General features: G+C 68.0%; 50 protein-coding genes, 1 tRNA gene and 1 pseudogene (2 of these 52 cut by a window edge). 39 read left to right on the forward strand and 13 right to left on the reverse strand.

What is annotated here, in order from left to right:
• From ACVCMB_RS14645 to ACVCMB_RS14725, 17 genes and pseudogenes are all read left to right on the forward strand, one after another.
• A protein-coding gene (locus tag ACVCMB_RS14645) for a hypothetical protein (RefSeq protein WP_447105502.1) crosses the window boundary here: on the forward strand, positions 1-621 show its 3' portion. It extends 36 nt beyond the left edge of the window; 621 of the gene's 657 nt are visible here — the last part of the coding sequence; its start codon lies beyond the left edge, outside the window; the stop codon is at positions 619-621.
• A 22-nt stretch (positions 622-643) separates the two neighbouring features.
• Positions 644-727, forward strand: a pseudogene (locus ACVCMB_RS14650) (peptidoglycan-binding protein); the annotation flags it as partial.
• Positions 728-772: 45 nt separating this feature from the next.
• Positions 773-1,258 carry a M15 family metallopeptidase gene (locus tag ACVCMB_RS14655; RefSeq protein ID WP_447099491.1) on the forward strand — a complete coding sequence of 162 codons (486 nt, stop codon included), beginning with the start codon at positions 773-775 and terminating at the stop codon, positions 1,256-1,258.
• 42 nt (positions 1,259-1,300) lie between these two features.
• Positions 1,301-1,621, forward strand: coding sequence for a LysM domain-containing protein (locus tag ACVCMB_RS14660; protein ID WP_447101018.1), 321 nt, complete (start codon positions 1,301-1,303; stop codon positions 1,619-1,621).
• On the forward strand, positions 1,614-2,750 hold the full coding sequence (locus ACVCMB_RS14665) for a hypothetical protein (protein ID WP_447105503.1): 1,137 nt from the start codon (positions 1,614-1,616) through the stop codon (positions 2,748-2,750). Before ACVCMB_RS14660 ends, ACVCMB_RS14665 begins: the two co-directional genes overlap by 8 nt.
• A complete protein-coding gene (locus ACVCMB_RS14670; protein ID WP_447105504.1) occupies positions 2,747-3,253 on the forward strand; it encodes a phage baseplate assembly protein V in 507 nt (168 codons plus the stop codon). The genes ACVCMB_RS14665 and ACVCMB_RS14670 overlap by 4 nt, the downstream gene beginning before the upstream one ends.
• A gap of 8 nt (positions 3,254-3,261) precedes the next feature.
• On the forward strand, positions 3,262-3,588 hold the full coding sequence (locus ACVCMB_RS14675) for a hypothetical protein (RefSeq protein WP_447110572.1): 327 nt from the start codon (positions 3,262-3,264) through the stop codon (positions 3,586-3,588).
• Positions 3,589-3,598: 10 nt separating this feature from the next.
• Positions 3,599-3,958 carry a GPW/gp25 family protein gene (locus ACVCMB_RS14680; RefSeq protein WP_447105506.1) on the forward strand — a complete coding sequence of 120 codons (360 nt, stop codon included), beginning with the start codon at positions 3,599-3,601 and terminating at the stop codon, positions 3,956-3,958.
• Positions 3,955-6,678 (forward strand): putative baseplate assembly protein, encoded by a 2,724-nt coding sequence (locus ACVCMB_RS14685; RefSeq protein ID WP_447105507.1) that lies wholly within the window; start codon positions 3,955-3,957, stop codon positions 6,676-6,678. Before ACVCMB_RS14680 ends, ACVCMB_RS14685 begins: the two co-directional genes overlap by 4 nt.
• The gene (locus tag ACVCMB_RS14690; RefSeq protein ID WP_447105508.1) at positions 6,675-9,785 is read left to right on the forward strand and encodes a putative baseplate assembly protein; all 3,111 of its coding nucleotides are present in this window, start codon (positions 6,675-6,677) and stop codon (positions 9,783-9,785) included. The genes ACVCMB_RS14685 and ACVCMB_RS14690 overlap by 4 nt, the downstream gene beginning before the upstream one ends.
• The gene (locus ACVCMB_RS14695) at positions 9,782-12,016 is read left to right on the forward strand and encodes a hypothetical protein (protein WP_447105509.1); all 2,235 of its coding nucleotides are present in this window, start codon (positions 9,782-9,784) and stop codon (positions 12,014-12,016) included. Before ACVCMB_RS14690 ends, ACVCMB_RS14695 begins: the two co-directional genes overlap by 4 nt.
• A gap of 10 nt (positions 12,017-12,026) precedes the next feature.
• Positions 12,027-13,655 carry a DUF6519 domain-containing protein gene (locus ACVCMB_RS14700; RefSeq protein ID WP_447105510.1) on the forward strand — a complete coding sequence of 543 codons (1,629 nt, stop codon included), beginning with the start codon at positions 12,027-12,029 and terminating at the stop codon, positions 13,653-13,655.
• Positions 13,656-13,710: 55 nt separating this feature from the next.
• On the forward strand, positions 13,711-15,210 hold the full coding sequence (locus ACVCMB_RS14705; protein WP_447105511.1) for an esterase/lipase family protein: 1,500 nt from the start codon (positions 13,711-13,713) through the stop codon (positions 15,208-15,210).
• A 60-nt stretch (positions 15,211-15,270) separates the two neighbouring features.
• On the forward strand, positions 15,271-16,254 hold the full coding sequence (gene dusA / locus ACVCMB_RS14710) for a tRNA dihydrouridine(20/20a) synthase DusA (RefSeq protein WP_447105512.1): 984 nt from the start codon (positions 15,271-15,273) through the stop codon (positions 16,252-16,254).
• Between the two features lie 81 nt (positions 16,255-16,335).
• On the forward strand, positions 16,336-16,647 hold the full coding sequence (locus ACVCMB_RS14715) for a PepSY domain-containing protein (protein ID WP_298851460.1): 312 nt from the start codon (positions 16,336-16,338) through the stop codon (positions 16,645-16,647).
• Position 16,648: 1 nt separating this feature from the next.
• Positions 16,649-17,341, forward strand: a complete 693-nt coding sequence (locus tag ACVCMB_RS14720; RefSeq protein ID WP_136259750.1) for a response regulator transcription factor — start codon at positions 16,649-16,651, stop codon at positions 17,339-17,341.
• Positions 17,307-18,728, forward strand: a complete 1,422-nt coding sequence (locus ACVCMB_RS14725) for an ATP-binding protein (RefSeq protein ID WP_395121329.1) — start codon at positions 17,307-17,309, stop codon at positions 18,726-18,728. The genes ACVCMB_RS14720 and ACVCMB_RS14725 overlap by 35 nt, the downstream gene beginning before the upstream one ends.
• Positions 18,729-18,734: 6 nt before the next feature.
• Here the strand turns inward: ACVCMB_RS14725 and ACVCMB_RS14730 are convergent, their stop codons facing one another.
• Positions 18,735-19,520: a M90 family metallopeptidase gene (locus ACVCMB_RS14730; RefSeq protein ID WP_395116212.1), complete on the reverse strand. Its 786-nt coding sequence runs from the start codon at positions 19,518-19,520 to the stop codon at positions 18,735-18,737.
• 12 nt (positions 19,521-19,532) lie between these two features.
• Complete coding sequence (locus tag ACVCMB_RS14735; protein ID WP_395116214.1) at positions 19,533-19,850, reverse strand: hypothetical protein; 318 nt, start codon at positions 19,848-19,850, stop codon at positions 19,533-19,535.
• A gap of 197 nt (positions 19,851-20,047) precedes the next feature.
• Here ACVCMB_RS14735 and ACVCMB_RS14740 point away from each other — a divergent pair, with 197 nt between their 5' ends.
• From ACVCMB_RS14740 to rocF, 7 genes are all read left to right on the forward strand, one after another.
• The gene (locus ACVCMB_RS14740; RefSeq protein ID WP_395116216.1) at positions 20,048-21,028 is read left to right on the forward strand and encodes a biotin--[acetyl-CoA-carboxylase] ligase; all 981 of its coding nucleotides are present in this window, start codon (positions 20,048-20,050) and stop codon (positions 21,026-21,028) included.
• The gene (locus ACVCMB_RS14745) at positions 21,025-21,786 is read left to right on the forward strand and encodes a type III pantothenate kinase (protein WP_447105513.1); all 762 of its coding nucleotides are present in this window, start codon (positions 21,025-21,027) and stop codon (positions 21,784-21,786) included. The genes ACVCMB_RS14740 and ACVCMB_RS14745 overlap by 4 nt, the downstream gene beginning before the upstream one ends.
• Before the next feature lie 32 nt (positions 21,787-21,818).
• Entirely contained in the window at positions 21,819-22,478 is a 660-nt protein-coding gene (locus tag ACVCMB_RS14750) for an SPOR domain-containing protein (RefSeq protein ID WP_447105514.1), read from the forward strand.
• Positions 22,479-22,515: 37 nt separating this feature from the next.
• Positions 22,516-22,591, forward strand: a tRNA-Thr gene (locus ACVCMB_RS14755).
• Between the two features lie 167 nt (positions 22,592-22,758).
• Positions 22,759-23,001, forward strand: coding sequence for a hypothetical protein (locus tag ACVCMB_RS14760; protein ID WP_395116221.1), 243 nt, complete (start codon positions 22,759-22,761; stop codon positions 22,999-23,001).
• Between the two features lie 100 nt (positions 23,002-23,101).
• Positions 23,102-23,302 (forward strand): hypothetical protein, encoded by a 201-nt coding sequence (locus tag ACVCMB_RS14765; RefSeq protein ID WP_447097348.1) that lies wholly within the window; start codon positions 23,102-23,104, stop codon positions 23,300-23,302.
• A 475-nt stretch (positions 23,303-23,777) separates the two neighbouring features.
• Positions 23,778-24,692 (forward strand): arginase, encoded by a 915-nt coding sequence (rocF, locus tag ACVCMB_RS14770; protein WP_395116225.1) that lies wholly within the window; start codon positions 23,778-23,780, stop codon positions 24,690-24,692.
• Positions 24,693-24,827: 135 nt separating this feature from the next.
• Here rocF and ACVCMB_RS14775 read toward each other — a convergent pair whose 3' ends face one another.
• Together ACVCMB_RS14775 and ACVCMB_RS14780 are read right to left on the reverse strand one after the other, a co-directional pair.
• Positions 24,828-25,427, reverse strand: a complete 600-nt coding sequence (locus tag ACVCMB_RS14775) for a hypothetical protein (RefSeq protein ID WP_447105515.1) — start codon at positions 25,425-25,427, stop codon at positions 24,828-24,830.
• Positions 25,428-25,499: 72 nt separating this feature from the next.
• A complete protein-coding gene (locus ACVCMB_RS14780) occupies positions 25,500-30,218 on the reverse strand; it encodes an RHS repeat-associated core domain-containing protein (RefSeq protein WP_447105516.1) in 4,719 nt (1,572 codons plus the stop codon).
• Between the two features lie 372 nt (positions 30,219-30,590).
• On the opposite strand from ACVCMB_RS14780, the gene ACVCMB_RS14785 reads away from it, so the two are divergent.
• The 5 genes from ACVCMB_RS14785 (at position 30,591) to ACVCMB_RS14805 (ending at position 35,969) form a co-directional block, all read left to right on the forward strand.
• The gene (locus tag ACVCMB_RS14785; RefSeq protein WP_447105517.1) at positions 30,591-31,952 is read left to right on the forward strand and encodes a tryptophan--tRNA ligase; all 1,362 of its coding nucleotides are present in this window, start codon (positions 30,591-30,593) and stop codon (positions 31,950-31,952) included.
• A gap of 57 nt (positions 31,953-32,009) precedes the next feature.
• The gene (locus tag ACVCMB_RS14790; protein ID WP_447097345.1) at positions 32,010-32,333 is read left to right on the forward strand and encodes a hypothetical protein; all 324 of its coding nucleotides are present in this window, start codon (positions 32,010-32,012) and stop codon (positions 32,331-32,333) included.
• A 162-nt stretch (positions 32,334-32,495) separates the two neighbouring features.
• Entirely contained in the window at positions 32,496-34,724 is a 2,229-nt protein-coding gene (locus ACVCMB_RS14795) for a DUF5916 domain-containing protein (protein WP_447105518.1), read from the forward strand.
• Positions 34,725-34,803: 79 nt separating this feature from the next.
• Positions 34,804-35,322 carry a YgjP-like metallopeptidase domain-containing protein gene (locus ACVCMB_RS14800; RefSeq protein WP_447105519.1) on the forward strand — a complete coding sequence of 173 codons (519 nt, stop codon included), beginning with the start codon at positions 34,804-34,806 and terminating at the stop codon, positions 35,320-35,322.
• A gap of 2 nt (positions 35,323-35,324) precedes the next feature.
• The gene (locus ACVCMB_RS14805) at positions 35,325-35,969 is read left to right on the forward strand and encodes a DUF6348 family protein (protein WP_447101510.1); all 645 of its coding nucleotides are present in this window, start codon (positions 35,325-35,327) and stop codon (positions 35,967-35,969) included.
• Between the two features lie 88 nt (positions 35,970-36,057).
• Here the strand turns inward: ACVCMB_RS14805 and ACVCMB_RS14810 are convergent, their stop codons facing one another.
• From ACVCMB_RS14810 to pdhA, 4 genes are all read right to left on the reverse strand, one after another.
• On the reverse strand, positions 36,058-36,831 hold the full coding sequence (locus tag ACVCMB_RS14810) for a DUF2306 domain-containing protein (protein ID WP_447097342.1): 774 nt from the start codon (positions 36,829-36,831) through the stop codon (positions 36,058-36,060).
• A gap of 472 nt (positions 36,832-37,303) precedes the next feature.
• Complete coding sequence (locus ACVCMB_RS14815; RefSeq protein ID WP_447105520.1) at positions 37,304-38,704, reverse strand: dihydrolipoamide acetyltransferase family protein; 1,401 nt, start codon at positions 38,702-38,704, stop codon at positions 37,304-37,306.
• Between the two features lie 112 nt (positions 38,705-38,816).
• Positions 38,817-39,797, reverse strand: a complete 981-nt coding sequence (locus ACVCMB_RS14820) for an alpha-ketoacid dehydrogenase subunit beta (RefSeq protein WP_447097340.1) — start codon at positions 39,795-39,797, stop codon at positions 38,817-38,819.
• A 3-nt stretch (positions 39,798-39,800) separates the two neighbouring features.
• On the reverse strand, positions 39,801-40,886 hold the full coding sequence (gene pdhA, locus ACVCMB_RS14825) for a pyruvate dehydrogenase (acetyl-transferring) E1 component subunit alpha (protein WP_447105521.1): 1,086 nt from the start codon (positions 40,884-40,886) through the stop codon (positions 39,801-39,803).
• Positions 40,887-41,218: 332 nt separating this feature from the next.
• On the opposite strand from pdhA, the gene ACVCMB_RS14830 reads away from it, so the two are divergent.
• Positions 41,219-42,067: a tryptophan 2,3-dioxygenase gene (locus ACVCMB_RS14830; RefSeq protein ID WP_395116249.1), complete on the forward strand. Its 849-nt coding sequence runs from the start codon at positions 41,219-41,221 to the stop codon at positions 42,065-42,067.
• Positions 42,068-42,081: 14 nt separating this feature from the next.
• Here ACVCMB_RS14830 and ACVCMB_RS14835 read toward each other — a convergent pair whose 3' ends face one another.
• Positions 42,082-42,789: an ArsR/SmtB family transcription factor gene (locus tag ACVCMB_RS14835; RefSeq protein WP_395116251.1), complete on the reverse strand. Its 708-nt coding sequence runs from the start codon at positions 42,787-42,789 to the stop codon at positions 42,082-42,084.
• A 177-nt stretch (positions 42,790-42,966) separates the two neighbouring features.
• On the opposite strand from ACVCMB_RS14835, the gene ACVCMB_RS14840 reads away from it, so the two are divergent.
• A complete protein-coding gene (locus ACVCMB_RS14840; RefSeq protein ID WP_395116253.1) occupies positions 42,967-44,469 on the forward strand; it encodes a peptide MFS transporter in 1,503 nt (500 codons plus the stop codon).
• 184 nt (positions 44,470-44,653) lie between these two features.
• Positions 44,654-46,162 (forward strand): peptide MFS transporter, encoded by a 1,509-nt coding sequence (locus ACVCMB_RS14845; RefSeq protein WP_447105522.1) that lies wholly within the window; start codon positions 44,654-44,656, stop codon positions 46,160-46,162.
• Positions 46,163-46,258: 96 nt separating this feature from the next.
• Here ACVCMB_RS14845 and ACVCMB_RS14850 read toward each other — a convergent pair whose 3' ends face one another.
• Positions 46,259-46,720, reverse strand: coding sequence for a MarR family winged helix-turn-helix transcriptional regulator (locus tag ACVCMB_RS14850; protein ID WP_447105523.1), 462 nt, complete (start codon positions 46,718-46,720; stop codon positions 46,259-46,261).
• A gap of 107 nt (positions 46,721-46,827) precedes the next feature.
• Between ACVCMB_RS14850 and hppD the strand changes: the two genes are divergently transcribed.
• From hppD to ACVCMB_RS14875, 5 genes are all read left to right on the forward strand, one after another.
• The gene (gene hppD / locus ACVCMB_RS14855; RefSeq protein ID WP_447105524.1) at positions 46,828-47,922 is read left to right on the forward strand and encodes a 4-hydroxyphenylpyruvate dioxygenase; all 1,095 of its coding nucleotides are present in this window, start codon (positions 46,828-46,830) and stop codon (positions 47,920-47,922) included.
• 12 nt (positions 47,923-47,934) lie between these two features.
• On the forward strand, positions 47,935-49,233 hold the full coding sequence (hmgA, locus tag ACVCMB_RS14860; protein WP_447105525.1) for a homogentisate 1,2-dioxygenase: 1,299 nt from the start codon (positions 47,935-47,937) through the stop codon (positions 49,231-49,233).
• Between the two features lie 37 nt (positions 49,234-49,270).
• Complete coding sequence (locus tag ACVCMB_RS14865) at positions 49,271-50,257, forward strand: fumarylacetoacetate hydrolase family protein (protein WP_447105526.1); 987 nt, start codon at positions 49,271-49,273, stop codon at positions 50,255-50,257.
• A 212-nt stretch (positions 50,258-50,469) separates the two neighbouring features.
• Positions 50,470-51,870 (forward strand): oxygen-independent coproporphyrinogen III oxidase, encoded by a 1,401-nt coding sequence (hemN, locus tag ACVCMB_RS14870; RefSeq protein WP_447105527.1) that lies wholly within the window; start codon positions 50,470-50,472, stop codon positions 51,868-51,870.
• Between the two features lie 35 nt (positions 51,871-51,905).
• Positions 51,906-52,667, forward strand: coding sequence for a helix-turn-helix domain-containing protein (locus ACVCMB_RS14875; protein WP_395116269.1), 762 nt, complete (start codon positions 51,906-51,908; stop codon positions 52,665-52,667).
• 56 nt (positions 52,668-52,723) lie between these two features.
• Here the strand turns inward: ACVCMB_RS14875 and ACVCMB_RS14880 are convergent, their stop codons facing one another.
• Genes ACVCMB_RS14880 through ACVCMB_RS14890 form a run of 3 tightly spaced genes read right to left on the reverse strand, consistent with a single transcriptional unit; the run spans position 52,724 to position 55,463 of the window.
• Complete coding sequence (locus ACVCMB_RS14880) at positions 52,724-53,485, reverse strand: glycosyltransferase family 2 protein (protein ID WP_447105528.1); 762 nt, start codon at positions 53,483-53,485, stop codon at positions 52,724-52,726.
• Positions 53,482-54,273: a beta-ketoacyl synthase chain length factor gene (locus ACVCMB_RS14885; RefSeq protein ID WP_447105529.1), complete on the reverse strand. Its 792-nt coding sequence runs from the start codon at positions 54,271-54,273 to the stop codon at positions 53,482-53,484. The genes ACVCMB_RS14880 and ACVCMB_RS14885 overlap by 4 nt, the downstream gene beginning before the upstream one ends.
• The gene (locus tag ACVCMB_RS14890) at positions 54,270-55,463 is read right to left on the reverse strand and encodes a beta-ketoacyl-[acyl-carrier-protein] synthase family protein (protein WP_447105530.1); all 1,194 of its coding nucleotides are present in this window, start codon (positions 55,461-55,463) and stop codon (positions 54,270-54,272) included. Before ACVCMB_RS14890 ends, ACVCMB_RS14885 begins: the two co-directional genes overlap by 4 nt.
• Positions 55,464-55,617: 154 nt before the next feature.
• Between ACVCMB_RS14890 and ACVCMB_RS14895 the strand changes: the two genes are divergently transcribed.
• Positions 55,618-56,301, forward strand: a complete 684-nt coding sequence (locus ACVCMB_RS14895; protein WP_395116277.1) for a YdcF family protein — start codon at positions 55,618-55,620, stop codon at positions 56,299-56,301.
• Positions 56,302-56,396: 95 nt separating this feature from the next.
• Positions 56,397-57,164, forward strand: the 5' portion of a protein-coding gene (gene hemF / locus ACVCMB_RS14900) for an oxygen-dependent coproporphyrinogen oxidase (RefSeq protein WP_447105531.1). Its footprint extends 135 nt past the window's final position; 768 of the gene's 903 nt are visible here — the first part of the coding sequence; its start codon is at positions 56,397-56,399; its stop codon lies beyond the right edge, outside the window.

A 57,164-nucleotide genomic window follows, 5' to 3' on the forward strand; every position in this document is an offset into this window, starting at 1 on the left:
GGCGGCATCGTGCTGATCGATGCGGCCAGCTCGGCGGTGTTGCGGGTGATCGCGCTGCAGTACAACCCCGATTCGCTCACGCGCTCGCTGCAGGTGCAGGCGGTCAGCGCGGATGGCGGCGATCGTTCCGAGGTGCTGCGCCTGAAGGGGCCGCCGGTGGAGACGCTGAAGCTGGAGGCGGAGATCGACGCCACCGACCAGCTGGAATTTCCGGAGCAGAACGGCGGGGTCGCCGAGTCCGGCATCTTCGCCCAGCTGGCCGCGCTGGAGACGATGGTCTATCCGAGCAGCGGCCAGCTGCGCGCGAACGACCTGCTGGCGCAGATCGGCACGCTGGAGATCGTGCCGATGGAGACGCCGCTGGCGCTGTTCGTGTGGAGCAAGTCGCGCATCCTGCCGGTGCGCGTCACCGAGTTCGGCATCACCGAAGAGGCGTTCGACACGGCGCTGAACCCGATCCGCGCCAAGGTCAGCCTGGGCTTGCGCGTGCTGTCGGTGAACGACGTGCCCTCCGGGCACAAGGCCGCCAGCCTGTTCATGAGCTACCTGCAGCAGAAGGAGCGCCTGGCCGGCGGTGCGGGCGGCCAGCTGTCCGCGCTCGGCTTGAGCGGCGTGCCGTGAATACCCCGCGAACACATCGGAGAGCGACATGCGTATCGAGGAAATGATTGCCGCCGTACAGCAGGCCCTCGGCGTGGAGGTGGACGGCAAGGCCGGCCCGCAGACCTGGGGCGCGATCTACGCGCGGCTGGTGGACAAGAAGATCGATCAGATGAAGCCGGCCGAAGCCGTTTCGCCGGTGGACGATCGCAGCGAGAAGGTGATCGCCACGCTGCTGCCGCAGGTGCGCCCGATTGCGCGCGCCCTGGTGCAGAAGGCGGCTGCCGCCGGCATCAGCATCCGCGTGATCAGCGGCTTGCGCAGCTACGAGGAGCAGGCGGCGTTGTATGCGCAGGGGCGCACGGCGCCGGGGAAGAAGGTGACCAACGCGCGCGCCGGCTACTCCAACCACAACTTCGGCATCGCCTTCGACATCGGCGTGTTCGAGGGCAACCGCTACCTGCCGGAGTCGCCCAAATACAAGGCGGTCGGCGCGCTGGGCATGGACCTTGGCCTGGAGTGGGGCGGCAACTGGAAGACCATCGTCGACCAACCGCACTTCCAGTTGCGGCCCGCCTGGGCGGCGGACGAAAGCGAACAGCAGATGTTGGCCGAGCTGCGATCCCGGAGGGATCGCGGCGAGGCGGTGTACGCCTGACGGAACCGGGTCGATCGACACGCCCGCGACGGAGAAGCCTCCATGACCTCGAATTTCCCGCCCACCAGCCGCTACGCGCTGACGCCCACGACCAGCCTCGTGCGCGCCGACGGCAGCATGGTGACGTACCTGAAGCGCCGCTTCGTGCCGCCGCCGGAAAGCCTCGCCCTGCTGCAGTGGCATCGCGTGGTGCAGGGCGAGCGGCTGGACAACATCGCGGCGAAGTACCTGGGCGATCCGGAACAGTTCTGGCGGCTGTGCGACGCGAACCGCGCGCTACGGCCGGAGGAGCTGACCGAAACCATCGGCAGGAAGCTGCGCATCACCTTGCCCGAAGGCATCCCGGGGGTGCCGCATGCTTGAGGGAATCCACCTGACCTTGCTGGTCGGCCCGGTGGTGCCGGTGCCGGTGCCGCAGCTCGTGCTGGATGCGCTCACCCAGGTCGAGGTGAATGCGCCGGACGAGGGCGCGGGCGCGTTCACTTTGCAGTTCACGCTGAGCGTGCGCTCGCCGCTGCACACGCTGTTCCTGCTCTCCGGCGGCGGCGTGGTGCCGCTGCTGCGGGTGATCGTGGTGGCCACGGTGAACGGCATGCCGCAGGTGCTGATCGACGGCGTGGTGACCCGCACCGAAGTGCTGCCCGGCGCGGACCAGCGCCACACCACGCTGCAGGTCACCGGTGACGACCTCACCACGGTGATGACCAAGCTCGAATTCTCCGGCCTGCCCGGGGTGCCGTACCCGGCGATGCCGGCCGAGGCCATCGTGGCGCTGCTGCTGGCCAAGTACGCCTTCCTCGGCATCGTGCCGCTGGTGATCCCGAGCATCGCCATCGACGTGCCGATCCCGACTCAGCGCATTCCCACCCAGCAGGGCAACGACCTGGAATACATCCGCCTGCTGGCCGAGCGCGTCGGCTACGTGTTCTATCTCGATCCCGGTCCGCTGCCCGGCACGAGCACCGCGTACTGGGGGCCGAAGATCAAGGTGGGCGTGCCGCAGCCGGCGCTGAACGCGGACATGGACGCGGCCAGCAACGTCGACGAGCTGAGCTTCAGCTACAACGGCAACGCGCGGCAGTTGCCGGTCGTCTACATCCAGAACGAGCAGACCAAGGTGCCGCTGCCGATTCCGATCCCGGATGTCGGCCCGCTGAATCCGCCGCTGGGGCTGGTCGATCCGCCGCCGCAGCAGTTCCGACCGCTGGACGAGACCGCGAAGTATTCGCCGCAGCGCGCGATGCTGCTGGGCATGGCCGAGGCGGCAAAATCGGCCGACACCGTCACCGGCAAGGGCAGCCTCGACGTGGTGCGTTACGGCCGCGTGCTGCAGCCGCGCCAGCTGGTCGGCGTGCGCGGCGTGGGGCCCGCATTCGACGGCCTGCACTACGTCAGCCAGGTGCGTCACACGATCAGGCGCGGCGAGTACAAGCAGAGCTTCGAGCTGTCGCGCAAGGGACTGGTCTCCGCCGTGCCGCTGGTGCTGCCATGAACAAGTTCTTCGGCAAGTACCGCGGCACCGTGATCCAGAACGTGGACCCGGAACAGCGCGGCCGCATCCAGGCGATGGTGCCGGACGTGTCCGGGCTGATCCCGTCGAGCTGGGCGATGCCGTGCGTGCCGATCGCCGGCAAGCAGAGCGGCGTGTACGTGGTGCCGCAGATCGGCGCCGGCGTGTGGATCGAGTTCGAACAGGGCGATCCGGATTATCCGGTATGGGTCGGCGGCTTCTGGGGCAGCGCGGCGGAAGTGCCCGCGCTGGCCTTGGCCGGCAATCCGGCCAGCCCGAGCGTGGTGCTGCAGTCGGGTCTGCAGAACACCATCGCGATCAGCGACGTGCCGGGGCCGGCCGGCGGCATCCTGATCAAGAGCGTCACCGGCGCGATGATCATGGTCAACGAGGTCGGCATCACGATCTCCAACGGCCAGGGCGCCACCATCGTGCTCGCGGGGCCGACGGTGACGGTCAACAACGGCGCGCTGGTCGTGACCTAGGGAGATGCATGATGCCGGGCTTCCTCATCCATGTCGGCGCCAGCGTGCTCTGCTCGCACGGCGGCCAGGCGCAGGCCACCGCTCCGAATCCGCGCGTCACCGTCAGCGGCCAGCCCAGCGTGACGATGCCGGCGCCGTGGCTGGTTGCCGGCTGCGCGCTGCCGCCACCACCGGCGGCGAACGGGCCGTGCGTCAGCGCGCAGTTCGTCACCGCCGCCACCCGGGTGACTTCCAACGGACAGCCGCTGCTGCTCATCGACAGCCAGGCGATCTGCGCGCCGACCGGCACGCCGCTGCTGATCGTCGCCAGCCAGACGCGCGTCACCGCGATGTGAGGGTCCCATCATGAACCTGGACTACCCGTTCCATTTCGACCCCCGCGGCCGCGTCGCGGAGACCGGCGACGACGAGCATGTGCGCGACATGATCGAGCAGCTGCTGTTCACCAGTCCGGGCGAGCGGGTGAACCGGCCCGACTTCGGCAGCGGTCTGCTGCAACTGGTGTTCGCGCCGAACAGCCCGGAGCTGGCCGCCGCGCTGCAGTTCACCCTGCAGGCGGCATTGCAGCGCTGGCTGGGCGACGTGATCGACGTGGGCAAGCTCGAAGTCAGCAGCGAGGACGCCACCTTGCGCGTCGACCTCAGCTACACCGTGCGCGCCAGCGGCGACACGCGCAGCGACAGCTTCGTGCGGAGCCTGCCATGAACCGCGCGAACGCCCATGCGAGTCCCCGCACGATCGGCTGCGCGCCGCTGCCGGCCTGCAGCGTGCCGGCGCGGCGCGAGAAGCTGCGGCTGGCCGGCACGCTCAACGGCATCGACTACGTCGAGGTCGGCGACGATGGCACCAGCCTGTGCGTGCATTTGTTCGGCGAGATCCCGCAAGGCCTCGGCGTGACCAACGTGCGCATCAGCGGCGGCGACCGCATCACCGGCCTGCGCGTGCTCAGCGTGAACCCCGAGCTGGAACCGGACATGCACGATGACGCCTGCCTGCGCATCGTGCTCGACCGCGAAGGCGACCACACCGCGTACTGCCTGTGCCTGGTGGATGCGGCCTCCGGCAATGACCCGGCGAGCTGGCAGGCCTATCCCGGCTTCGATCCGCGCTATGCCTGCGTCCCGCTGCACTTCCGCCTGGACTGCGCGAAGACGCTGGACTGCGCCGACGAGACGCCGTGCGTGTCGCCACCATCGCCCGCGCCGGAGATCAACTACCTCGCCAAGGATTACGCCAGCTTCCGCCAGCTGTTCCTCGACCGCCTCGCGCTGGGCATGCCGGCGTGGCAGGAGCGTCACGTGCCGGACCTCGGCATCGCGCTGGTGGAGACGCTGGCGTACACCGCCGACTACCTCAGCTACTACCAGGACGCGGTCGCCACCGAAGCCTACCTGGGCACCGCGCGCCGACGCATCTCGGTGCGCCGGCATGCGCGGCTGGTCGACTACCGCATGCACGAGGGCTGCAATGCGCGCGCGCTGGTGACGCTGGCCTGCAGCAACGACCTGAGCCTCGAACTGGCCAACCTGCTGCTGCTGGTGCCGCCGCCGGGACAGGATCATCCGCAGCCCGGCGTGATCGACGCGGCCCAGCTCGACGTGGCGCGTGCGCAGGGCGCGCTGATCTACGAGCCGATGCCGCTGGACGGCATGACCACGTTCGACGTGGTCGCCGCGCACAGCGCGATCCGGCTGCACAGCTGGGGCGACGAGCTGTGCTGCCTGCCACGCGGCAGCACACGGGCGACCCTGGTCGATGCGCCGCCATCGACGCTGCCGGCAGCGACGGACGCCGTCGCGGCCACGGTGCCGCAACGTGCGCTGAAACTCGTGGCTGGCGACCTGCTGATCTTCGAGGAGGTGCTGGGACCGCAGACCGGCAACCCGGCTGATGCCGACCCGGCGCATCGGCATGCCGTGCGCCTCACGGACGTCCGGACGTCCGTCGATCCGCTCGACGGAACGTTGCTGCTGGAGGTCGCGTGGGACGCCTGCGACGCGCTGCCGTTCGACCTGTGCCTGTCGGTGCGCACGCCGGCGCCGGACTGCGCCTGGCTGCACGACGTCAGCCTGGCGCGAGGCAACGTGCTGCTGGTCGACCACGGCGAACACGTGCGCGGCCAGTGCACGTCCACCGCGATCTGCATGCCCGACGGCAGCGACGGCGATTACCCCGGACTGACCGCCGCGCTCGCCGCGATGCCGGATGCCTGCACGCGCTGCGGCACGCTGGTGGAGGATTGCTGGCTGGTGCCGGGCGGCACGCAGTACGGCTGCTGCCGCTGCGACGGCGCGGTGCAGGACGTGCGCCGCCCGCCCGCCGACACCGGCCACGTATTGTCGGATACGCCGCTGACCTGGGCCGAACCATTGCCGCCGCATGCGCCGGTGTGTCGGCTGCTGGCGCGCGATCCGCGCCAGGCGCTGCCTCAGTTGAGCGTATACGGCGGAGCGCTGGCCGACGTGCTGGTCGCCGGCACGCCCGATCCGCGCTGGCAGTGGCAGCCGCGCCAGGACCTGCTGGAGAGCGGTCCGGACGATCGCCACTTCGTGGTCGAGATCGACGACGACGGCGCCGCCCACCTGCGCTTCGGCGACGGCGTGCTGGGCGCGCAGCCGCAGGCCGGCGACTTCTTCCGCGCCGCCTCGCGCATCGGCAACGGCCCGGCCGGCAACGCGGGGCGCGACAGCATCGTGTGGCTGGCGCTGAAGTCGGGCGTGCTGTCCGCCGACCTGGTGCCGCGCAACCCGTTGCCGGCCAGCGGCGGCACCGCGCCGGAGAGCCTGGCCGAGGTGAAGCTGTATGCGCCCGGCGCATTCCGCGCCAAATCACTCCGCGCAGTCGTCGCCGACGACTACGCGAGGTTCGCCGCGCAGGCGCCGGAGCTGCAGGGCGCCGCCGCCGCGCTGGAGTGGAGCGGCAGCTGGTACGCCACCGACGTGATGGTCGACCCGCTCGGCCGCGAGAACCTGCCCGCCGGGCTGGCGCGGCGGATCAGGGCGCAGCTGGAGCGCTACCGCCGCATCGGCCACGACGTCGAGGTGCATGCGGCCTGCTACGTACCGCTTCGGATCGCGTTGTTCGTCTGCGTGCTGCCGGACTTCCTCGTCGCCCACGTCGAGGCCGAGCTGCGCGACCGCTTTGGTTCGGGCCTGCGCCGTGACGGCACGCCCGGTTTCTTCCATCCGGACCGGCTGAAGCTGGGTGCGCCGGTGTTCGCCAGCGCCCTGCTGGCCGAGGCGCAGTCGATCACCGGCGTGGCCCACGTCGAAGTGTCGTGCCTGGCGCGCGCCGACGACCCGACCGACGGCGTGCCCGACGACGGCGTATTGCACCTGGCCGCGCGCGAAATCGCCCAGCTCGACAACGACCTGGATCATCCCGACCACGGCAGCATCAGCTTCAATATGGGAGGTGGCCGATGAGCTGCTGTAGCGCCTGTGGCAGGCATGCCTGCGCCTGCGCCTGCGGTTGCGGCGCGACTTCCGGCACGCCGTTGCCGTTGACCAACCGGCCGGGGCTGGAAAGCCTCAGCTATCGCGTCGGCACCTACGCCGACTTCCGCGCCACCATGCAGCGCGACCTCAGCGATGCCTCACTGCCGGCGCTGGCCGGGCTGCGCACGCGCGAGCAGGACGATCCGGCGATGGCGCTGCTCGATGCGTGGGCGGTCGGCGCCGACGTGCTGAGCTTCTACACCGAGCGCATCGCCAACGAAGGCTACCTGCGCACCGCCACCGAACGCCGCTCGGTGCTGGAACTGGCGCGGCTGCTCGACTACCGCCTGCGCCCCGGCGTCGCCGCCAGCGTCTACCTTGCCTACACGGTGGAGAAGGATTCGCCGCCGGTGACGATTGCCGCCGGCGCACGCGCGCAGTCGGTGCCGGCGCCGGGCGAGCAGATGCAGACGTTCGAGACCGCCGAGCCGCTGGATGCGCGCTACGAGTGGAACGCGCTCAAGCCGCGACTGACCCGGCCGCAGAACATCACGCTCGACAACATCGCCGGACTCGGCGAGCTGTGGATCGCCGGCACCGCCAGCAACCTCAAGCCGAACGATCGCCTGCTGTTCCTGTTCGGCGACCTCGCCAGCGGCGTGCAGGCGATCCGCCTGGTGCAGTCGGTCGAGGTGCAGCAGCAGAGCGGGCGCAGCAGGGTGCTGTTGCAGCCGGTCGACGCGGCGACGGTGCAGATCGTGGCGGCGGCGAACCAGGCGATCGCCACGTTGAACGCGTCGGCCGCCGGGCCCCATCGCGAAAGATGGCTGGAAGGCATCGAGTCCGCGCGCAGGGATATGCTGCTGGGCGGCGACAACGGCGGCAGCTTCGACGCGCTGATGAGTCGCCGGCTGGATGGCATTCCCGCCGGGCCGCCGGCCGTCGACGATTTCAAGAACGCGGTGGATGCGGCGTTCGGCACGGTTCCGCCGTCCGCCGGGTCGCCGGGCGGCTTCGGCGCGCTGTTCGGCGCGCTGACGCTCACGCCGACCCTGCAGCCGGCCAGCCGTTTCCGCCTGCAACGCAACATCGCCAGCGCGCTGGGCAAGGCCAGCGACGTGCGCCCGCAGCTGCTGTTGAATTTCGAGGCGCGGCTGGCCGACAACTTCTACCGCGCCTGGACCAGCGTGCCGCAGGGCGAGCCTTCGCCGGCACTGAGCGGCGTCCATGCACTGCGCGTGTCCGCGCCGCTGTTCGGCTACAACGCGCCGCAAAGCATCTCCATCACGCAGACGCCCGATGGTCATGGCGGCTCGACCTCGAAGGTCGCCACCACCGAGCTTTCGCTGGACGAGGATCCGAATGTCGTGCGCCTGGACAATGGCTACGACGGTGTGATGGCGGGCAGTTACCTGGTCATCCAACCGTCTGGCGACGTTCCCACGGTGGCGCGGGTGAAGAGCGTGCAGGTTCATCCGCAGCTGAGCTACGGCATCAGCGGCAAGACCACCGAGATCACGCTCGATGATCCGTCGGCGGATGGCGACTCGGTGGTGTGGCAGGTACCCAGCATGACGGCCTTGCGCAGCACGCAGGTGCATGCGCAGAGCGAACCGTTGTCGCTGGCCGAGCTGACCATCGCCGACACGGTCGGCCGGGTTGCCGATGACGGCGCATCGCGCACGACCAGGGACAGCGCCACCCGGCTCACCCTCGACACCGCCGTCGACGGCCTCAAGGCCGGGCGCTGGGTGATCGTCGAGGGCCGGCGCAGCGACGTGCCGGGTACCGATGCGGTGACCGCCGCCGAGCTGGTGATGCTGGCCGCGGTGGAACAGGGCGTGGATGCGGACCTGCCGGGCGACACCGTGCACAGCACCCTGGTGTTCGCCAACCAGGGCCTGGCGTACCGCTACGTGCGCGACAGCGTGGCGGTGCATGCTAACGTGGTGCGCGCCACCCATGGCGAGACACGCAACGAGGTGCTCGGCAGCGGCAATGGTGCCGCGACGATGCAGGCGTTCGTGCTGAAGCAGCCGCCGTTGACGTACGTCTCCGCTGCCACCGTGGATGGTGTGCAGAGCACGCTCACGCTGCGCGTCAACGGTATGCAGTGGCACGAGACGCGCAACCTCGCCTTCGCCGGCGCGGCCGAGCGCCGCTTCGTCACCGCCATCGACGACGGCGGCAAGACCACCGTGCAGTTCGGCGACGGCACGCACGGCGCGCGGTTGCCTACCGGCATCGAGAACATCGTCGCCACCTACCGCAACGGCATCGGCACGCCGGGCAACGTGCGCGCGCAGCAGGTCAGCCTGCTGGCGACGCGGCCGCTCGGCGTCAAGGACGTGATCAACCCGTTGCGCGCCTCCGGCGGCGCCGACGCGGAGACACGCGACCAGGCGCGCCGCAACGTGCCGCTGGCGGTGCTGGCGCTGGACCGGCTGGTCTCGGTGCCGGACTACGCCGACTTCGCGCGCACGTTCGGCGGCGTCGGCAAGGCGGCGGCGGTCAAGCTCGGCCACCGGGTGCAGGTGACCATCGCCGGTGCCGCCGATGCGCCGATCGACCCGAGCTCCGACCTCTACCGCAACCTGCTGCAGGCACTGCAGCGCTACGGCGATCCGTCGCTGTCGGTGCGCCTGGACGTGCGCGAGCTGCTGGCGCTGACCGTGAGCGCGAAGGTGGGGCTGTTGCCGGACTTCGCGTGGGAGTGGGTCGAGCCGGCCGTGCGCGCGGCGCTGCTCGACGCGTTCGGCTTCGAGCGGCGCGCGCTGGCGCAGGCCGTCTATCTCAGCGAGCTGGTTGCCTGCATGCAGGCGGTGCGCGGTGTGGCCTGGGTCGACGTGGACGCGGTCGGCAGCCTCGACGAGGCGACCCTGCTGGCCGGTTTCGGCGCCGGCGACAACGGCAAGCAGGGCGATGGCGCCGCGTTGATGACCCACGTCACCGCCGCGACCGCCACGATGGTGCCGCCGCGCGTGCCGGTGCTGCCCGCCCGCTACGACGACAACGGCACGCTGCGCCCGGCGCAGCTCGCCTACCTGCCACCGAACGTTCTCGACACCTTGCTGCTGCAGGAGGCCACGCCATGACTGCGCGTCCGGATCGGCTGTACGACCTGCTGCCGGTGGTCTATCGCCTGCGCGATGCGGAGCAGGGCTGGCCGCTGCGCGACTTCCTGCGCGTGCTGGCCAACCAGGCCGATGTGCTCGAGCAGGACATCGCCCGGCTGTACGACAACTGGTTCATCGAGACCTGCGACGACTGGGTGGTGCCGTATATCGGCGACCTGCTCGGTTACAGCTTGTTGCCCGAAGCGGCCACGCTGGGCGAGGACGGGCGCCGCGACGCCAGCCTCGGCCGCGTGCTGGCGCCGCGCGCCGACGTGGCCAACACGATCGACGCGCGCCGGCGCAAGGGCACGCTGTCGCTGCTGGAAGACCTGTCCCGCGACGCGGCCGGCTGGCCGGCGCGCGCGGTGGAGTTCTACCGCCGGCTCGGCTGGATGCAGCACCTCGATCATCAACATCCGCACCGCGGCGGCATGGCCGACCTGCGCGCTCCGGGGCGGCTGCAACGACTCGGCTGGGCGAACGGCGCGTTCGATCCGTTCGCGCACAGCGTCGACCTGCGGCGCATGGGCAGCCGGCATCGGCGCGGCCGCCACAACATCCCGGCGGTCGGCGTGTTCGCTTGCCGCCTGCGCAGCTACCCGGTGAGCTGCACGCCGGCGTACTGCATCGAGGAACGCGGCCCGCAGTGCTTCAGCTTCAGCGTGCTCGGCAACGACACGCCGCTGTTCCAGCGCCCGGTCGCGGAAACCGAACCCACCCACATCGCCGACGAGCGCAACCTGCCGCTGCCGCTGCGCCGCTGGCGTTTCGCCGAGCGCGGGCCGCTGGCCGACTACGCCAGCGTGGCGGACGAGTTCTACGGTGACGGCCGCAGCGTGCAGGTGTGGGCGCCGGACTGGCCGACTAAGGGGCAGGGAGTGCCGGTGCCGCGCGAGCTGCTGGTGCCGGCGGATCTGTCCGGCTGGCGCGGGCAGGTCAAGCGCGGGCGCGTGGCAGTCGACCCCGAGCGCGGCCGCCTGCTGTTCCCGGCCAACCAGCGGCCGAAGCGCGGCGTGTGGGTGAGCTACCAGTACGGCTTCGCCGCCGACCTCGGCGGCGGCGAATACGCGCGGGTCACGCCGGAGCTGGAAGGCGCCACCCGCTACGTGGTGCATGCCGCCTTGCCGGATCACGCGGCGAGCGGCAACTGGCCGGCCGGCCACTTCGGCAGCATCGCCGACGCACTGGCGGCGTGGGTGCAGGCCAAGGCGGCCACGCCGGCGTTGCGCGCACTGGTGATCGAGCTGGCCGAAAGTGGCGTGTACGAGGGCAGCATCGACCTGCAGCTCGATGCGGGCGAGGCGATCCAGCTGCGCGCCGCCGAGCGCACGCGGCCGCTGCTGCGCCTGCTCGACGTGCGTGCCAGCCAGCCGGACGCGCTCAGCGTCAGTGGCCGCGCCGGCAGCCGCGTGCTGCTGGACGGCTTGCTGATCGTGGGCCGCGGCATCGAGGTGCACGGGCCGGGCGACGAGGCCGCCGCAGACGACGACCTGTGCGAGCTGCTGATCCGCCACTGCACGCTGGTGCCGGGCTGGGCGCTGCACTGCGACTGCGACCCGAAGCGCCCGGGCGAGCCCAGCGTCACGCTCGACGGCACGCGCGCTGCGCTGCGCGTCGAGCACAGCATCCTCGGCGCGATCATGGTGATCAGCCCCGAGCGCCGCGGCGAGCCGCCGCCGCTGGAACTGTGCGACAGCATCCTCGACGCCACCGACATGGAGCGCGTGGCGCTGGGAGCGCCGGACGAGGCGGTGGCGTACGTCGAGGCCAGCTTCCGCCGCTGCACGGTGATCGGCGAAGTGCAGGCGCATGGCATCGCGCTGGCCGAGGATTCGATCTTCGCCAGCCCGCTGCGCGTGCTGCGCCGGCAGCAGGGTTGCATGCGCTTCTGCTACGTGGCCGACGGCTCGCGCACGCCGCCGCGCTTCCACTGCCAGCCGGATCTGGCGCTGGCCGCGGTCGATGCCACGCGACGCGCACACGAAACGCTGCGCGTGGTGCCGCTGTTCCGCAGCCGGCGTTACGGCTCGCCCAACTATCTGCGCCTGGCCGACGACTGCTGTGATGAAATCAGCCGCGGCGCCTCCGACCGTTCGGTAATGGGCGTGTGGCACGACCTGTACGAACCGCAGCGCGAGGCGAACCTCGCGGCGCGGCTGGCCGAATACGTTCCGGCGGGCACGGACGCCGGCATCCTCTTTGCGAGTTAGGAGATCGACCATGAAAGGCGACTTCGCACGCGTCAGCTTCGACCCGGCCCTGCATTACAGCCAGGTGTTCCAGCAGCAGGGCCGCGTGCTGCTGGAGGCGGACTGGAACGAACAGGGGCAGATCCAGTTGCAGCTGCTGCGCACCCTGGTGCGTGACCTGGTCGGCCCGTGCTGGGCCGCCGGCAGCGGCTTCGCCATCACCGCCAGCACCACCAATGCCGACGGCAGCAGCAAGCCGCTGCCGCTGACCGACTGGCAACTGGCGCCGGGTCACTTCTACGTCGACGGCATCCTGTGCGTGAACGAGGCCGCGTGCACGCTGGCGCAGCAGCCGCACGCGCCGACGCCCGACTACGGCGTGGCCGACGGCAAGAGCGGCTTCGAGAATCCGCCGAAGGGCTATGCGCTGTGGCTGGACGTGTGGGAGCGGCACCTGTGCGCAGTGGAGGCGCCGGGTATCGCCGACGTGGCGCTGGACGGTGTCGACACAGCCACGCGCGCGCAGGTCGTGTGGCAGTTGCGCCTGCTCGACCAGCCGCGGGCGCAGCAGCAGCTCGACGAGGTCGCCACGGCGTTGAAGACGCGCCAGGCCGCCGCCGGCAATGCCGACGCCGCCGTGATCAAGCAGCAGCTCGCCGAGCTGGCCGCGTTGCGCAAGAGCCTCGACGGCGGCGGCCAGGCCAACGCTTCACCGTGCGAGACCGTGCGCCAGCTGCTCGACGCACGAGCGACCTATGCGCTGCCGCGGCTGCGCGCCGGACTGGGTCCGCACGAAACCGACGACGATCCGTGCGTGATCGCCGCCGACGCGCGCTACCGCGGCATGGAAAACCAGCTGTACCGGGTCGAGATCCACCAGGGCGGACCGGCCGGCGCGGCCAGCTTCAAGTGGTCGCGCGAGAACGGTTCGGTGGTGTTCGCGGTCACCCGCAGCGAACTTGGCGCGGCGGCGGACGACGGCAGCGCGTCGCTCACGGTGACGCTGGCCGGGACCGGCCGCGACATGCGGCTCGGGCTGGCGGCAAACGACTGGGTCGAACTGGTCGACGACCGCTGCACGCTGGGCCAGCGCGCGTACCCGCTGCTGCAGGTGATCGCGATCGACCCGGCAAACGCCAGCGTCACCCTGAACGTGCCGAAGAACATCACGCCGTGGCCGCTGTCCGACGATCCGCGCCAGCATCCGCTGCTGCGTCGCTGGGATCAGCGCGAGGCGGTGGACGCCCAGGGCGTGCTGGCGGTGGCCGAAGGCGAGGCGATCGCGCTGGAGAACGGCATCGAGATCACCTTCGAACCCGGCGGCGTCTACGCTACCGGCGACTACTGGCTGATCCCCGCGCGGGTGGCCGGCAACGGCCAGCTCGACTGGCCGATGACGGGTACGGCGCCCGCCGCGCTGCCGCCGCGCGGATGGCATCACCACGCGGTGCTCGGCGTCAGCGGCGACAACGGCGGCTACGACGAATGCTGCTGCCGCTTCGACAGCCTGTGCGAGATGCTGCGTGCCTCGACCAAGGCCACGCCCGGCACGACTACGCACACGTTGTTCGCCGCGCCCACGGCCGGCGCGGCCAAGTCCACGGTGGCGGGCGGTGCCAGGCGGACCCGCAAGCCGGTGAAACCCGCCGGCCCGGCCTGAGCATCGTCGTGCCGATGTCTTTTCCGCCCGAGAACATCAAAGAGGAAACGGCCCCATGGATCCGCTGACCGCCCCCTACTTCCCGATCATCTACGTCCGCGGCTACGCGATGACGGCGAACGAGATCGCCGACACCGTCGCCACGCCGTACATGGGCTTCAATCTCGGCTCCACCAAGGTGCGCCAGGCCTGGGACGGCACCGTGCGGCGCCACGTTTTCGAATCGCCGCTGGTGCGGCTGATGAAGGACTACGGCTACCGCGACACCTACACCGATGGCAGCGAGATCGACGGCGAGCTGCCGGCGCGCAGCGTGGTGATCTACCGTTACTACGAAACGGCCGATACCGACCTTGGCGACGGCAAGGTGCTGTCGATCGTCGAGGCCGCCACCGGCCTGCGCGACCTGATCCGCAAGTTGCGCGACCAGGTTTGCGGCGCCGACGCGGCGCGGAAGAAGGCATTCCGCGTGTACCTGGTCGCCCATTCGATGGGTGGACTGGTATGCCGCAGCTTCCTGCAGAACGACAAGATCAGCACCGGCGCCGACCGTGCCATGGTCGACAAGGTGTTCACCTACGCCACGCCGCACAACGGCATCGAGATGGCCGGCTTCAACGTGCCGGCGGTGCTCGGCCTGTGGGACATGAACAACTTCAACCGCAAGACCATGGCCGGCTACCTCGGCCTGAAGGGCACGCCGGAGCGCGTGGACACGCTGGACGGCAAGTTCGATCCGCAGCAGTTTTTCTGCTTTGTCGGCACCAATCACCGCGACTACGAAGCCGCGCTCGGCGTGTCGCGCAAGCTGGCCGGCGAGATGAGCGACGGCCTGGTGAAGATCGAGAACGCCACCGTGAGCGGCGCGCCGCGCGCGTTCGCCTACCGCAGCCACAGCGGCGTGTACGGCGTGGTCAATTCCGAGGAGGGCTACCAGAACCTGGTGCGCTTCCTGTTCGGCGACATGCGCGTGGACGGCACGCTGGAGGTCGACGCGCTGCCGCTGCCGGCCTCGGTGCAGAAAGCCAAGGACGACGGCAAGCAGGTGCGCGCCTCGTACTATTTCGAGGCCACCGTGGCGCCGCGCGGCACCAACAGCTACCGCCTGACCGAGCGCCGCCGCGACACCTTCAGCGCGGTGCTGCGCAGCTTCGACGAACTGCTGCGCCCGGCCAACGCCGGGCTGGACGCACCGCGCTCGCCGGTGCTGTTCTCGGCCTTCCTCGACACCAGCAAGATCACCTCCGGCAAGACCGTCGTGTTCAGCGTGGAGCTGACCGTGTCGACCACCGGCTACACCATCGACAACAAACTGTGGCTGGACAAGCACGTCGAAGGCGAATACCTGTTCCGCGACACGCTGGTGGTGCGTGCCACGCAGACCGACGAAGGCTGGAACCTGCGCTACCTGCTCGTCGACGAGCAGTCCAGCGAGAGCCTGGGCACCCTGGTCGAGCCGCAGGGCGACGGGGGTTACCTCATTCCGCTATCGTCGCAGAAAGGCTTCCAGGGGCGATTGCGCCTGGCGGTGTCGATGACGCGCGGAAAGGCATAGCCGCCGCCATGCAGCCCGGCTGCCGCCGGTGCGGGCGGCGGCAGCACGTACACTACGCGCATGAACGATTCCGCCGCCGCCTCGCCGTGGCACTTCAGCGTCGCGCCCATGATGGACTGGACCGACCGCCACTGCCGCTACTTCCACCGGCTGCTGTCGCCGCGTGCGCGGCTGTACACCGAGATGGTGACCAGCGCCGCGCTGGTGCGCGGCAAGCAGTTGCGCCTGCTCGAACACAGCCAGCAGGAACATCCGCTGGCGTTGCAGCTGGGCGGCAGCGAGCCGCAGGAACTGGCACAGGCGGCGCGCTTCGGCGCGGAGGCCGGCTACGACGAGATCAACCTCAACGTCGGTTGCCCCTCCGACCGGGTGCAGTCGGGCCGCTTCGGCGCCTGCCTGATGCGCGAACCGGTCCTGGTCGGCGAGTGCGTGAAGGCGATGCGCGATGCGGTCGAGGTGCCGGTGACGGTGAAGTGCCGCATCGGCGTGGACGACCAGGATGACTACGCAGGCCTGCAGCACTTCACCGAGACCATGCTGGAGGCGGGCGTGCGCGTGCTGGTGGTGCACGCGCGCAAGGCCTGGCTCAAGGGCCTGTCGCCGAAGGAGAACCGCGAGATCCCGCCGCTGGACTACGAGCGCGTGTACCGGCTCAAGCGCGAGTTTCCCGAGCTCGTGGTGGTGGTCAACGGGGGCATCACCACGGTCGAGCAGGTGCGTACCCACCTGGCCCGGCTGGATGGGGTGATGCTGGGCCGTGCGGCATACCACGATCCGTACCTGCTGGCACAGATCGAGCACGCGCTGCACGGCGAGCCGCTGCCTACCCGGGAAAGCGTGCTGCAGCGCCTGCGGCCCTACATCGAGGCCGAGCTGGCGCGCGGCACCGCGTTCAAGCACATCAGCCGCCACCTGCTGGGCCTTTACCAGGGCGAGCCTGGCGCGCGCGCATTCCGCCGCGCGCTCAGCGAGGGCGCGCATCTGCCCGGGGCAGGCTGGGCATTGCTCCAGCAGGCCATGGCGCCGTGCGCGGCGGCAGCGTGACAGGCGCGCCCCGTCCGGCCAGTATTCAGGCCTGACCTCTTAGGCTGGGCGTTCGCTCAACGCCGGACAGGATATTCACGCATGATCAGGTACAAGAGCATGCTGCTGGCCGCCCTGATCCCGTTCGGGGGCGTGGCGGCGGCGCAGACGGGCAAGCCGGCGGTGACGCTGGATCAGGCGGTGCTCCAGGTGCAGCAGGAAACCGGCGGCAAGGTATTGTCGGCGGAGTCGCGCGGGGTCGGCCGCCGGATGGAGTACCGCATCAAGGTGCTCACCCCGAACGGCCATGTGAAGGTGATGGCGATTTCCTCCGAAGCGAGCAAGAATCCGGGGTCGGCCCAGTCGACCAAGAACCCGCCCGGGCGGAATGCGGGCAGCAAGGAGAAACATTGATATGCGCATCCTGTTGGTGGAAGACGAGGCGCCGTTGCGCGAGACGCTGGCGGCCCGGCTGAAACGCGACGGCTTTGCCGTCGATGCGGCGCAGGACGGCGAAGAGGGCATCTATCTCGGCCGCGAGGTGCCATTCGACCTGGCCATCATCGACCTTGGCCTGCCCAAGATGTCGGGCATGGACCTGGTCAAGGCGTTGCGCGAGGCGGGCCAGCGCTACCCGATCCTGATCCTCACCGCGCGCGGCAGCTGGCAGGACAAGGTCGAGGGACTGAAGTACGGCGCCGACGACTACCTGGTCAAGCCGTTCCACGTCGAGGAGTTGCTGGCGCGCATCAACGCGCTGGTGCGCCGGGCCAGCGGCTGGTCCAAGCCGATCCTGGCCTGCGGGGTGATCAAGCTCGACACCACCGCGCAGACGGTGACGGTGGAGGGCAAGCTGGTCGACCTCACCAGCTACGAGTACAAGGTGCTCGAATACCTGATGCTGCACGCGGGCGAACTGGTCTCCAAGGCCGACCTCACCGAGCATATCTACCAGCAGGATTTCGACCGCGACTCCAACGTGCTGGAAGTTTTCATCGGCCGCTTGCGCCGCAAGCTCGATCCGGAAGGCACCCTGAAACCCATCGAGACGGTACGTGGACGCGGATACCGCTTTGCCATCCCGCGCACCGACGGCGACGACGAATGAGCCATCGCCCGCGCGCCGCCCGCTGTCGCTGGCGGCGCGCGCGGCGATCGCCACCGGATTCGTGCTGGCCGGCTTCCTCGGCTTGGTCGGCCTGACCCTGTCGCAGGCGAACAAGGAGCGTGCGCTGAGCGCGCTGCACGACCGCCTGCAGAACTTCGCAATCGCCTACATCACCAACTTCGACGTCAACCGCTACGGCCGCATCCTGTCGCCGGACACCTCGCCGGATCCGAATTTCTCGCGCCCGGGTTCCGGCCTCTACGCGGTGGCGGTGGGCGACAAGGACTTCCGCTGGGAGTCACCCTCCGCGATCGGCCGTGACTTCAGTTTCCTGGTGCCGCTGGAGCCGGGCGCCAGCCGCTTCGTCGGCCCGATCGACACGCGCATGGGTCGCCTCTACTACTACAGCTACGGCGTGGCCTGGGACACCGAGGCGGGCAAGTCGGTGCGCTTCACCGTGATGGTGGCGCAGACCGAGGATCAGCTCGAGGGCGGCAACATGGCCTACCGGCGCGCGCTGGTGATCTGGCTGTCGATCCTGGGCGTGATGCTGATGGTGCTCCAGCTATTGCTGCTGCGCTGGAGCCTCACCCCGCTGCGCAAGGTGGCCAGCGACATGAGCCGGGTCGAGCGCGGCGACAGCGAGCAGTTGGACAGCCAGTACCCGCTGGAACTGACCGGCCTGACCGAGCGCATCAACGCCTTCATCACCAACGAGCGCGAGCAGCGCACGCGCTACCGGCACACGCTGGCGGATCTCGCGCACAGCCTGAAGACGCCGCTGGCGGTAATCCGCTCGCAACTGGAATCCACCACCGGCGAGGTGCTGGCCGGGCGCAGCACGGCGGTGCTCGATCAGGTGCGCCGGATGGACGAACTGGTCGCCTATCAACTGGCCCGCGCGGCCACCTCTGGCCGGCAGACTTTCGCCAGCGCGGTGCCGATCGCGGGCGCGGCCGAGGATCTGGTGCAGGGTCTGGAGAAGGTCTACGCGGCCAAGAACGTGTTGTGCGAGTTCGACATCGGCGAGGGCGCGGCGTTCTACGGCGAGCAGGGCGACCTGCTCGAACTGCTCGGCAACCTGCTGGAGAATGCCTTCAAGTGGGCCTCCCACCGCGTGTTGCTGGAGGTCAAGGCGCAACCGGAGCACGGGCGCAAGCGGCCGGGCCTCTACATCAGCGTGGAAGATGACGGCCCCGGCATCGCCGAGGACAAGATCGAGAAAGTCCTGCAGCGCGGCGTGCGCGGCGACGAGCGCGTGCAGGGCCACGGCATCGGCCTGTCGATCGTGCAGGACATCGTGCACGCCTACCAGGGCGAACTGGTGGTCGACCGCTCGCCGGAACTCGGCGGCGCACGCTTCAGCGTGCGGCTGGCGGCGAGCTGATCCTGCTCAGCGGCGACAGCCGCCGCACGGCTCCTCGCCGTCGGCGGGCGAGGGGCCGTAGAACGCGTGCAGCAGTTCGGCCACCGCCGGCTCGGTTTCGCGCAATACGGCTGGCTGCGAGTAGTGCAGCTCGCTGACCACGGCGAAATACTCGCCGGCGCTTTCGGTCGCGTAGTGGTCGATCGGCGCGTGGCCGGGGCCGGCGGCCAGCAGGCGGTCGTAGGCGCGCTGGAACTCGCCGATCCAGCGCCGCCGCGGAATCTCGCGCAATGGCGGCACGCCGTCGGGCGGGCCATCGAGCATGTCCAGCTTGTGGGCCATCTCGTGCACGACCACGTTGTAGCCGTCCCACGGCTGCTCCAGGTCCAGTTGCACGTCGGCCAGGGACAGCACCAGCGGGCCATGCTCCCACGCCTCGCCGATCAGCACCTCGTCGCTCTCGGTGACCACGCCGGTGTGGTCGTCATGGTGGCTGCGGCGCACCTTGAACTCGCCCGGGTAGATCAGCACGTCGCGCCAGCCGCGCAGGCTGGTCGCACCCTGCTGCAGCGCCGGCAGGCAGGCCTGCATGGCAATCAGCAATCGCCAGTAGTCGTCCAGTACCGCGCCGGCCAGCGCGTGAAAACGCTTGCGCGCCAGGAAGATGCCGGCGAGCTGGCGCAGTTGCAGTTGTCGCGCGGGGTCCAGCCGACGCGCCAGCGGACAGGCCGCCAAGGCTCGCCGCCACAGGGGGTCGGCGATCGGTGCAGGTTCAAAGTGTGCCCGCAGGGATGTCCACCAACGGCGCGGCATGCCGCCGAACGCTTACTGGATCGACCCAGGCAGCAGCGATTGCCAACCCAGATGTGGCCGGGGCGCAGGGGCCGGTGCCGGCGAAGCCGCGCCGGAACGGTCGTTGCTGCTGCGCACGGCGCCGCTGGTGCTGCTGCTGCCGGGGCTGCTGTTCTCGCGGTTCATGCCCAGCACGTCGCCGGCGATGCCGTCTTCGCTATCGTGCGATGACGCGTTGCTTGCGGTTGGGCTGCCGCTGTCCACGCCTTGGCTATCGAGGCTGGCCGCTGCTGTCGCGCCGGCGAAGGCGAGGCACAGGATGCAAGCGATGATCCGGTGGGTGGCGCGCATGGCAGTGAAACTCCCCAGGCCGCAAGCGAAGAATCCGATCGTCGCAGAAACCGGGCGCTGCTGCCAGTGCAAGCGGCGGGCGCGCGTGCCGCAGTGCAGCGTGCGGCAGGCTAGAATGATTCGATGGTTCTTTTCTCCACCGTTCCCCTGCCTCGCGCTGCCCCCACGGCGCGCGCCGCCGCGCGCCGGGTTCGCTGATGCAGCCGCTGCAATTGCTGGCCTTGCTGGCTCCCGGCGCACCGCTTTCCGGCGCGGCGCTGGCCGAGCGCAGCGGGGTGACCCGGGCGGCGATCTGGAAGCAGGTCGAGGCGCTGCGTGCGCGGGGCGTGCCGGTGCAGACCCGCGGCCGGGCCGGCTATTGCCTGCCGTGGCCACTGCAGATGCTCGACGCGCAGCGCATCCGCGCCGCCTTGCCGGCCGATGTCGCACGCACGCTGGGTACGCTGGAAGTGCACGACGAGCTCGACTCGACCTCCAGCGAACTGCAGCGGCGGCTTGCCGATGCAGCCGACCTTTGCGTGGTGCTGGCCGAATCGCAGAGTGCCGGGCGCGGCCGGCGCGGTCGCGACTGGCTGTCGCCGCCGGGGTTGAACATCTATCTCTCCTGCCTGAAACGATTCGGTGCGGGCTTCGCGGCGCTGGGCGGCCTGTCGCTGGCGATCGGCGTGATCGTGCTGCGCGCGCTGGATGAACTGGGCGTTGCCGGTGCGGGGCTGAAATGGCCGAACGATGTCTTGGCCAGCGACGGCAGCGGCAAGCTGGCGGGCATCCTGGTCGAGCTCAGCGGCGAATTCCAGGGGCCGTGTTCGGCGATCATCGGCATCGGACTCAACCTGCGCCTGACCCCGGCCCTGCAAGGCCAGGCCGGCCAGCCGGCCACCGACCTGGCCAGCCTGTGCGCGGGCGCGCCGCCGGATCGCAACCGCGTGGCCGCGGCGCTGATCGCTGCGTTGGCGCAAGGCCTGGCCGAGTTCGAGCGCGAAGGCTTCCACGCCTTCGCCGCCGACTATGCGCGCCACGACCTGCTGCGCGGCCGGCCGCTGCAACTCAGCGGAGCGCTCGGCACGTTCGACGCACTCGGCGCAGGCATCGACGCGCGCGGCGCCTTGCGGGTGCAACTGCCTGACGGAAGCGAGCGGCGCATCGACAGCGCCGACGTCACGGTGCGCCGCGCATGAGACTGCTGCTGGATCTGGGCAATTCGCGCCTGAAATGGGCGCTGCAGGGGTCGTCGCCGGCATGGCTGGCGCAAGGCGTGCTGGAGTGGCGCGAGGATCTGGCCACGCTGCCGGATGCGGCGTGGGCGGGTTTTCCGCGATCGACCCAGGTGGTCGGCGCGTCGGTGGTCGACGAAGCGCGCGAGCAGCGCGTTGCCGCCGCCCTGCGGCAGGCATTCGACAGCGCGCCCGAATGGCTGCGCACCCCGGCCAGCGCCTGTGGCGTACGCAATGCCTATGCCGAGCCACAGCGGCTGGGCGTGGATCGCTTCCTCGCCATGGTTGCCGCGCATGCCGCCCATCGCGAGCCGTGCGTGCTCGCCAGCGCTGGCACCGCGCTGGTGCTCGATGCGCTGGCCGCCGATGGCCGGCACCTGGGCGGGCTGATCGCGCCGGGCGTGCAGCTGATGCAGCGCTCGCTGCTCGACGCGACTGCGCTGGTGCGCCCGCAGCGACCCGGCGACATCCTGCAGCTGGCCGACAACACCGCCGATGCGGTGACCTCCGGCTGCTGGCAGGCCGCCGCCGCACTGATCGAGCGCTTCCATGCGCAGATGCGTCCGCGCCTGGGCGGCGAACCGGCGCTGATCCTCGACGGCGGCGATGCGCCGCGACTGGCGCCGTTGCTGTCGCTGCCCGTGCAAGTCGGCCAGGACAGCGTGTTGCGTGGCCTGGCATTGTGGGCGGATGCGCACATGCCGACGCCGGCCAGCCACTAGAATGAGTGGTTGGCGGTCTTGATGGGGGTTCGATGTTCCTGCGTCTGCTGTTTGTCCTGTTGAGCGCGCTGAATATCGCGGTCGGAGCGTGGCTGCTGCTGGGCCAGCCCTATCGGCACGTCGGCGACGCCACCGACCCGGGCGTGGCGCCACTGCAACTGTTGTCGGAACTGCCCGCGGCGGAAGGCACGATCGCGGTGCCCGAAACGCCGGCCGCGGCCGTCGATGCCTCGCAAGGCTTTCGTTGCATGGCGCTGGGGCCGTTTGACACGCCGCAGGACCTGCGCAGCGCGCGCCAGGCGCTGGACGGGCACGTCGCGCGCATGCGCTCGCGCCAGCAACAGACCACCCAGCCCAGCGCGTGGTGGGTCTACCTGCCCGCCGCCGCCAGCCGTGCGCAGGCGCTGCAGACGGCCCGCCAGCTTGCCGCGAAAAACATCAACGACTATTTCGTGGTCGGCTCCGGTGACCAGGCCAACACGGTGTCGCTCGGCCTGTTCCGCGACCCGGCCAATGCGCGCAAGCGCCTGGACCAGGTGGCCGCCGCCGGCTTTCCCGCGCGCATGAGCGAGCGCAGCGAAAGCGTCCCGGAGTACTGGCTCGACCTCGCCATCGGCGCCGCCCAACCCTTCGACTGGCGCCAGTACCTCGGCGCCAGCGACCTCGGCACGCACGACATCCGCTGCTTCTGAGCGAGCGCAGCGCCCCGCTGCTAGAATCCCCGCCTGCGCCGGCATAGCTCAGTTGGTAGAGCAGCTGATTTGTAATCAGCAGGTCCCGGGTTCGATTCCTGGTGCCGGCACCATCCGCCTGCATGGCCGCCGCCGCGCCATCCGCCCGCGGCGCGCCGACTCCCCACAGCAACTGTAGGCCTGCGCTGACAGACCCGGCGCCAGGCCTCGACACATCCTTGGCAAGCTCCGGTGCGCCCCTGCGCGCATCGGTCTCTATTCTTCGGCCGAGGGGGCGCCCATGAGCGTGGTCCTGACCATCAAGGAAAGCCGCCACGGCCTGTGGCGCATCTGCAGCGGCCCGGACGTCCTGTTCGACCGCCTGCGCTTTGCCCATGCCATCCGCCTGGGCCGCGGCCTGGCCCGCGAGGAGCACGCCAGCTCCGGTACCGCCGCCCGCGTGGAGATGATCTGCAACGATTTCAGCATCCCGCTGGTGCAGTACGCCGAGGTACGCCGCTCCCCGATGACCGCCGTGTCCTGAGCCCAAAGCTTGGCGGTACGTTGCGGCGCGGCGTGCGTGCGTCGCGAAATTTGTTACGATCGCTTCAACGGCTACGCAGGGGTAGCCGGGAGTGATCGACATGCAAACACCGTATGTGCAGCCCGCCCTTTGGCGCGGCTTGCAGCTGTTTGCAGGGATGCTGTGGGGGAAACCGGCCAAACCAGCCACCGCGGGCGCGACAGCGCGTGCGGCGGGCGATCTGGTGACGTGGCGGGCCGGCGCGCGATCGCGCCGCGAGGATGAACTCGAACGCATGCGCGACGACGCACCTCTGACTTGACGGCGTCCCGACCCGGTTTCGGGCTCGTCGTTCCGGCGAAGGCAAGCTGTTGTCCGCAGCAGATCCGTCCTTGACGTCCACCGCGTCAAGGCGCAAGACGGCGTCGCGTGGCCCACCTCGACACGCCCGCTTGCCCCTTCGTCGGTCCGGCGGAGGCTGGCATTGTCCTTCCGTCATGCCACCACACGGCGCGCGGGCCATGGCAGCCCACGGGCGTCGGGTTCCGCTGTCGTCGCAGGCCACCCGCCCGTCATGGCGTGGTGGGTCACGCATCGCGCGTGACGCGGCCCCCACGACCTGATCCGTTAGACTTGCACCATGCGCGGCGGTCATCGCCGCGCATGCATTCTTGCGTCCACGACCGCGCACCATGTTTGCGCGATGTCCCGGTACAGCGCCATGGACGCCGCGTGATCCACCGTGCCGGTGCACCGCGTCAGCGTGCGCGCCGGACTCCACCGCAGGCAAGAACTTCATGAACACACAAACCGTTTCACTGATCGGCGTTCCCACCGACATCGGCGCCGGCCACCGTGGCGCCTCGATGGGGCCGGAAGCCATGCGCGTCGCCAACCTGGCCGCCAAACTCGAACAGCGCGGCCTGCAGGTAATCGACCGCGGCAACCTGCAGGGGCCGCTCAATCCGTGGCTGCCGCCGGTCGACGGCTATCGCCATCTCGACGAAGTGGCCGCATGGAATACGGCCGTCTATACGGCTGTTCGCCAGGAGCTTCAGTCCGGCCGCCTGCCGATCATGCTCGGCGGCGACCATTGCCTCGCCATCGGCTCGATCAGCGCGGTGGCCGACCACTGCCGCGAAACCGGCAAGCAGCTGCGCGTGCTGTGGCTCGACGCGCATTCGGATTTCAACACCGCCGAGGCGACGCCGTCGGGCAACATCCATGGCATGCCGGTGGCCTGCCTGTGCGGCCGCGGCCCGCAAGTATTGACCGGGATCGGCAGCCACACCCCGGCGATCACCCCCGACGTGATCCGCCAGATCGGCATCCGCTCGGTCGACTACGGCGAGAAGCAGCTCGTGCGCGAAGCCAACGTGGGCATCTTCGACATGCGCCGGATCGACGAGGACGGCATGAAGCGGGTGATGGAGCAGGCACTGGAAGGCATGGACGACAACACCCACCTGCACGTGAGCTTCGACGTCGACTTCCTCGACCCCAGCATCGCGCCCGGCGTCGGCACCACCGTGCGCGGCGGCCCCGGTTATCGCGAGGCGCAGCTGTGCATGGAAATGATCTCCGACAGCGGCCGGCTGGCCTCGCTCGACCTGGTCGAACTCAACCCCGCCTTCGACCGCCGCAACGCCACCGCCAAACTGGCAGTGGATCTGATCGAGTCGCTGTTCGGCAAATCCACGCTGATCCGCTGAAGCGGATCGCAAGACCGCTTCATGCGTGCACCATTCCTTCAATACGCGTGCAACATGTTGACTGAGCAGATTCGTAGGGAAACCTCAGACTCTGCCCATCTTTCTGTGCTGGACTGGGGTCTGGAAACCGCCTAGCTATTTGTATGGGCCTCGCTCACCGAAGAAAACTAACAGGATCGGACTAGTGATTGCCGCGATCAGGTGGGCCAGCGAGGAGAGAAAAAACCTTCGTTGCTTGGCTTGCGACGATGCGTAGAACCTCAAACCCCAAGGCATGCCGCTAAAGAAGGCCCGCAGATACCACCGATTTGCGGCGGAAAAGTCATTTTTAGTATTCTGAAGCACATGGCCCATTATCATCATGGCCTTGGCATTCCCGTCGACAGAGACTGCTCTCTCGCATAAATCAAGAACCTCGTTTGCATTTTCCCTTTCGCTAAGTCTGTACAGCATTCTTGCCCGACCAATTAGGCCTTCACTTTGAAACTCGCCTTCTTCTGAAGATAGCTCGGAAAAAGCACTTAAAGCAACTGGGTTGTTGTTTCCACCAAAGGCACCTTCTTCTTCGAGCCTCGCATAGATATATCGCATTCCAGTAGCACTTGGAAATGAAGAAGGATCGGATTTAGATCTATCCAATAATTTTTTAACCTGATCAAAGTCATCCTTATCAAGGCAACGCATAATTTCACGAAGCTTTTTTTCCGCAAGATATAACTGACTAGTTGATTTCACGCGCTTGTCTCCGACTAATGCCGCCGACCATGGCCACCGTTACTTTATATAGGATGCGAGCCAGGGCGGGCTCTAGATTTTAGGCGGTGGCGGTGGCGGTGGCGGTGGCGGCTCGGGCGGTGGCGGACGGATACGTATGAGCGTCCCTGTTCTAGGCGGTGGCGGCAAAGGCGGTCCCACCTGCTTGGGTTTTTGGTTGCCTTTCTGCAAATCAAGGAGTAGCTGTCTGATCTCATCTAGTTTTTGCCGTTTTTCCACGTATGTGGCATCCGGCTCATATCTTTGACCAGTCATGCTAGGATGCCCGCAAGGAGCGAATAGAGACAGCCCGCCACAGACGATCTGCTTACCTATTTCGCTGGGGTTAAGCTTGACAGCTCGTAATGCAATCGCTACAGGCTTAGTTGACGCGAAGCCTGCCGCAGTAAGAATGATGGAACCCTGAAATTTTACAAAATCTTTTGCATCTCTGTGAGTCATTTCTGCAACTTGTTCTGCCGTCGCACAATTACCTGCTTGGTGGCAATCTTTGTATATCTGAAGCGTCGAACCAAAACCGGTATAGACCTGACGACCGTCTTGATCAATATTTACAACGGGATTATTATTCGCGTACCCATATCGGTTGAAGTTGTAGGTATTGCCCGCATTTGGCCCCACCGGGTCCGCACTAAGAAACCTCCCCGTCCCCGGATCGTAATGCCGCGCCTGCATGTAGGTGAGCCCGGTTTCTGGGTCATTCACATGCCCGGTAAACCCCGGTTCGTTGAGCGATGGCCCGGTGAATGCGCTCCCCCAAGGCCGGTAGCTGTAGCGTTGGGTAATGTTGCCGACGGCATCGGCTTCGCGGGCGGTGCTGCCCAAGCGATCGGTCAAAGTGTAGATGACGCCCGTGCCGTGGCGGGCGATCAGCTTCTCTCCTAGATAGAGATAGTCGGTACCTTGGCTGGTCCCGGCATCGTAGGTATACACCAGCTTGCCGCTGGCGCTGTAGAAGCTGTATTTGGGCGAGCCGCCCGGCAGCGTGCGCCGCACACGCCGTCCATTGGCGTCGTAGGCGTAGCTGGCCACGCCAGGGATCGCGACGAGTTGATTCAGCGCATCGAAGGCGTAGGTGGTGGTGGCGCTGCCGTAAGTCATGCCGATGCGGTTGCCGCGGGCATCGTTCTGATAGGAGGCGAAGAGGCTTGCGCCAACCGTGGAGTTGGCCAGCCGGTTGGTGCTGTCCACGTTGAAGCTCAGGCTGCTACCGTTGGTCACCCTACTGCGCAGATTATTGAGCACGTCGTAGGCGTAGCTTTCGTTGCCCCACGCCTGCGGTGCGCTGGCTGACGTGAGCCGATTGGAGGCGTCGTAACCATATGTGGCGGAGTCGCGCCCATCGATCAGGTCGGTGATGGTGCCCAGATTGCCATTGGCGTCGTAGCTGAAGTCCTGGCTGTAAAGCAGCGTGCCAGCCCTGGCGTAGGTGAGGCTGGATGGAAGCTGGCGCGCGTTGCGTTCAAGCAGGCGGACGATCCCGTCGCCAAGCGTGTAGCTCTCCACGCTGTTGTCTGGAAAATATCCGATGTTGCTGGCGTATGCACCCACTTGGCGCGGCCGGCCGAGTGCGTCGGGCGAATAGTCGACGATGCGGCCATCGGGATAGGTCCTCCACGCCAGATGGCCATTGGCGTCGTATCGTTCGCCGATGCTCCAGTGGTGGCCGTCCACGTCCACGAAGCGCGCCGTCGGCAGATTGCGCCGGTTGTAGGTGGTGCTGGCGCCCATCTGCGTGGTGCCATCGGTCAAGCGATTGCCGTTGGCGTCATAGGTGAAGCTGTGGCTGTCGGTGCCCGCGGGCGTGGTGACCGTCTTGAGGCGGTTCAAGGCATCGTGGCTGTAACTGCTCTTGCCGGCTACGGCCACTTGCTCCTGGCCGCAGCCAGTGCCAGTGATGGTCAGCCCGCTGGCGCTCCAGATCAGATTGTCCGCCGCGTCGTAGGCCATGACTGTGCTGCCGCTTTCCGGCTCCCACGAGCGACACAGCCGATGACCGTTGTCGTAGACGAAGTTCTTGGTCAGCGACGCGGTGTAGCCGCCAAAGCTGCCCGATTGCGCGAGGTTGAGCGGCTTGCCGAAGGCGTCGCGGCCGATCGTCTGGGTAATGCCGGTGGGGGCGTCGATACGTACCGGCCAGTCGGTGGTGGGCTGGCCGAAAGCCATGTAGCTCGTCGTGGTGGCGTTGCCCTTGGGATCGGTAACTTGGGTCTTGAACCCGGACAAGTACGCCGTCGTGGTGGTCAGGATGCCAAGTTCCGAGTCCTGTTGAGCCTTCGTTGCCCGACCCAGTGCGTCGTAGCTGGCAACTACACCCGGAATGGTTGCAGACGCATAGCTCGCCAGATTGCTGATGGGATATGAAGTGAAAACCTTCCGTCCCGTGGCGTCGTAACGTTGCACGGTCTGGCTGAGCGTGCCGGCTTTGTTGGCACTGTCATATTGCTCGGTGACCAGCGGGCGCCACATCCCGTCGAAGTAGGTCACCGCGTAGCCGTTGCCCGTATGGACGATCCGTTTCCAATGGCCGCCCGGAATCCCGTACTCACTCCCGCTTACTGGCGCAAAGGACAATAGCGTGGAATTCCATGCCACCTCGTCACCGGTCGGATAGGCGACGCCGGCAAGCCGACCCATGGCGTCGTAGGTGTAGTTTGTAGTGGATCCATTTCCGTCCTTGACCCAAGTGATCCACCCCGCATCGTTGACTGCCGCCGATTCGCTGCTTCCGTCAGGGTGCCCGATCACCTGGGGGATGCCTCTTTTCCAGCTCGATGCCATCGTCACATGGTTGTTGCCGTCCTTGACCGTGGCCAGCGTGCCGTCGCTGTTCCATGTCACCGTCTGCTTCAACTCGCCGAAAGCGGAATAGGTCAGCGGGAGCGCAGTGGTGGGATCGAAGGTCATCGATGAGACGGTCGTGCCGTTGATCGTGTGCTGGGCCACCTGGTTCAAAACCCACTTGCCGGTATTGTCGTAGTACGTCGTTTGGTTGACCCTGCTGTATCCAAGAGTGCTGGATTCGGTTTGGTTGGTATCGCGTGCGTACGCATCGAAGGTATTGGTCGTGGTGGTGAACGTCGTTCCGTCCTGGGTGATGACCGTGCTGATCCTGGGTCGGATACGAGCCGTCAGTGGATCAGCCACGGCGCCCAGCACGTGGCCATACTGGGGGTAGAACGATTGAGTGGCTGCCGCCGCTTCGGACAGGTATTGGTTGACCTCGGAACGGATCACGCTGCCATCGGCACGCAACGTATCCGTTTGCAGCAGGCGTCCGTCATTGAGCCAGTACACCATGCCGAAGCGGTAGCGTTGCTGGGTGCCGTCCGGATCGGTGACCGTAGTGGTCTTGTCCTGTTTGCACGTGGTGCATGGGTAACTGGCCGGCTCGGTGTGCTTGCCCCACAGATGTTGCAGGGTGCCGCCGTAGTCGTAGTCGTAGTGCCACGTGCCGCTTGGCATGCCCGGCCCGGCCAGCGTTTTCTGGGTAAGGCTCATGACGTCGAAGAAATAAGGTACGAGCAGTTTGTATGTGGGCTGTTCGAACGGTCCGAGCGGTGCCGAAATTTGCTCGCACTCTGATGCGTGAACGCCACTGCGGTAATGCCGATGGTTCTCGAAGGTAAAGGTGGCCGTCGCTCCACCGGGATGGGTCGCTGAAACAGTGAAAGCACCGTCTACCATCGCCGGGAGACCTTGGCACCAAGGCGCCACCAGACTCTCGTACGGTGGCGGCGATGGCGGCATGAGCGAGCCGGTATAGGCGTATTGCCAGCGGCTGGCGTCGGGTCGTACGACTCCGGTGAGGTTGCCTGACGCGTCGTACTGGTATTGCCAGATGCGGCCATGGCTTGTGGCCGACGACAGCCGCCCATTGCTGTAGGCCGCCGTGATCTCCCGCCCGTCGCTGGCCCAGATGCGCGTCGGATGGCCGTTGGCGTCGTATTGAAACTGCACGGTATTGCCGAACCGATCCTCGATCTTGCTGGCCAGCAAGTAGTACCGATTGCGCGCCAGGTAAACCATGGCGGGTTGCACATCGGGGTCCATCACGCTCATGACGAGCGACTTGGACAGTTTCGCCGCAGTGCGGGTTGTTCCGACGTCAAAGTAGTAGCGCACCCCGGCAGTCGTGGTCATCCGGAATCCTTCGCCGGCAAGCCCACTTTTCATCGGTATGCAGTCGAAGACATCGCGTTCCGTGGTAGTCAGGCGATAGGGGCCACCACTGGACGGCACAGGAACGGCTGCGTCCAACCCCAGTGCCGTGGTGTCGCCTCGACCGGGCAGGTGGATGGCGATACCTTGCCAGGCTTCGCCGCGGGAGAAAGCCATGTTAGGCCCGAACGCCAAACCGGGAACGCTTCCCTGGGAGCAACGTTGCGCGCTCCAGCCAGTCGACGTCGGGTAGGTCGCGGCCATCAACGGCACATCGACATCCCAATTGCCCGTGCCTCGAAGCAGAGAGTCGTAGGGCTGGATATCGTCCTGCGGTTGCAGCTCAATGGCCAACGTGCGGGCAAGTTGCACAGGCAAGCCGAAATTGCCCGGCACGTCGATATCGGTGACGGAAAACGACGTCGAGCCATTTGAAAGGCTGACATGTTCGCCCGCAAAGCCGTTCTCTAACGCTGAAATTTGCTGAGTGGCCTTGATGCGCTTGGCATATTCGACCCATGTCGGAATGCCGCCTCCGCTGTCCAGTGCGAACGCCCTCGGCGCGGCACACAGCGGCACCAGCAAAACCATCAGACAAAATGCCACTCGCGTGGCAAACCCTTGCGGTAGCCGCATCGTGTTCCGAGCCATGCTTCCCCCTTTTCCCTGTGCCGCTTCGGCGGAAATCCCTCGTGCACAGGCCTTGCGTAGCCTTGCGCGGCGCGTGGTACGGCGTGTTCGCTCTCAATACTCGCCGCAAGTTCATGCGTCAAGGGGTTGCTGGCGGCAAGCTTTCGCCGTTGATGCAAGATCATGCATGAGGAGACGCATTGACCGCTCCCATGAGGCTGTGCAGGAGCTGCATAGTGGGCGCGCTCGTTGCCTGCCGGCGTGCTACCAGCCCCGCGGTTCAATCCGCGCGGTCCGATGTCGTAGACTGGCGTTTTCCTTGCGCGGCGCAGCATGAACACCCGAGTCCTTACCGGCATCACCACCACCGGCACGCCGCATCTGGGCAACTACGTGGGCGCGATCCGCCCCTCGGTCGAGGCCAGCCGACGGGCGGACGTGGATGCGTTTTTCTTCATGGCCGATTACCACGCCCTGATCAAGAGCGATGACGCGGCGCGGATCGAGCGGTCGCGGCTGGAGATCGCGGCGAGCTGGCTGGCGGCGGGGCTCGATCCGGCGCGGGTGACGTTCTATCGGCAATCGGACATCCCGGAAATCCCCGAGCTGACCTGGTTCCTGACCTGCATCGCGTCCAAGGGCATGCTCAACCGCGCGCACGCATACAAGGCGGCGGTGGACAAGAACGCCGCGGCAGGCGAGGACGCCGACGCCGGCATCACCGCCGGCCTGTACATGTATCCGGTGCTGATGGCGGCCGACATCCTGGCGTTCGATGCGCACCAGGTGCCGGTGGGGCGCGACCAGATCCAGCACATCGAGATGGCGCGCGATCTCGGCCAGCGTTTCAACCATCTGCATGGCCGCGAGTTCTTCGTGCTGCCCGAGGCGCTGATCGAGGAGCAGGTGGCCACGCTGCCGGGGCTCGACGGGCGCAAGATGTCCAAGAGCTACGACAACACGATCCCGCTGTTCGCCGGCGGCAGCAAGGCGCTGCGCGAGGCGATCATGCGCATCGTCACCGACTCGCGTGCGCCGGGCGAGCCGAAGGATCCGGACGACTGCGCGCTGTTCACCATCTTCCGCGCCTTTGCCAGCGAGACCGAAACGGCGGCATTCCGCCGCGCGTTGGAGGAGGGGCTCGGCTGGGGCGAAGCCAAGCAGGTGCTGTACGAGCGCATCGAAACCGACGTGGCGCCGATGCGCGAGCGCTACGACACGTTGATGGCCGACCCGGCCGCGATCGAGGTGATCCTGCAGGAAGGCGCGCGCAAGGCGCGGGCGATCGCCACGCCGAAAGTGGCCGGCCTGCGCGAGGTGCTGGGTTTGCGTGCGATGCGCACGGCTGGCGCAGCGGCGGGCCCGGCGCGACCGGCGAAAGTGCAGCGCGTCGCGCGGCTGGCCAGTTTTCGTGACGACGACGGCCACTTTCGTTTCCGCCTGTTCTCGGCCGAGGGCGAGGAGCTGCTGCTGTCGGTGCCGTTCGCCGACCCCAAGGCGGCGGGTGCAAGCCAGAAGCGCCTGAAGCAGTTGGGCGCCACCGCGGCCGTGGTGCAGGTGCGCGGCGCGAATCTGGTGCTGGAGATCGATGGCGAGGCCGTGGCGAGCACGCCGGATTATCCGGACGAAGCCGCGCGCGAGCAGGCGCTGACGCGCCTGCGGCTCGCGCTGGACCAGCTCGCGACGCAGGATTGAATGGCCGCGGTGCTCTCGCCGTTCCGACTCGCCGCCGCGCCCTGAAAGGAGATATCCGTGCGTTACCTGTCCATCCTGTTGCTGGCCCCCTGGCTGCTGGTGCTGTGCGTGATCTACTGGATCTGGCCGCGCAGCCTGCCGCGAACGGCGGGCCGGCGCACGTTCGACGTGCTGGTGCTGCTGCTGGCCGGCATCGCCACCGCGCTTGCCGCGCTTGCCGGTTTCGATTCGGCCGTGCTGCCGGAGCCGGGCGAATTCGGCCCGGTCAGCGGGTCGATCTGGCAGCAGGTGCTGCCCGCGTTGTGGGGCTACGGCGCATTTGCCGCGGTGATCGTGCCGGCGCTGGTGCTGCGCCAGTGGTGGTGGGGGCGCAAGCGCTGATCGTGTCCCGGCGCGGCGCGGGCCGCGCCCGCGTCATGCCCTTTGCATGACCAATGGCCGTCGAGGAATTCAAACCTTCGCGGCAAGCTGTGCATCTACCCCATGCCGAGCGCGCCGGTTCCACTGCGCCGCGCGGCATTCTCTCCCCGTGGATTCCCCGACATGCGCCTTGCATGCCTGTTGTTCCTGACCCTGGCCGCGGCCTCGGCGCCGGCGCTCGCCGTCGAGATTGACGGTCACATCCAGCCGGCCGAGTGGGCCGGCGCACGACACATCACCGATTTTCGCCAGACCCAGCCGCTCAACGGCCAGCCCGGCACGCTGCATACCGAGGCCTGGGTGCTGGCGACGCCGGAGGGGCTGGCGGTGGCGTTCCGCTGCGACCAGCCACCGGAGGTGCCGCGCACGCGCCAGCGCGTGCAGCGCGATTTCGACGACCAGGTGGACCGCGTCAACGTGATGGTCGACTTCAACGGCGACGGGCGCACCGGCTACGATTTCGTGGTCAGCTCGACCAACGGCATCAACGATGCGGTGATCACCAACGAGAGCCGGTTCAACAAGGATTGGGACGGCAGCTGGCAGCACGCGGTGAGCGAAGATGCGGCCGGCTGGAGCGTGGAGATCCTGATCCCCTGGTACACCGCGCCGATGCATGCGGCGAAGGACGGCCAGCGCACGCTCGGCATCTATCTCGATCGCGTCACCGGCTCCACCGGCGAACGCGACGCATGGCCGGTGGCCAGCTTCATGCGCCCGCGCTTCCTGTCCGAGTTCGAGCGGATCGGGGTGCCGCAGTACCACCAGTCGCTGTTTGCGATCACGCCGTATGCGTCGGGCCTGTACGACAACGTGCGCGGCCGCAGCCATTTCCAGCAGGGCGCCGACATCCTGTGGAAACCGAACGGCCAGTTCCAGCTGACCGCGGCGTTGAACCCGGATTTCGGCCAGGTCGAGAGCGACGACCTGGTGGTCAACTTCGGCGCCACCGAAACCTACGTCAGCGACAAGCGCCCGTTCTTCACCGAGAACCAGGGCATCTTCGATTTCAGCCTGCTCGACGACAACAGCCAGCTGGTCTACACGCGCCGCGTCGGTGGTCCTTCGGACGATGGCATGGGCGCGGCGGACATCGACGCCGCGGTGAAGCTCAACGGCAGCGTCGGCACCACCAGCTACGGCGTGCTGGCCGCCGACGAGGACGGTCAGGCCGGGCGCTTCTTCGGGGCCGCGCGGGTGACCCACGACTTCGGCACGCAGAGCCTGGGCATGCTGCTGACCCGCGTCGACCGGCCATGGCTGGATCGCGAGGCGACCGTGCTCGGCGTCGATCACCACTGGCAGCCCACCGCGCAGCTGACCATCGCCACCAACGTGGTGGCCAGCGACATCCTGCAATCGGGAACGCACACGCGCGACAGCGGCGGCACCGTCATCGCCGACCTGGAAATGGGCGACGGCTGGCGCCAGCAATGGCTGGGCATGCACTTCGGCGACCGGCTGCAGGTCAACGATTTCGGCTACCTCGAACGCAACAATTTCAACTACGCCCACTGGGAGGTGCGCAAGCGCTACGCCTCGCTGCCGGCGGACTCGGCCTACAGCTCGCACGACTGGCATTTTCGCATCGACGCGCTGGACAACGACCACGGCCTGCGCCTGCGGCGGCAATTGCGCATCCGCCGCACCAGCACGTTGCGCGACGGCACCACCGAGGATGCACAGCTCAACGTCAACACGGCCGGCTGGGACGACTTGCTGACGCGCGGGCATGGCGCGCTGTTCCTGCCGCCGTCGCTGGATTTCTTCTACGAGCGCATCAGTCCGCGCCACGGCGACTGGGCGTTCAAGCTGGATGCGGAGGTTTTCACCGGCGGCCTCGGCGGCAACCGGCAGGCCGCCTTCGACATCGAGTTCGTGCCCACCTACTTCATCAACGACGCCTTCAGCGTGTACGCCGGGCCGTCCTGGCAGCGCATTCCGGACTGGCTGGTCTGGCAGCACGACAACCTGATCGGCCGCTTCGACCAGCACACGCTGCAACTCGATGCCGGTTTCGACTGGGCCATCGACCCGCGCCAGGAACTGCGCGTGAAGCTGCAGGCGATCGGCCTGGACGCGCGCCTGCGCGGCGGCTACCGCGTCGGCGCCAGCGGCCGCGCCGAGGCCAGCGACGAGCCGATCGACGACTTCAACGTGCGCAACCTCGGCCTGCAGATCCGCTACCGCTACGAGCTGGCTCCGCTGTCCTACCTGTACGTGGTCTACGGCCGCGGCGGTTACGCGATGGATGGCCTGGCGCGCCACACGGGCGATGTCCTCGGCAACAGCTTTGCATTGCGCGACGACGAGCAACTGCTGGTCAAGCTGAGTTACCGCTTCGACATGTAGCGGCGTGCGTCGTCGCATCCGCGCGACTTTCCGTGGGCGCTCCACCCGGATCGAGGCGGCGCAGTGCGAGAATGGCCGCATGGTCGCGCTCAAGTATCTCCAGGCATATCCCGCCACGCTGCAGGACAAGGTGCGCGCGCTGATCGCGCAGGAGCGCCTGGGCGAGCACCTGGCCAAGCGTTACCCGGCGCGCCACGACGTGCAGAGCGACAAGGCGCTGTATGCCTACGTGGCTGCCTTGAAACAGCAGCACATGAAGAATGCACCCGGCATCGACAAGGTGCTGTACGACGCCAGGCTCGACGTGCTGCGCAACGCGCTCGGCCTGCACACCGCGGTCTCGCGCGTGCAGGGCGGGCGGCTCAAGGCGAAAAAGGAGATCCGCGTGGCCAGCCTGTTCAAGGCCGCCGCGCCGGAGTTCCTGCAGATGATCGTGGTGCACGAACTGGCGCACCTGAAAGAGATGGAGCACAACAAGGCGTTCTACCAGCTGTGCACGCACATGTTGCCGGACTACCATCAGCGGGAGTTCGACCTGCGTGTCTACCTGACCTGGCGCGAGCTGCCGTCGAACGACACCACCCCCTCGCAGGCATGACGATGGACAGCGCAGCGTTGCAGAAATACCTGTTGCAGTTGTTCGAGCGCCACGACGTCGAGCTGGAAGCGGACGAGGACGGCTGGCTGGTCACCGACGGCGATTTTCCGGCGATCCGCGCTGCCTGGCATGCGGGTGCGGCGGGCGAGCCCGGCCGGCTCGACGTCGACGTGGTGCTGAGCGAGGAGCGCTATATCGAGGAGAGCTTCGCCGGAGCGGGCGGCGGCGACACCGGTTGCCGAGACGCGCTGCGCGCGTTCGAGCACGATGCGTTCCATCCGCTGCTGGCCGCGTGCTGGTACGTCACCGACGACCGCCGCATGCGCATTGCCGCGTGGGAGATCGGCGTGCGCACGTGGGACGTGTTCATCGGCCCGTTCAGTGCACGCGGCGCGGATGCCGCCAGCATGCCCACCGAGGCGCTGGCGTCGATCGAGGCGGCATTGAAGCGCGAAGCGCTCAGCCCCGAACTGCACTGGGTGCGCCTCGTGCACAGCCATGCCGCGGATGGCGATTCGCGCTGCGAGGCACTGCTCGACAACGAGCTGTGGACCGCCGGCACGCTGGCGCTCGCCAGCGTCGCATGGCCACAAGCCGGCGACTACAGCGCGCGCTGTTTCCTGTTGCTGGACGTGCGCGATTATTGAACGGGCGCCACCCGCCGGGCACGCGCGAAGTCTTCCGGTTCGGGTGGTGAATCCCTGGCGGGCATGGCGCAGCGATAGCAAGCTGGCGCTACCGCAGATGCGGCAGCCACAGCATCATCGACGCGGCGAAGATGCCGGCCGCCGTCAGTAGCGTCGCGGCAAACAGGCTCGCGGCCATGGCCGTGCGTCCGCGCGACCCGCCTCGGTCCTGCGCGTGGAAGTAGAGCTGGAGCACGGCCAGCGGCAGCAGGTACTGGGCGAACGCGAGGGTGGTGAGCGCTGGCCCGGTGAACGTCTCCGGGTCGAAACCCGCCGGCCCCTGGTTCAGCAATATCCAGAACGTGAGGCCGATGCGGAAGAACCACACGCCGCTCACCGCCAGGAACAGGCGCAGCGCCCAGCGCCGATGCAGTGCGAAGCGACGGTCCATGGCGTGGCGCAACGCCATCGCCGCGCACAACAGGATCAGGATCGCGTTGATGCTGATCGCGACGTGCTGCCACGGGCCGCCCACCTTGGTTCCCGTCCATACCATCGCCAAGCCGCCCACGCCCATCACGAACGCCGAGGCGAGATAGATGCGTCCGTTCCAGCGATGGAAACGCGGGAACCGCCGCCGCACGCCCGTCGCCAACTGAAGCAGGCCGCCGATGGTGATCAGCGCCGCGAAAGCCAGGTGCGCGGCCACCGCGGCGTTGTGCAGCGGATCTCCCGCCACGTGGGCGCGTGGAAAGATCCGGTTCCAGGCGTCGAATTGGCCGAGCAGCGCGGTGCGGCCGTAAAAGCCGAACAGGTACGCGACGAAGATCAGCTGGCCCAGTCCGGCCACCACGAACCAGCCCGTCGCCGCGGCCTGCAGCACGGATTTTCCGTGCGCAGGTGGTCGCGCGCCAGCGAAGGCCGCCGCCGGTGAATTGCGTATCCGTGGATCGGAGGCGCAAAGGCTGTCGCTGGCAGGCGTCGTCGCGTCGGGCGGAGGAGTCATCGGGCCGGTTCCGGAGTGCATTGCCCGGCAGTGTTGCCAGTGGCGGCACTGCCGGGAACACGTCAGGCGACGGACGGCGGTTTGAGGTTGCCGAGGCACGGCGGGAGACGACGGCGTGCGCTGCCGCCGACCGGTTTCCCCGCGCGCCGGCCTGCGCGCCCGAAGTCGGAGGGCAGCGCCTCGACTTCCTCGCCCTCAAGTGCGAACGGATCTGGATCGGGTACGGCGGTACTGCGCGTCGCCGGTAGCGCGGGATGTTGTCCGGGAACGGGCGGGCCGTGCCCGGCCCGCGAGAGTGAAAGAAACAGGGCGCCCGCGGGCGCCCTGTTTTCCGCCGGGGGTCGCCCGCTCAGTTCGGCAGGGACAGATCGTCCAGCAGCGCCTTGAGGAAGCGGGCTGCTTCGCCGCCGGTGGCGGCGCGGTGGTCGAAGGTCAGGCTGATCGGCATGCGCCGGTGCACTTCGATGCCGCCCATCACCGCCACCACGTCGTGGCCGAGCTTGCCGGCGCCGATGATGGCGACGGTCGGCGGCACCACGACGGGCGTGGCGTAGCGGCCGGCGAACATGCCGAAGTTGCTCAGGCTGATGGTGTAGCCGGACAACTCGGAGGCGGGGATGGTGCGGTCCTCGACCTGCGTGCGCAGGCGCTTGATCGCGGTGCGGATGCCGGCCGCGTCGAGCATGTCGGCGTTGCGCAACGCCGGTACGAACAGGCCGTCGTCGGTGTCCACCGCGATGCCGATGTCCACCTGCGGGTGCAGCGTGCGGGTGAGGTTCTTGCCGTCGAACCACGCGTTCAGCGCCGGCACCGTCTTGCACGCGGCGACGATCGCGCGGATCAGGCGCGCGGTGATGTCCTGCTTGCCGATCCAGGCGTGCAGGTCGGCGTCGTCGACCAGGGTGGTCGGCACGACCTGCGCGTGGGCGTCGGCCATCACGCGGGCCATGTTGCGACGCACGCCCTTCAACTGTTCCGGCTGGCCGCTGGCGGTGACGCTCGGCGGCGCGGTGCGCACCGGCTTGCCGGCCAGCGAGACGGGGCCGCGCTGCGGCTCCGGCTGCGGCAGCTCGGGCGCCAGGTGGCGACCGGCGGAGGCGGGTACGGCGCGGGCCGGTGCGGCGCCGAGTGCTGCCGAGCCATTCGCGGCGGCGTCCTTGACGTCGTTCATGGTGACCACGCCGTCGGCGCCGCTGGGGCGCACGCGGGTCAGGTCGACCTTGAGCTTCTTCGCCAGTGCGCGCACCGCCGGCACGGCCTTCACGCCGCCGATGCTGGCGGCCTGCTCGACGTGCACGGTGTTGCCGCTGACCATCGCGCCAACCACGGTGCCTTCGTCCTCGCGCTCCTTGCCGGTCTGCGCGATCTCGCCGCCTTCGTCCGAGGCGATCACCTGGTCGTCGGCGTCGTTCGGGTTCGGCGTGGGCGTGCCGGCGCCGGCGGCCGGCTTTTTCGGGCCGTGGTGGTGGCCGGTGGCTTCGGCTTCGGCGCGCTGCTTGGCGTTCGGATCGGGCTCGAACTCGGCCAGCGCGGCACCGGTCTCGATGATGTCGCCCGGTGCGCCGTGCAGCCTGGTGACCTTGCCGGTGTACGGCGAGGGCACGTCGACGACCGCCTTGGCGGTTTCCATCGAACACAGCGGCGCGTCGAGCTTGATGGTGTCGCCCACCTTCACGTGCCATTCGACCACGGTCGCGTCGGGCAGGCCTTCGCCGAGGTCGGGGAGGTAGAACGTCTTGATGTCAGCCATTGGTTTTTCCGGGAATAGGGAATAGGGAATGGGGAATCGGAAGAGCGGGCGGGCATCGCACCTTGGCTTTGCCCATTCCCCATTCTCTATTCCCGATTCCCGGCGGCAAGCCTCAGCTTGCCGCCAGCGTACGCTTCGCCGCGTCGACGACGCGTTCCACGCTCGGCAGGTATTTCATTTCCAGGCGGAACAGCGGGATGTGGGTGTCGGGGCCGGTGACGCGTTCGACCGGGGCAAGCAGGTCGTACATGCATTCCTCGGCCAGGCGGGCGGCAATCTCGGCGCCGAAGCCGGCGGTCTTGGGGGCTTCGTGCACGATCACGCAGCGACCGGTCTTGGCCACCGACTCGGCGATGGTGTCGAAGTCCAGCGGGGTCAGCGTGGCCACGTCGATCACTTCGGCGCTGATGCCTTCGGCGGCCAGCGCGTCGGCCGCTTCGAGCGACTCCTTCACCTGCGCGCCCCACGTGACGATGGTGACGTCGCTGCCGTCGCGCAGCACGAAGCACACGTCCAACGGCAGGGCTTCGCCATCGTCCGGCACCTCTTCCTTGTACTGGCGGTAGATGCGCTTGGGCTCGAAGAACATCACCGGATCGGGGTCGCGGATCGCGGCCAGCAGCAGGCCGTAGGCGCGCGCCGGGGAGGAGGGCAGCACCACGCGCAGGCCGGGGATATTGGTGAACAGGTGCTCGTTGGCCTCGGAGTGATGCTCCGGTGCGCGGATGCCGCCGCCCCACGGCGCACGCCACACGGCCGGCACGGTGAGGCGGCCGCGCGTGCGGTTGCGCATGCGTGCGGCGTGGCAGGCGATCTGCTCCATCATCGGGTAGATGAAGCCCTCGAACTGCGCCTCGGCGACCGGCTTCATGCCCTGCACGGCGAGGCCGACGGTGACGCCGGCGATGGTGGTTTCGTCCAGCGGCGTGTCGAGCACGCGCAGTTCGCCGAATTTTTCCTGCAGGCCCTGGGTGGCGCGGAACACGCCGCCGTTGACGCCGACGTCTTCGCCCAGCACCACGACCGATTCGTCATGGGCCATTTCGTAGGCGAGCGCCTGGGTGACCGCTTCGATGAGAGTGATTTGTGCCATGGCTTAGTGGGCCTTCTGGTCAAGCGAGAGGACGTGGTCGCGCTGTTTTTCGAGGTCGGCGGGCAGCTCCGCGAAGGTGTAGTCGAACATCGCCGAGACCGGCTGGGTCCTGGTTTCCAGGTACGCGTTGACCTCGTTGTCCATCCACTCGTCGCATTCGGCCTTCCACGCCTCTTCCCTGGCGTCGTCCCACACTTTCTTCTTCACCAGCCAGTTGCGCAGGCGCTTCATCGGCTCCTTGGCCCAGGCCTCGTCGACCTCTTCCTTGCCGCGGTAGCGACGCGCGTCGTCGGCGGTGGTGTGGTCGCCCAGGCGATAGGTGACCAGTTCCAGCACGCTGCCGCCTTCGCCGTTGCGCGCGCGATCGAGTGCGTCCTCCATCGCCTTGCGCACCGCGATGATGTCGTTGCCGTCGACCTGGATGCAGAACAGGCCGGCCGCGATGCCCTTCTGTGCCAGCGTCGGCGCACCGGACTGGATCTTGCGCGGCACCGAGATCGCCCACTGGTTGTTTACGATCACCGCCACCAGCGGCAGGTTCTGCGCGCCGGCGATGTTGATCGCGCCGTAGAAATCGCCCTTGGACGAACCGCCGTCGCCGATGGTGCACACCGCCACGCGCTTCTCGCCGCGGATCTTGAACGCCAGCGCCGAACCGGCCGCGTGCAGGCATTGCGTGGCGATCGGCACGCTCCACGCGAAGTCGTGGCGCGCCGGCTCCTTCTGGTAGTCGTTGCCGCGTTCGTCGCCCCCCCAGTACATGTAGACCTCGCGCGGCTGCACGCCGCGATACAGCTGCGCGCCGTATTCGCGGTAGCTCGGTGCGTAGACGTCTTCGGGCTTCATCGCGCTGCCGATGCCGACATGGGCAGCCTCGTGGCCGAGGCAGCTGGCGTAGGTGCCCAGCTTGCCGGTGCGCTGCAGCGCGATCGACTTGGCGTCGAACACGCGGGTGGACAGCATCAGCTTGTACAGCTCGACCATGTGGTCGAGGTCCTTGGCGAAGGCCGGGAGATCCTTGCGGACTTCCTTGCCTTCGGCATCGAGGTACTGCAGGTATTCGATTTCAAACTTGGCGGCGATGGTCACGACTCGCTCCGGAGTGAGTACAGAGGAAAACCTGGTGGCGCATGTCCCGCCGGTTGCGATCGGGCCGCAAACGACTGCGCAAGACCGCGCTTGATAACAGGCTGGCATGTTGCACTGCAAGGTACAGTGCAGCATGCGTGGCGGTATGGAAGGGCGGTTGCGGAGCCCGAAACCCCTGCAGGAGAGCACTCCGTGCGCGATGCTTCCGCGAATCCCGGATTCCGTTCCGGAAAGCATCGCGCACGGGGAGGGCTGCGCCTCTGTCCTGGATCAAGGTTCATGCGTCGCCCCAGCCGTTACCATGCCCGTTTCCGATGACACGACGGAACACCATGAGCGACAACCAGCGCGATCTCGAAGCGGGCATCCAGACCGACCTCAACGGACAGATCACCTACGGCGGCTACCTGCAGCTGGACACCTTGCTGTCGGCGCAGCAGCCGCTGAGCAATCCGCCGCATCACGACGAGATGCTGTTCATCGTGCAGCACCACGTGGCCGAGCTGTGGATGAAGCTGATGCTGCACGAGCTCACCGCCGCGGTGGCGCACCTGCAGCGCGATGACGTCGATGCCTGCCTGAAGATCCTGGCGCGGGTGAAGCAGGTGCAGCGCCAACTGTTCGAGCAATGGGCGGTGCTGGAGACGCTCACTCCGTCGGAATACCTGGAGTTCCGCGGCGTGCTGGGGCCATCGTCGGGTTTCCAGTCGCTGCAGTACCGCAAGATCGAGTTCACCTTGGGCAACAAGAATGCCGCGATGCTCAAGGTGTTCGCGCATGACCCGGTCGCGCAGGCCGGATTGCGTGCGGTGCTGGAGGCACCCAGCCTGTACGACGAGTTCCTGCGCTACCTGTCGCGCCGCGGCCATGCGGTGCCGGCCGAGCTGCTCGATCGCGACTGGACCCAGCCCTACCGCCGCAACGCGGGCCTGTTGCCGGTACTCAAGCGCATCTACGAGGGCCGTGCGGATTTCTGGCCGGAGTACCACCTGTGCGAGCAACTGGTGGACGTGGAGGAGAGCTTCCAGCTTTGGCGCTTCCGCCACATGAAGACGGTGGAGCGCATCATCGGCCATCGCCGCGGCACCGGCGGCTCGTCCGGGGTGAGTTTCCTGAAGAAGGCACTGGACCTGGAGTTTTTCCCCGAGTTGCTCGACGTGCGCACCGAACTCGGCGTCTGACGACGGCGACTCGCTCAGCCGGAAACGGCGTCGAGCGCGTCGGCGTCGATGCCGAACTCGCGCGCCAGCGCCGCCGCGCCCAGCGGGGTAGGTGTCAGTGCGCGGCTGCTCGGCCGCCGGCGCAGCCAGCCGACCCGATCGATCATGCCGTGCGCCAGATCGCGTCCCAGCGTACCGCCGACGTGATGGCGGCGTTCGGTCCAGTCCAGGCATAGCCGGCCGCGCAAGGTGGCCGGGCTGTCGGCGGCCAGCAGGTCGAGCCGCTGCAGCGCGTCGCGTCCTGCCCGGCTGAGGCCGCAACCGTCGCCATCGAGTTGCAGCCAGCCGCGTTGCAGCAGCGATTCGCGCAACAGCACGCCGAGCTGGCCGGCCAGATGGTGGTAGCACAACCGCGCACGCCACAGCGACGGATCGCCCGGTCGCTGGCGCGGTGGCGGTCGTGGCATCAGGCTGGCCATCGCCTCCAGGGCGGCGGCCACGTCGGCATTGGCCAATCGGTAGTAGCGGTGGCGGCCCTGCGGCTCGACCGCGACGAAGCCCTCGGCGACCAGTCGCGCCAGGTGCGCGCTGGCAGTGGCGGCACTGATGCCGGCCAGTTGGGCCAGCTCGCCGGCAGGCAGGGCGACGCCATCCAGCAGGGCTGCGAGCATCGCGGCGCGGCTGGGTTCGGCCAGTGCGGCGGCGGGTTTGAACAGGTGTTCGGGCCAGACGGTTTTGCGCATGCCCGCAGTGTAAGTCGGCGGCCGCGGGGAGGTTTCGTCGCGCGACGAAGCATGGCGGTGGCGACGGTGCGCCGGCGTGCCGCGGGTTGACGGCGCGCCGTGGGCCGGTTACATCTTCGACGCAATATCTTGCGATCACGCCGGCCGCAGCTGGCGCATCACTCTCACGGAAACCCCATGACGACGAGCAACTCCACGGCCGCGCCGCTGCCGGAATACCCGCAACTGCTTGGCCACCCGCGACCGCTGTGGATGCTGTTCATGTCGGAGTTCTGGGAGCGCTTCGCGTTCTACGGCATGCGCTGGGCGCTCACGCTCTACATCGTGGCGCAGTTCTGGGACGGCAACGACGCCGGCCAGGCGGATGCCAGCCGCACCTACGGCGCGTACCTGGCGCTGGTCTACGCCACCGCGGTGTTCGGCGGCTACGTGGCCGACAAGATCCTCGGCTACCAGCGCTCGATCCTGCTCGGCGCGGTGGTGATGGCGGCCGGCCTGTTCATGATCATGCTGCCCAGCCACGAGGTGTTCATGCTGGGCCTGGCCACGATCATCGTCGGCAACGGCCTGTTCAAGCCGAACATCTCCTCGATGGTCGGCCAGCTCTACGCGCCGGGCGACTCGCGCCGCGACCGCGGCTTCACGCTGTTCTACATGGGCATCAACGCCGGTGCGCTGATTGCGCCGGTGCTGACCAGCATCCTGGCCAACAAGGTGTTCGGCACGCCCGGGCACCACAGCTACAACGTGGTGTTCGCCGCCTCCGGCGTGGGCATGCTGATCAGCCTGGTGTGGTTCTGGTTCGGCCGGCGCCAGCTCGGTCCGGTCGGCCGGCCCTCCCCGGAGATGGCCAACCCGATGCGCGTGGTGTACGTGGCGATTGGCGTGCTGGTGGCGATCCCGCTGGTGTACCTGCTGATGGATCGCGCCGGCGCGGTGGTGCTGCAGTGGCTGCTTACCGCGCTGTTCCTGGGCGTGGGCGTGATGCTGGTGATCGAGGCGATCCGCACCGGCCGCGTGCAGATCCAGCGGGTGATCGCGATGCTGATCATCTTCACCTTCAACGTGCTGTTCTGGATGTTCTTCGAACAGGCCGGCAGCTCGTTCAACTTCCTGGCGCAGCACATCGTGGATCGCGACCTGGGCGGCTGGATGTTCCCGATCGGCTGGTTCCAGTCGGTCAACCCGGTGGCGATCGTGCTGCTGGCGCCGCTGATCGCACTGGCCTGGGGCTGGCTGGACAAGCGGCGCATCGAGCCGTCGATCCCGCGCAAGTTCGGCCTGGGCCTGATCGGCAACGCGCTGGGTTTCGCGGTGCTGATGTATGCCTTGTCCAGCCTGGTCGGCGACAACGGCATGATTCCGCTGTGGACGCTGGTGCTGTGCTACGTGCTGCAGACCGCCGGCGAGTTGTGCCTGTCGCCGATCGGCCTGTCGATGGTGACCAAGCTGGCGCCGGTGCGGCTGGTCGGGCTGGGCATGGGCGGCTGGTTCCTGTCCACCGCGATCGGCAACAACCTGGCCGGCCTGTTCGCCGCCCACGTCAGCGGCGAGTCCGGCATGACCGTGGACTCGGCCCTCTCCGGCTACACCTCCGGCTTCTGGATCCTGCTCGGCGGCGGCGTGCTGCTGTTCCTGCTCGCGCCGCTGATCAACAAGCTGATGCACGGGGTTAGGTGAAGGCAGGGAATAGGGAGTAGGGAATAGGGAATGGTCAAAGCGGCAACGCGAAGCCTCGTCCCGCTCTTCCGATTCCCGATTCCCGATTCCCCACTCCCTGACTCTCAACCATTGACGCGACGCTTGGCGCCCGGTTACATCTGGGCGCTTGCGGCTGCCTCACGCATGCCGATGAAGGACTTGCATGAGCCAGACCGGTACCGTCGACGTCGTCCCGACGCCTGATTTCCCGCCATTGCTCGGGCATCCGCGACCGCTGTGGATGCTGTTCATGACCGAGTTCTGGGAGCGCTTCGCCTTCTACAGCGTGAGCTGGGCGCTGGCGTTGTACATCGTGGCCGAGTTCTACCACGGCGACAGTTCGGGCCAGGCCTGGGCCAGCGCGATCTTCGGTTCGTACACCGCACTGATCTATGGCACCGGCATCTTCGGCGGCTGGGTGGCGGACAAGTTGATCGGCTATCAGCGCACGATCCTGCTCGGTGCGGCGGTGATGGCGGCGGGACTGTTCGTGCTGGCGCTGCCCGACCGCGTGATGTTGCTGCTCGGGCTGGCGCTGGTGATCGTCGGCGACGGCCTGTTCAAGCCGAACATCTCCTCGATGGTGGGCCAGCTCTACGGCCGCGACGACCCGCGCCGCGACCGCGGCTTCACCCTGTTCTACATGGGCATCAATGCGGGCGCGCTGATTGCGCCGCTGCTTACCGGCTGGATGGCCGCGCAGTTCACCGCCACCCCGCTGGAGCAGAATTACCGGCTGGTGTTCATCACCGCCGGCGTGGGCATGCTGCTGAGCCTGCTGTGGTTCTGGTTCGGCCGGCGCCAGCTCAAGGGCGTGGGCCGGCCTGCGAACGGCGCGGAAAGCCGCTGGCGCGTGCTGTGGGTGGCGGCCGGCGCGCTCGCCGCGGTGCCGGTGATGTACTGGCTGCTCTCGGGCATCGGCGCGCGCGGCCTGCAATGGGTGCTGGGTGCGCTGTTCGTGGTGGTGGCGGCGATGCTGCTGACGGAGGCGGCGCGGCACGGCCGGGTGCAGACCCGGCGGGTGATCGCGATGCTGATCATCTTCGCCTTCAACGTGCTGTTCTGGATGTTCTACTACCAGCTCGGCACCACCTTCAATTTCCTCGCCGAGAACCTGGTGGATCGCCGGCTGTTCGGCGGCTGGACCTTCCCGGTGGGCTGGTTCCAGTCGGTGAGCCCGCTGGCCATCATCGTGTTCGCGCCGCTGGTGGCGGCGGTGTGGGCGTGGCTGGACAGGCGCCGGCGCGAGCCCTCGATCCCGCGCAAGTTCGGCCTCGGCCTGGTCTTCAACGCGCTGGGTTTCCTGGTGCTGGTGTACGCACTGGGACAGCTGCTGGGCACCGACGGGCTGATCCCGTTCTGGCCGCTGGTGCTGTGCTACGTGATGCAGACCCTGGGCGAGCTGTGCCTGTCGCCGATCGGCCTGTCGATGGTGACCAAGCTGGCGCCGCCGAAGCTGGTCGGCTTCGCGATGGGCGGCTGGTTCCTGTCACTGGCGGTAGGCGGCAACCTGTCCGGCCTGTTCGCCAGCCGGATCACCGGCACCCACGGCCTCACCGCCAGCGCCGCACTCGACGGCTTCACCTTCAGCTTCTGGCTGCTGCTCGGCGCCGGCGTGCTGCTGCTCGCCATCGCGCCGCTGGTGAACCGGTTGATGCACGGGGTGCGGTGAGGCCGGGAATCGGGGATAGAGAACAGGGAATCGTCAAAGCCCACGCGGCGAGCGGCGCTGTTGCTCTTCCCATTCCCGATTCCCGATTCCCGGCCTTCAGGCCAGCAGCTTGTCCAGTATCCGCTCCAGCCACTGGCGCTCCTCGGCATCGAGTTTGGCCAGCACTTCACGTTCGCGGGCGCGGGCCATCGGGGCGACGTCGTCGTGGATGGCCCAGCCGGCGGCGCTGAGCTTGAGCACCGAGCGGCGCTTGTCGTTGTCGTGCACCGTGCGATCCACCCGGCCCGCGGCGACCAGGCGCGCCAGCGCGCGGCTCACCGCCACTTTGTCCATCGCCGTGCGCTCGGCCACCTCGCGCGCGGACAGCCCTTCGAAGCGGGCCAGCACCGCCATCACCCGCCACTCCGTCACCGAGAGATCGTGGCGGCTCTGGTAGTCGTCGGCGATCGTCTGGCTGATCGTGTTGGACAGGATCGACAGCCGGTAGGGCAGGAAGTGCTCCAGTTGCAACGGGGCGTGCTCGGCGCGGGCCAGCGTGCTCTTGTGGCGGAGGGACATGGACGGGTTCCTTGCAATTGGTTTCATTTGTAACTATAACGAAGGATTACCAGTGGTGATGGCACGCTCGTGGGCGGCCATCGTGCACCGACAAACAGGAGAGCGCCATGAACGCCCAGCCCAACCTTGGCATGCAGGTCAGCACCTTCGACAACCCGATGGGGATCGACGGCTTCGAATTCGTCGAGTTCGCCGCGCCCGCCGGTCGTGCCGGGGAGCTGCACGAACTGTTCAAGCGGATGGGCTTCGCGGCAGTGCTGAAACACAAGTCGCGGCCAATCACCGTCTACCGGCAGAACGGCGTGAACTTCCTGGTCAACGAGGACCCCGATTCCTTCGCCGCGGATTTCGCCAAGGCCCACGGCCCCAGCGCCTGCGGTTTCGGCATCCGCTTCCGCAAGCCCGGCGCGCAGGTGCTGCAGGCGGTGCTCGACAACGGCGGCGAGCAGGTCGGCCACAAGGAAGCCAGCAAGGCGGTCAACGCGGCGGTCATCAAGGGCATCGGCGACTGCATGCTGTACCTGGTCGACCGTTACGGCAACCTCGGCAGCATCTACGACGCCGACTACGTGGCGATCGCGGGGGCGGAGCAGAACCCGACCGGGTTCGGCCTCACCTTCATCGACCATCTCACCCACAACCTGTACTTCGGCAACATGCAGAAGTGGTCGGACTACTACGAGAAGCTGTTCAACTTCCGCGAGATCCGCTACTTCGACATCAAGGGCGCCAAGACCGGCCTGGTCTCCAAGGCGATGACCGCGCCGGACGGCGTCGTGCGCATCCCGCTGAACGAGTCGAACGACCCGAAGAGCCAGATCAACGAATACCTCGACGCCTACCACGGCGAAGGTATCCAGCACATCGCCTGCTTCACCGACGACATCTACGCCACGGTGGAGAAGATGCGCGCGGCCGGCGTGGAATTCCTCGACACCCCCGACACCTATTTCGAGGTGATCGACGAGCGCATCCCCGGGCACGGCGAGGACGTGCCGCGGCTGGCGAAGAACAAGATCCTGATCGACGCCGACAAGGAAACGAAGAAGCGCCTGCTGCTGCAGATCTTCACCCAGAACTGCATCGGCCCGATCTTCTTCGAGATCATCCAGCGCAAGGGTAACGAAGGTTTCGGCGAAGGCAATTTCCAGGCGCTGTTCGAGTCCATCGAGCGCGACCAGATGAAGCGCGGTTTCCTCTGAGGAGCGGTTCCCATGGCGATCGGCGTCAGCAAGGGTTACCAGTCGGGTTTCGGCAACGAGTTCGCCAGCGAGGCCATTCCCGGCACGCTGCCGGAAGGACAGAACTCGCCGCAACGCGTGGCACACGGCCTGTATGCGGAGCAGCTGTCGGGCACCGCGTTCACCGCGCCGCGTCATAGCAACCGGCGCAGCTGGCTGTACCGGATTCGCCCGGCGGCGGTGCACGAGCCGTTCCAGCCGCTGGCGCATGCCACCTTCCACAACCGTTTCGACGAGGCGCCGGCGACGCCGAACCAGTTGCGCTGGGATCCGCTGCCGCTGCCGACGCAGCCGACGGATTTCATCGACGGTCTGGTCACCCTGGCCGGCAACGGCGGACCGGCGGAGCAGGGCGGCATCGGCATCCACCTGTACGCGGCGAACCGCTCGATGCAGGGGCGCTTCTTCTGCAACGCCGACGGCGAGCTGCTGATCGTGCCGCAGCAGGGTCGGCTGCGGCTGGCCACCGAGCTGGGCGTGATCGAGATCGAGCCGCAGGAGATCGCGGTGATTCCGCGCGGCGTGCGGTTCCGCGTCGACCTGCTCGACGGCGACGCGCGTGGTTATGTCTGCGAGAACTTCGGCGCGTTGTTGCGCCTGCCGGAGCTTGGCCCGATCGGCTCGAACTGCCTGGCCAATGCGCGCGACTTCCTCACCCCGGTGGCGGCGTACGAGGACGTCGAAGGCGCGTTCGAGCTGGTGGCGAAATTCCAGGGCGCGCTGTGGAGCGCGAAGATCGGTCATTCGCCGCTGGACGTGGTCGGCTGGCACGGCAATTACGCGCCGTACAAGTACGACCTGCGCCGCTTCAACACGATCGGTTCGATCAGCGTCGACCATCCCGATCCGTCGATCTTCACCGTGCTGACCTCGGCCAGCGACACCGCCGGCACCGCCAACGTGGATTTCGCGATCTTCCCGCCGCGCTGGCTGGTGGCGCAGCACACCTTCCGCCCGCCGTGGTTCCACCGCAACGTGGCCAGCGAGTTCATGGGCCTGATCACCGGCGTGTACGACGCCAAGGCCGAGGGTTTCGTGCCCGGCGGCGCCTCGCTGCACAACTGCATGAGCGCGCACGGCCCGGATGCGGCGACCTTCGAGAAGGCTTCGCATGCCGATCTGTCCAAGCCTGACGTGATCACCGCCACCATGGCCTTCATGTTCGAGACGCGCAAGGTGATCCGGCCCACGCAGCAGGCGCTGGACGCGCCGCAACTGCAGCGCGACTACTACCGATGCTGGCAGGATATCGGCAAGCACTTCACGCCGTGACGGCGATCCCTCCACGCAGCAGGTACAAGGCAGCACGATGAAACTCGGATCTCTCAAGGAAGGCGGCCGCGACGGCACGCTGGTGGTGGTCAGCCGCGATCTCTCCCGCGCGGTGAAGGCGGACGGCATCGCGCCGACGCTGCAGGCGGCGCTGGACGACTGGTCGAACGCGGCGCCGCGGCTGAATGCGTTGTCGGACAAGTTGAACGCGGGCGCCGCCGCCGGCGCGTTCGCGCTGGATGTCCGCGCGCTGGCCTCGCCACTGCCGCGCGCCTACGAGTTCGTCGATGGTTCGGCCTATCTGCCGCACGTCGAGCGCGTGCGCCGCGCCCGCGGCGCCGAGGTGCCGGCGAGCTTCTACACCGACCCGCTGATGTACCAGGCCACCAGCGCCGGTTTCCTCGGCCCGCGCGACCCGGTGGTGGTGCCCAGCGAGGATTTCGGCATCGACCTGGAAGCCGAGGTGGTGGTGGTCACCGACGACGTGCCGATGGCAGTGACGCCGGCGCAGGCCTCCGAACACATCCAGCTGATCGGTCTGGTCAACGACGTCAGCCTGCGCGGGCTGATCCCCGGCGAGTTGGCCAAGGGCTTCGGCTTCCTGCAGAGCAAGCCGCGTTCGGCGCTGTCGCCGGTGCTGGTGACCCCCGACGAACTGGGCGAGGCCTGGACCGGCGACAAGCTGCACCTGCCGATGCGCACCTGGCTCAACGACAAGTGGTTCGGCGAGGCTGAATGTGGCGTGGACATGCAGTTCTCGTTCGCCGAACTGGTCGCGCACGTGGCGAAGACGCGCCCGCTGACCGCCGGCACCATCGTCGGCTCCGGCACCATCGCCAACCAGGACACCGGCAAGGGTGCGTCCTGCCTGGCCGAGCAGCGCACGGTGGAAACCCTGCGCGACGGCCAGCCCAGCACGCCGTTCCTGAAGTTCGGCGACCACCTGAAGATCGACGTCACCGACGCCGCCGGCGCCTCGATCTTCGGCTCGATCGAGCAGCAGATCGAGCCGCTCAAGCGCTGACGCCTCGCGATGTCTTGCAGGGGCCCGCAAGCGGCCCCTGCGGCAAGGCCCTGGCAGGAAGCGGCGGGCCGTGCCCGCCCTGGGCGTCGCCGCAATCGATGCGAGGTTTTCCCGCATTCCGGCATGCAAGATGCTGCGGCAGGTTGACGCGAGTTCCGGCGGGTTGATCCGGATCAAGGCGGGCGGGCAGAGGGGTGGACAGACTCGCTGCCATGATCACTCCCATCGAACCTCCCGATTTCGACCCTGCGCTGATCGCCCGTTACGACGTGGCCGGTCCGCGCTACACCAGCTATCCGACGGCGCCGCAGTTCAAGACCGACTTCGACGAAACCGTGTTGCGCAGCGTGATCCGGGCTTCCAACGAGGAGCCGATCCCGCGCCCGCTGTCGCTGTACGTGCACGTGCCGTTCTGCATGAGCCCGTGCTTCTACTGCGGCTGCAACCGCATCATCACGCGCGACCACAGCCAGGCCGATCGCTACCTCGAACGGCTGTACCGCGAGATCGAGCTGATCGCGCCGCTGTTCGACCGCGACCGTCCGGTGCGCCAGCTGCACTTCGGCGGCGGCACGCCCAACTTCCTCGATATCCGCCAGATGGGCGAACTGCTGGAATCGCTGGCGCGGCATTTCAGCTTCAGCCGCGCGGCGGATCGCGAGTTCGGCATCGAGATCGACCCGCGTTTCGCCGACGGTGCCTACGTGCACGGCCTGGGCGAGCTGGGCTTCAACCGCATCTCGGTGGGCATCCAGGATTTCGATCCGGCGGTGCAGGAAGCGGTCAACCGCATCCAGAGTTTCGAGCAGACCCGCGAGGTGCTCGACGCGGCGCGCAAGTCGTGGTTCCGCTCGACCAGCGTGGACCTGATCTACGGCCTGCCGCTGCAGACCGTCGACGGCTTCAGCCGCACGCTGGAGCAGGTGGTGTCGCTCGACCCGGATCGGGTGGCCGTCTACGGCTACGCGCACCTGCCGGAGATGTTCAAGGCGCAGCGGCAAATCGCCGCCGCCGACCTGCCCGACGCCGCCACGCGGCTGGCGCTGTTCGGTCGCGCGGTGGCGCAGCTGTCGGCGGCGGGTTACGTCTATGTCGGCATGGACCACTTCGCCAAGGCCACCGACGAACTGGTGCTGGCGCAGCGCGCCGGCACGCTGCAACGCAATTTCCAGGGTTATTCGACCCACGGCCATTGCGACATCGTGGGGCTGGGCGTCAGCGCGATCGGCCGCATCGGCGACAGCTACAGCCAGAACGCGCGCGACCTGATGGGGTATTACGGGGCGCTGGATGCCGGCCGCCTGCCGGTGGCGCGCGGGCTGGAACTGGACGAGGACGACCTGATCCGGCGCGAGCTGATCGGCGAGCTGATGTGCCACGGGGTGGTCGACAAGCAGCAGTTCGGTGCACGCCATCGGCTGCTGTTCGACGAATATTTCGTGCGCGCGCGCGAACGCCTCGCGCCGCTGGTGGCTGACGGTTTGGTGGAAGACGACGCGCGCGAGGTGCGGGTGACCTCGCGGGGCCGTCTGCTGTTGCGTATCATCGCCATGTGCTTTGACGCCTATCTCGACGACAAGGCACAGGCGGCGCGCTATTCGCGCGTGATCTGATCCACGCAGCTCCGACCAGGCAACCCGATCGCATCATGGATTCCAAGCACCCGGCAGGGCGCCTGCCCGAGCCGCCCAATCCGATTGCCGACGACGGCGACGAGGCGCACTTCTGCGGTACCTGTGCGTTCTCCAGTGCCTGCATCGCTGCGGGCTACAACAAGCCCGAGCTGGCGCAGTTGCAATGCCTGGTCGAGCACGTCGGGCCGTTCCGTGCCGGCGAGCACATCTTCCGCACCGGCGATCCGTTCCGTGCGATCTTCGCGGTGCGCAGCGGCACGGTGAAAACCCGCATGGTGGACAAGGAGGGCCGCGAGCAGGTGCTGGGTTTCTACCTGCCCGGCGAGGTGATCGGCCTCAACGCGATCTATCCCGAGCACTTCCCCTGCGACGCGGTGGCGCTGGATACCTCGTTCTTCTGCCGTTTCTCCTTCCCCGCGATGAGCGCGCTGGCCTCGCGCATCCCGGCGGTGCAGAAGCACCTGTTTCGCCTGCTGAGCAAGGAACTGGGCAGCGCAAGCCTGCTGGCCGGCGACCACAGCGCGGACGAGCGCATGGCGGCGTTCCTGATGGATCTCGCCGGACGCTATGCCGCGCGCGGTTTCTCCGCCACGCGCTTCCACCTCAGCATGTCGCGCGGCGACATCGCCAACTACCTGCGCCTGGCCGCCGAAACGGTGAGCCGCGTGCTGAGTCGCTTCCGCAGCCAGAACCTGATCCGTATCGAGGGTCGCGAACTGGAGCTGCTCAACCCCGATGCCCTGCGCCAGCTCGGCCAGGCGCTGCTGCCGGACTGAGTTCCAAGGTGTTCTGACCAGGCCGTCGTTCCAGCGAGGACTTGGCCATGGTGTCTCTAAGCTGCCGGCACGGCTTCCTCGATCACTCGCGGACGCGCGCGCGAGCGGCGATAGCTGGCGATGATGTCGCCGTAGTGGATCACCCGGCCGATCGTGTAGGTGGTGATGCGGGTGACGTCGCGCACCGGTTTCAGGTGGCTGGGGCGGAACGTGCCGTGATAGCGCGAGGCGATCGGCACCGAGACGATGCCGAGTTTCTTCTCGCGCGAGGCGGCGATCAGGATGGCGGCCTCGAACACGAAGTTCTCCGCGGCCAGGTCGACCAGTTCCAGTGCCTCGCGCGGATACCAGCGCTGGCCGCTCTGGGTGTCGGCCACCGGTTGGGCGCAGGCCCACGAGATGCCCCAGTCGGCGACCGCGTTGGCGCGGCGACGGCCCTTCGGTTGCTGCGCCTTGTCCAGCAGCCGCGCGCCGATCACGATGTGCTGCGGGTAGCGCGCGGCGGCGGCGACGATGCGCGGGATGTCGCTGGCCACGTGCTGGCCGTCGCCGTCCATCGTCAGTACCGCGTCGTAGCCCAGGCGCAGCGCCTCGCGGAAGCCCCGGCGCAGCGCCTCGCCCTTGCCGCAGCGTTGTTCGTGGCGCAGCAGGGTTACCGGCAGGCTGGCAGCGATATCCGGCGTGCGATCGTCCGAGCCATCGTCGATCACGATCACCGGCGCCTCCAGCGCGAGCACGGATTCGATCACTGCGCGGATCGCCGCCTCCTCGTTGAGACAGGGGATCAGGACGCACCAGCGTGCGGTGGATGTATTCACGCGACCTTCTCCATGGCGATCTGCAATCCCAGCGCGGGGGCGGCGGCCAGCCGGCATGATCCCGCATTACCGGCCAGCACGGCGAGCAGGGCGAGGCTGCGGGCCGATGGATTGCCCCGGCACCAACCGGCCAGTGGCTCGGGCAGGGCATCGTCGGGCTGCGGCGGGGCCAGCTGCAGGTCGAGCCGGGCCAGCGTGGCCGCGCCCGCCGCAGGGGCCATCACCAGCGCGCAGGCGAAGGGCTGGTCGCAGTCGGTGACTTCGGCCAGCGGCCAGCTGCCGGCGCTGTCGCTGCACACCAGCAGCACCGCGCGTTGCTCGGTCAGCACCTGGCTGGCCGCTTCGAGCAGGCCGGCACCGAAGCTGGCTGCCTGCGCCGCGATCGCGGTGGACGGCGCGTGGCAGCCGGTGGCGATGGTCCAGTAGCCGACGGCGGCGTTGTGCACCGAGTTGTGGAAGCGGATCGGCGACAGCTCGGCCGGCGCATGGGCGAGCGTGGCGCACATGTAATCGGTGATCGTCTGGTCGCCGTGCGAGGAGGCGAACACGCACGCCAGCGTGGCGGCGTCGCGGCCGCTCATCGCGACCGCCTGTCCGGCCGCCTCGATCGCCAGCAGCACGCTGGCCGGTGCGCGCCGGCGCTCGTTCGGCGGCAGCGTGGCGGCAGTGGGGCGCGCCGGCGGCGGCGCTGGCGTCTGTCCGGCGAGCAGGCTGCGCAATGCGGCGAAGTCGGCCAGCTGCGGCGACCACAGGCCGATGCCTTCGACGTAGACGCGCAAGTCGCTCATGCGACGAACCCCGCGCGAGCGAAGGCCAGGCAGGCATTGTTGCCGCCGAAGCCGAACGAGTTGCTGAGTGCCACGTCGATGCGCTGCTGCTCGTTGTGCCAGGCGAACTGCGCGCCGCAGACCGGGTCGGGCGTGTCGCCGCCGAGGTTGCCGGGCACCAGGTCGTGTTCGATCGCCTGCAGCGCCATGGTCGCCTCGACGATGCCCGCGGCACCCAGCGTGTGGCCGGTGAAACCCTTGGTGGAGCTGGCCCGCGTGGTGGCCGGGAAGGCGCGCGCAACCAGCGCCGCTTCCACTTCGTCGTTCTTCTGGCTGGCGGTGCCGTGCAGGTTGAGGTAGCCGACCTGCGCAGGATCGAGCCCGGCGCGCGCCAGCGCGTCGTTCAGTGCCAGCTCCGCACCGAGTCCTTGCGGGTGCGGCGTGGACATGTGGTGCGCGTCGCTGGATTCGCCGTAGCCGAGCAGGCGCGGCGCATCGGGTGCGGTGTCGATGCGCTCCAGCAGCGCGAAGCCGGCGGCCTCGCCGATCGAGATGCCGTTGCGCGCCGCGTCGAACGGCCGGCACGGCTCGGGCGAGACCAGTTCCAGCGCGTTGAAACCGAACAGCACGCTGTCGCACAAGGTATCCACGCCGCCGACCACGGCCGCGTCGATCAGGCCCAGCCGCAGCATCCGCTCGGCGCTGGCGAACACCTTGGCGCTGGACGAGCAGGCGGTGGAGACGGTCAGGCACGGCCCTTCCAGTGCCAGCGCCGCGGCTACGAAGGCGGCCAGCGAATGCGGCGCGTGGATCGCCGGGCGCAGCATGTCGTCGGGAAAACCGCCGTCGGCGTCGAGCCGCCGATACGCCTCCTCGGTGGCGCCGATGCTGGCGGTGGAGGTGCCCAGCAGCAAGGCGACGCGGCCGGCGCCGTAGCGCGCGCGCGCGGCGCGCACGCGGTCGAGGAAGCCGTCCTGGTTCAGGCCGAGCCAGGCCAGCCGGTTGTTGCGGCAATCCCATGGTGCGAGCGCGGCGGGCAGCGCGGCGGTTTCCAGGCCATCGACGCGGCCGATCCAGCATGCCAGCGGCGCACTGCTGAAATCGTTCGGACGCAGGCCGCTGCGCTCGCCGCGCAACGCGTCGAGCTGGGCGTCGAGCCCGTGGCCGAGTGCCGACGTGGCGGTGTGCGCGGTAACCGCGAGAGGTGTCATCACATGAGGCATCGCGAAAGCCTAGCGGTCGCCCTGCAGCTTGCCTAGCCTGCGACCATCGGCGGAGTCCGATCGTGGCCAGCACGGCATGAAGATGCCGCGAACGTCGTACACCGTTAAGCTGTCGCGTCTCCCGCACCGACGATGCCTTGGCGTGTCCGCCCCGCGAAAACCCTCGAAATACCTGCGCGACGCCGACGTGCTGCATGCGGCAGTGGTCACCGGGCTGGTCGTGGTGCTCAGTGCCGGCCTGGTCTGGCTCGGCTATCTGGTCCATGTATGGCGCATCGCCACGCGCAGCCCGCTGTCGCCGCCGCGACGGATGACCGTGCTGGTGTTCGGCCGCCGGCTGGAACATGACGCGCCCGGCCATGATTACCGGCAGCGCCTGCAGCGCGCGCTGGTCCTGGCACGGCAGCAACAGACCGATCATCTGCTGCTGCTCGGCGGTTGCAGCGGCAGCGAGCTGAGCGAGGCCGCTGCCGGCGAGGCCTGGTTGCGCCAGCACGAGCTGACCGGCGACGTGCGCGTGGAGCTCGAACAGGATTCGATCGACTCGCTGGAGAACCTGCGCCATGCGCGCCGACTGCTGCTGGAACGAGGCCACCTGCCGCCGGTGGCGCTGGTGACCAGCCGCTACCACCTTGCGCGCTGTCTGCTGCTGGCGCAGCGGCTCGGCTTCGACAGCATTGCCGTGGCGGCGGAACCGACGCTGCCGCGGCATGCGCGCTACCTCGGCCGGCTCGTGCTGGAAGCGGGCTACCTGATGTGGATCGACATCGGCATGCGCTGGGCGCGGTTGATCGGGCACGCGCGCATGGCCGCACGCATCAGTTGAATTGTGCCGGATCAGGCCGGCGCGGCGCTGCACCGCAGCCGGTCGCGCACGGCTGCTTGCTAAGCTTGGCGCCATCGAATCTTTCGGGCCAGACGATGAGTGCACAAGCCGACCTTGCCGAAACCTTCCTGCGCGAACTGCAGGACCGCATCTGCGCGGCGATCGAGCAGGCCGACGGCGGCGCACGCTTCGTCGAGGATGCGTGGACCCGCGCGGCGGGCGGTGGCGGGCGCACCCGCGTGCTGCGCGATGGCGCGGTGTTCGAGCAGGCCGGGGTGAATTTCTCGCGCGTGCACGGGCATCAGCTGCCACCCAGCGCCACCGCGCACCGGCCCGAGCTGGCCGGCGGCAGCTTCATCGCCACCGGCGTGTCGCTGGTGCTGCATCCGAAGAACCCGCACGTGCCGACCACGCATGCCAACGTGCGCTACTTCGAGGCCAGCAAGGAAGGCGTGGAGCCGGTGTGGTGGTTCGGCGGCGGCTTCGACCTCACCCCGTTCTACCCGGTGGACGAGGACGTGCGCCACTGGCACACCGTGGCGCGCGACCTGTGCGAACCGTATGGCTCGGACGTGTATCCGCGCTACAAGCAATGGTGCGACGAGTACTTCTACCTGAAGCACCGCGACGAAACGCGCGGCGTGGGCGGGCTGTTCTACGACGACATGAACGAGGGCGGCTTCGAGCGCTGCTTCGCGTTCACCCGCGACGTCGGCCAGGGTTTCCTCGATGCCTATCTGCCGATCGTCGAACGGCGCAAGGCCACGCCGTACGGCGAGCGCGAGCGCGAGTTCCAGCTGTACCGGCGCGGTCGCTACGTGGAGTTCAACCTGGTCTACGACCGCGGCACCTTGTTCGGCCTG

Source organism: Rhodanobacter sp. UC4443_H10, from assembly GCF_052978325.1.

Coding starts and splice junctions, on each gene's coding strand:
- ACVCMB_RS14655 (WP_447099491.1), top strand. CDS start 773: ATGAAGCCGGCCGAAGCCGTTTCGCCGGTGGACGATCGCAGCGAGAAG.
- ACVCMB_RS14660 (WP_447101018.1), top strand. CDS start 1,301: ATGACCTCGAATTTCCCGCCCACCAGCCGCTACGCGCTGACGCCCACG.
- ACVCMB_RS14665 (WP_447105503.1), top strand. CDS start 1,614: ATGCTTGAGGGAATCCACCTGACCTTGCTGGTCGGCCCGGTGGTGCCG.
- ACVCMB_RS14670 (WP_447105504.1), top strand. CDS start 2,747: ATGAACAAGTTCTTCGGCAAGTACCGCGGCACCGTGATCCAGAACGTG.
- ACVCMB_RS14675 (WP_447110572.1), top strand. CDS start 3,262: ATGATGCCGGGCTTCCTCATCCATGTCGGCGCCAGCGTGCTCTGCTCG.
- ACVCMB_RS14680 (WP_447105506.1), top strand. CDS start 3,599: ATGAACCTGGACTACCCGTTCCATTTCGACCCCCGCGGCCGCGTCGCG.
- ACVCMB_RS14685 (WP_447105507.1), top strand. CDS start 3,955: ATGAACCGCGCGAACGCCCATGCGAGTCCCCGCACGATCGGCTGCGCG.
- ACVCMB_RS14690 (WP_447105508.1), top strand. CDS start 6,675: ATGAGCTGCTGTAGCGCCTGTGGCAGGCATGCCTGCGCCTGCGCCTGC.
- ACVCMB_RS14695 (WP_447105509.1), top strand. CDS start 9,782: ATGACTGCGCGTCCGGATCGGCTGTACGACCTGCTGCCGGTGGTCTAT.
- ACVCMB_RS14700 (WP_447105510.1), top strand. CDS start 12,027: ATGAAAGGCGACTTCGCACGCGTCAGCTTCGACCCGGCCCTGCATTAC.
- ACVCMB_RS14705 (WP_447105511.1), top strand. CDS start 13,711: ATGGATCCGCTGACCGCCCCCTACTTCCCGATCATCTACGTCCGCGGC.
- dusA (WP_447105512.1), top strand. CDS start 15,271: ATGAACGATTCCGCCGCCGCCTCGCCGTGGCACTTCAGCGTCGCGCCC.
- ACVCMB_RS14715 (WP_298851460.1), top strand. CDS start 16,336: ATGATCAGGTACAAGAGCATGCTGCTGGCCGCCCTGATCCCGTTCGGG.
- ACVCMB_RS14720 (WP_136259750.1), top strand. CDS start 16,649: ATGCGCATCCTGTTGGTGGAAGACGAGGCGCCGTTGCGCGAGACGCTG.
- ACVCMB_RS14730 (WP_395116212.1), bottom strand. CDS start 19,520: ATGCCGCGCCGTTGGTGGACATCCCTGCGGGCACACTTTGAACCTGCA.
- ACVCMB_RS14735 (WP_395116214.1), bottom strand. CDS start 19,850: ATGCGCGCCACCCACCGGATCATCGCTTGCATCCTGTGCCTCGCCTTC.
- ACVCMB_RS14740 (WP_395116216.1), top strand. CDS start 20,048: ATGCAGCCGCTGCAATTGCTGGCCTTGCTGGCTCCCGGCGCACCGCTT.
- ACVCMB_RS14745 (WP_447105513.1), top strand. CDS start 21,025: ATGAGACTGCTGCTGGATCTGGGCAATTCGCGCCTGAAATGGGCGCTG.
- ACVCMB_RS14750 (WP_447105514.1), top strand. CDS start 21,819: ATGTTCCTGCGTCTGCTGTTTGTCCTGTTGAGCGCGCTGAATATCGCG.
- ACVCMB_RS14760 (WP_395116221.1), top strand. CDS start 22,759: ATGAGCGTGGTCCTGACCATCAAGGAAAGCCGCCACGGCCTGTGGCGC.
- ACVCMB_RS14765 (WP_447097348.1), top strand. CDS start 23,102: ATGCAAACACCGTATGTGCAGCCCGCCCTTTGGCGCGGCTTGCAGCTG.
- rocF (WP_395116225.1), top strand. CDS start 23,778: ATGAACACACAAACCGTTTCACTGATCGGCGTTCCCACCGACATCGGC.
- ACVCMB_RS14780 (WP_447105516.1), bottom strand. CDS start 30,218: ATGGTTTTGCTGGTGCCGCTGTGTGCCGCGCCGAGGGCGTTCGCACTG.
- ACVCMB_RS14785 (WP_447105517.1), top strand. CDS start 30,591: ATGAACACCCGAGTCCTTACCGGCATCACCACCACCGGCACGCCGCAT.
- ACVCMB_RS14795 (WP_447105518.1), top strand. CDS start 32,496: ATGCGCCTTGCATGCCTGTTGTTCCTGACCCTGGCCGCGGCCTCGGCG.
- ACVCMB_RS14800 (WP_447105519.1), top strand. CDS start 34,804: ATGGTCGCGCTCAAGTATCTCCAGGCATATCCCGCCACGCTGCAGGAC.
- ACVCMB_RS14805 (WP_447101510.1), top strand. CDS start 35,325: ATGGACAGCGCAGCGTTGCAGAAATACCTGTTGCAGTTGTTCGAGCGC.
- ACVCMB_RS14815 (WP_447105520.1), bottom strand. CDS start 38,704: ATGGCTGACATCAAGACGTTCTACCTCCCCGACCTCGGCGAAGGCCTG.
- ACVCMB_RS14820 (WP_447097340.1), bottom strand. CDS start 39,797: ATGGCACAAATCACTCTCATCGAAGCGGTCACCCAGGCGCTCGCCTAC.
- ACVCMB_RS14830 (WP_395116249.1), top strand. CDS start 41,219: ATGAGCGACAACCAGCGCGATCTCGAAGCGGGCATCCAGACCGACCTC.
- ACVCMB_RS14835 (WP_395116251.1), bottom strand. CDS start 42,789: ATGCGCAAAACCGTCTGGCCCGAACACCTGTTCAAACCCGCCGCCGCA.
- ACVCMB_RS14840 (WP_395116253.1), top strand. CDS start 42,967: ATGACGACGAGCAACTCCACGGCCGCGCCGCTGCCGGAATACCCGCAA.
- ACVCMB_RS14845 (WP_447105522.1), top strand. CDS start 44,654: ATGAGCCAGACCGGTACCGTCGACGTCGTCCCGACGCCTGATTTCCCG.
- ACVCMB_RS14850 (WP_447105523.1), bottom strand. CDS start 46,720: ATGTCCCTCCGCCACAAGAGCACGCTGGCCCGCGCCGAGCACGCCCCG.
- hppD (WP_447105524.1), top strand. CDS start 46,828: ATGAACGCCCAGCCCAACCTTGGCATGCAGGTCAGCACCTTCGACAAC.
- hmgA (WP_447105525.1), top strand. CDS start 47,935: ATGGCGATCGGCGTCAGCAAGGGTTACCAGTCGGGTTTCGGCAACGAG.
- ACVCMB_RS14865 (WP_447105526.1), top strand. CDS start 49,271: ATGAAACTCGGATCTCTCAAGGAAGGCGGCCGCGACGGCACGCTGGTG.
- hemN (WP_447105527.1), top strand. CDS start 50,470: ATGATCACTCCCATCGAACCTCCCGATTTCGACCCTGCGCTGATCGCC.
- ACVCMB_RS14875 (WP_395116269.1), top strand. CDS start 51,906: ATGGATTCCAAGCACCCGGCAGGGCGCCTGCCCGAGCCGCCCAATCCG.
- ACVCMB_RS14885 (WP_447105529.1), bottom strand. CDS start 54,273: ATGAGCGACTTGCGCGTCTACGTCGAAGGCATCGGCCTGTGGTCGCCG.
- ACVCMB_RS14890 (WP_447105530.1), bottom strand. CDS start 55,463: ATGACACCTCTCGCGGTTACCGCGCACACCGCCACGTCGGCACTCGGC.